Below are 57058 nucleotides of genomic sequence, written 5' to 3'. Positions count from 1 at the left end.
GGGACGCGATCGCTCCGTGGCTGGGTGAGCCCTCTGTTTAGTTCTGAACGTGCAGGCGCGGCGGGAGCGTGCCCCTCGGGGCCGTTTTTCGGGCGCGACGAATACCGCCCCAGATGGGCGGTGTGTGACCGGGAGGGTTAGTCCTCGGGTCTGCCGGAGGCGAGCCACTTGGCGTAGCGCTCTGCCTCCGCGATCTCGATCAGGAACGAGGCTCGCTCGCCCTTGCCGCCTTTGGCCGCCCTGAGGTGGCCGTCGCGGATGTCGTTGCGGATGAACTGGTTGGACCGTTCAACGGCCCGTGCCAGGGACGCGGTCGAGTAGAGGAGCTTGCCCTCCTTGATCTCGGCCTCGATCCGATCCGTCGGGGTGATCGTGTCGCTCATGCGACTGCCTCCAAGAATCGGGACGGGTGGGTACGCGAAAGGCCACCGGCTGCGACCAGCTCGGCCCACGTGAGCTCCGACGTCTTGTCGAGGCGTGCACGCAGGTCCGAGCCGGAAGTGCCGGTGGCCTGTGCGAGAGTGTCGAGCGTGTTGCCCGACCGCACGAGTGCGTCGGTGACGCGCTTCGTGACGGTGATGGCCGCTGCTCTGTTCTCCATACGGCGAACCTACTACTCCAAACGGAGTACCGCAACACCATAGTTGCACAATGTGCGTGATTTGATGCCATTTGGAGTCGTAGACTCTCCACCCGTGGCAGACAACGACCAGAAGACAGCGGCGAACCAGGCACTCGCGGCCGAGATTCGCGCCGAGCGCGCGGCCGTCGGCATCACCGTGCGCGAGCTCGCGTTGCGCTCCGGCGTCCCCTACGGCACGCTCAACCGGATCCTCCCCGGCGAGCGCGACATCAGCTTCGGTCAGCTCACCCAGCTCGCCGGCGCTCTCGGCGTGACGCCTTCGGATCTCTCGGAGCGCGCGGTCCGGCGAATGGGCGGCATGGACGCCGTTGTGTCGGGGGTCAGTGGTCAGAATGTGACACCGCTTCGGCGAGTCGAGGACATGACGGTCGACGAGATCGAAGCGGAGCAGAAGAAGGCGGCGACCATCGACCCTGAGATGGACACCGACGAGCAGTTCGACTAACCACCGTCCTGGGGGATGATGTACGACCCATACGAGCACGCCGAGCAGTTGGGGCTGACCGTGGTGCACGCGCCCATCCGCACCGCACACGAGCTGTGGCTACCGGAGCGCAACACGATCGTGGTGCGCTCCGGGCTACGTCGGGTGCATGACCGGTCCGCCCTCGCGCACGGCATCGCTCACGCGATGCTCGGTCACGAGGACGCCAGGCCGAAGCACGAAGTCCAGGCGGACCGGGTCGCGGCGAGCAACCTGATCGACCTGGACGAGTGCCGCGAGGTGATGAAGTGGGCCCCGGACTGCGCGCGTCTTGCGCGCGAGCTCGACGTGTCTACGCGCCTCGCTCGAGTGTTCCTGAACGTGCACGGTCTGGCTGGTTGAACAGGTCACCCATCGCGGCCATGCCGAGGCGCATGCGGGGGATGTCGTTGCGCCGCTTGTAGGCGTTCGTCTGCATCCGGGAGGCGTGGCCGGCGATCTGCACGATGACGTCGTCGGGGACACCGGCGATCGTGAGGAGGTCGATCGTGGTGTGCCGGATGTCGTGCAGTCGGACGTTCTTCTCGATGCCGGTCTCCGCGAGGAGCGCTCGCCAGGAACGGGAGTGGTCTGACGGATCGATCGGCTTCCCGTCACGGGTGAACACGAATCCGTTGGGGCCTGGTGGGTGAGCCTCGAGGTGCTCGTGGAGCACCGAGGCGAGTGGGTCGACGAGCGGGATGATCCGCCAGCCACTCTTGGACTTCGGCCGTGTCAGGAACAGGCCGCCGGTCACGTGTCGGTACTCGTAGTCGTTCGGCAGGACGAGCTTCCGTGCGGGACACTCCGCGCCGCGCTTGTACCCACACGTCGTCTTGCAGCCGTGCCGCCACGTGAGTCGCTGCATCTGCCAGGAGATGTCGAGTTCGTCGGCGACCCGATCAGCCTCGAGGCCGATGACCTCACCGCGGCGAGCGCCGGTGAGGAGCGTGGTCGCCCACAGGGCGAAGCCGGGACCGCCGGCGTCCCGGACGTGCGTGTACAGGTCAAGGGCCTCCTGCAGGTCGAGGGCGTCGAGCGCTGACGCAGCCTTCCTGGGTGCGGCCATGAGCTTCGCCGGGTTCTTGGTCATGCGGCCCTCGCGAAGCGCCCACTCGAGCGCGGTCGAGATGATGCGGTGCGCCGTGAGCGCCGTGGTCGGCGAGCCTCCCTCTCGCACCATCGCGTCAGTGACCGACCGGATGCCGGCGGAGGTGAGCTGCTTGAGCTTCTTCCCCCCGATGATGGGGATGACCCAGTGCTCGGTGATGTTGCGGTACCGCTCGGCGGTCTTCGGGCGGAGCTCACGGTCGACGATGTTGTCGAGCCAGTAGGTGAACCACTGCTTCACGGTGATGTCGCGGGTGTCGATGTCGCCGTTGTCGCGGAGCTCTCGCTTCAGGTCGTCGAGGCGGCGGATCACCTCGGAACGGTCACGGCTCCGGACGATCTTGCGGCGGCGCTTGCCGTCTCGTGATGGGAGTTCGACGGATCCCGTCCAGTAGCCGCGAGCGTCCTTGTACAGGCCGCCCATGCCCTTCCGGTTCGCCATCGCGTCTCCCTACATTCTTCTGGTGTCGTTGCCGTTGGCGGGGACGCCGTTGTCCCCAGCTGATCTTCTGATGTCGTGTCGGTGGTCACGCATAGCGTGGTCCTGTTCCTCTCGTGGTCCTGTCACGGGTGGGATTCAGGGCTGGTCCGTTGCCGCGGGCCGGCCCTTCGTCGTCAGTGGAGACGTCTTCTCCTGCTGCGCTGCATGTTGTGGTGCCAATCGTGTAGCCGTTGTGCTGTGCACACGGTACGTCATCTGTGCACATCTGAGAACCTACACCTCCGATCGGAGCACATGCAACTCCATTTGGAGTATTTTCACCGTACTTGTAATACGGGGGTTGCGGGTTCAAGTCCCGCTGCCGGCCCCATATACTGGATTCGCAGGCCGCGACCTCTTCGCCGCCCGCACCGCCTTCAGCCCCGCCGCGAGCGGGGCTGTCGTGCGTCCGGGGCTTCTCCCACTCCGCACTCGTCAGGGCCAGACCCCCGCGCTGTAGGCGCAGCTCTCGATGTCCGAGACGAGTGCGGAGAGGACCCGCGCCTGACGATGATCCCGTTCGTCGACGGTCTGGGACCGCACCCAGACGAACGCGACGAGATCAGCGACCTGCAGCATCCTCGAGTAGTGGCTCGGCGCGAAGTGCACCGTGTCGAGAAGCCGTTCAAGCCGGGTTTGCATGTACGTTCCCGGGGTCCCGTAGGCCTGGTACACCGCGAAGCGCTCACGATGACGGTCCCGATCCGACCGTTCGTCCGCGATGACCAGGGCGTGCATCTCCAGGTCGCCGGCCCTCCTGTCCACTCGATGCAGCAGGTGCTGGAACGCAACCTGCTCCGGAGTGTGCCGATCGCGGAACCCACGCGTGTCCTGGTAACGGCGGAGTTGCTCCGGTCGAGCGCCGCGGAGCAACACCGTCGCGCCGGAGGCAACCACGGCTTCGACGACGTCGAGGAACACCTTCACACGCACGCGCGGAGGCACCCCGCTCCATGCTCCCTTTCCGTGGAAGATCGGATGGGCGTGGAGCTCCGTCTGCGGCTCGACGCCGTACTCCTGGAGCGCGGCGACGATCTCGTGCATGCGTTGCGTGAGCCAACGGGTCTGCGAGGCATCCGCCATCACGGCGCCGAACCCGTAGAGGTCCGGTTTGAACGATTCGTCGACGAAACAGAGCAGCACTCTGGAATACTGCCGTACACGATGCGCGGCAGGGATCGCGACGCACTGCCGAGCACGAAGCGATGCCCCGGGTGATCACTCACCCGGGGCATCGGCGCGTGTGGAACACGGATCAGGGAGTGTTCCGGGCGCTGGACGCGGTAACCAGCCGGTCGTGCGAAGAGGATGACACCTCACCGAACCGTGCGTCCACACCCGGACCCCACATCAGCGCGAATCCGCACGAACGTGCACGGGTCTTCAGCGCCCGCCGGTGATCTTGCGCCCCCGCTGTGCGACGCCCGCGGTGCCGTACGGGTAGTCGTCGATGCGCGGCGCGCTGGCGTCGGTGAGCTGCGTGAGCTCCGCGTCGGTCAGCACGAGGTCGGCCGCACCGAGGTTGTCCTCGAGCTGGGACACGGTCCGGGCGCCGAGGATCACGCTCGTCACCGCCGGCCGGGCGAGCAGCCAGGCGAGGGCGACCTGCGACCGCGAGGCGCCGTGCGCGTCGGCGACGGCGGACACCGCGTCGAGGACGGCCCAGGTGCGCTCGTCACCGTTCCGCGCTTCCCAGGCCTCCATGCCGCGTGCCGGGTTCTCGCCGAGGCGGGTGGAGCCGGTGGGCGCTTCGTCGCGCTGGTACTTGCCGGACAGCCAGCCGCCGGCCAGGGGCGACCAGGGCAGCAGGCCGATCCCGGCGTCGAGGCTGGCGGGGACGATCTCGTGCTCGATGTCGCGGACGAGCAAGTTGTACTGCGGCTGCAGGGTGACCGGCGGGGCCCAACCGTGCGCCTTCGCCTCGTACACGGCCTTCGTGATCTGGTAGCCGAGGTAGTTCGAGAAGCCGTACGAGCCGATCTTGCCGGCGGAGACCGCGTCGTCGAGGAACCGGAGCGTCTCCTCGATCGGCGTCAGGGCGTCCCAGGCGTGCATCTGGTACAGGTCGATGTGGTCGACGCCGAGGCGCTCGAGCGAGGCGTCGAGCGCGACCCGGAGGTGCCGGCGCGACAGGCCGACGTCGTTCGGGCCGTCACCCTGCGGGAAGCGGCCCTTGGTGGCGAGGACGACCTGCTGCGCCTCGGTGGGGTGTGCCGCGAGCCAGCGACCGATGATCCGCTCGGACTCGTTGCCCGAGTAGACGTCGGCCGTGTCGATCAGGGTGCCGCCGGCCGCGACGAACGTGTCGATGATGGTGTGGGAGGTGGGTTCGTCGGCTTCGCTGCCGAACGTCATGGTGCCGAGGGTCAGCGTCGACACCGATGTCCCGCTGTTGCCGAGGAGTCTGTAGTCCATGGCCGGGACGGTACGCGCGGTGTCCCGGGACAACGAGGACCTACGAGTACCCCTCAGCGCGGGGCGGACAACGCGCCGCGGTCAGGAACGCAGGAACGCCAGCGCCGCCTCGCGGAACGCACGCGACGTCGGTGCGTTGAAGTGGTTGCGCCCCGGGATCTCGAAGAACGACGCGTCCGGGGCCGCCTGCGCCAACCGCACGGCGCTGTCGCGGATGCCGTCCTCGCTGCCGGCCGCCATCAGGATCGGCTGCGCGGGGGCGTTGTCCGGCGTCGGCTCGATGCTGTTCCGCATCCCCTCGACCATCGCCACGAGCGCCGCGAGGTCGTTCCCCTCGACGTTCCCCGCCATGGTCAGGTAGCCGTTGGTCACGCGGTCCTCGATCGGTGTGCCGTCCGCCAGGTACGCCTTCGCCTGGTCGACCCGCACGCGGCGCATCGGGTCGGCGTCGGGGATCCCGCCGAACACCGCGCGGGTGATGCGGTCCGGCAGCCGCTCGGCGGTGTGCCACCCGACGCGTGCACCGAGCGAGTACCCGAGGAACGCCACCTCGTCGAGCAGGTACGTGTCGATCACGGTGGTGACGTCCGCCACGAGCAGGTCCATCGAGTACGCACCGGGGTCGCGCGGCTTCGCGCTCGCGCCGTGCCCGCGCTGGTCGAACGCCAGCACGCGGTACCCGGCGCGGACGAGGTCACGGGTCCAACCGGAGGCGTGCCAGTTCAGCACCGCACCGGAGGCGAACCCGTGCACCGCGACGACCGCGGGGGCGTCGGGATCGCCGAAGTCGTAGGTCGCGAGCCGGAGGCCGTCGGGCGACATCACGATGCGGGGACGGGGCGCTTCGGGGACGAGTGACATGTCCCCTCCAGGGTACCGGGGCACTGTGGTCGCCATGGACGGCTACGGCGGTGACCAGATCCGGGCGGCAGAGCGGCCGCACCTCGATGCGGGTGAGCCCCTCATGCAACGAGCGGCCGACGGGCTGGCCCGCATCGTCGGCGACCTGCTCGACGATCCGGCCGTCCGGCCCGGCGACGGACCGGGGTCCGTCCTGCTGCTGGTGGGCAGCGGCGACAACGGTGGTGACGCCCTGTTCGCGGGTGCGCGGCTGGCGGCGGCCGGGAGGCACGTGGCGGTCCTGCGCGTCGGCTCACGCGTGCACGAGGCGGGCCTGGCAGCGGCGCTGGACGCCGGGGCGCGCCCCCTGGACGACCCGGCCGGCCCCGAGGCGGTGGTGACGGACGCGGCACTCGACGCCGACCTGGTGCTCGACGCGATCCTCGGGATCGGGGTGCAGGGGCCTGCGGCCCTCCGCTCCCCCGCCCGCGAGGTCGTCGACGCCATCCGTGAACTCGCCCGCGACCAGCGCGCACCGTTCGTCGTCGCCGTCGACGTGCCGAGCGGCATCGACGTCGACACCGGCGGGATCGCGGACGACCACGTCCTGCACGCCGACGTCACGGTCACGTTCGGCGGGGTGAAGGCCGGGTTGCTGACGGGGCCGGCCGCCACCCTCGCGGGACGGATCGAGCTGGTGGACGTCGGGATCGGTGCGGACCTGGCGACGATGGAGCCGCTGGTCCGCACCTGACCCCGATCCGATCAGTGGTGCTGGTACAGGACCGGCTCCGGCAGTCCGTGCTCGGCGCGGATGCTCCGCGCGATGCCCTCGACGGCGATGAGCGCGTCCACCACGAGCTCCGGCGTGACCGGGAACGGCATGTTGTGGATGGTCTCGCCCTCGACGGTCGCGGCCTCGGCCACGGCGCGGAGTTCCGTCGTGTCGTCCACGGTCAGGCCGATCTCGGTCAGGGTGTTCGGCAGGCCGACCTTCGTGGTGAAGACGACGAAGTCCTCGATCTCCTCGGCCGGTGCACCCTCGAGCACGAGCTGCGCGATCGTGCCGATGTTGACCTTCTGCCCGTGCGCCAGACCGTGCGCCTGCGGAGCGGCGGTCAGTCCGTTGTGGATCGCGTGCGCTGCCGCCAGTCCGCCGGACTCGAACCCGAGGCCCGACAGCAGGGTGTTCGCCTCGACGACCTTCTCGAGCGCGGGCGTGACGACCCCAGCCTTCACGGCCTCGATGGCCTGCAGGGCGTTCTCGTGCAGCAGCTTCCAGGACAGCTCGGCGAGCGCGACGCCGGTCTCGGTCTGCAGCCCGCCGGCCATGGTGTCGGCGTTCGCACGCTTGGCGGCACGGGCCTCGACCCAGGTGGCCAGGGCGTCGCCGATGCCCGCGACCAGGAACTGGACGGGAGCGTTCGCGACGAGCTTCGTGTCGATGAGGACGAGGTCGGGGTTGTGCGGGAAGAACCGGTACTCGATGAACTCCCCTTCCTCGGAGTAGATCACCGCGAGCGCCGAGGTCGGGGCGTCGGTGCTCGCCGCCGTCGGGACACTCGCCCAGCGGATGCCGGCCAGGTGTCCGGAGGCCTTGGCCGCGTCGATCGCTGAACCGCCGCCGAGCCCGACGATGACGTCCGCGTCGGTCGACCGGATCTGCTCGACGAGGTCGTCGACCGCCTTCGGCGTCGCGAAGCGACCGAAGCCGACCCGCTCGACCCGCAGGTCGGCCGCCTGGAAGCTCGTCATCACCGCGGCCTCGACGATGCCCCACACGACGTCGTCGGCGACGATCAGGGGGCGCTGGCCGATGGGGGCGACGAACTCGCCGACGCGGGTGATCGCGTCCTTGCCCTGCACGTAGCGGGCGGGGCTCATCACGGTGCTGATGGGAGTGGCCATGGTTGCGGTTCCTTCCGGTTGTACGACACGTGTCGGGGTCGCCGACGTCCCAGACGGTACGCGCGGGGCATGCGTGCGGCGTGCGAGTCCCGTGGGCCGTACATTCGGGAGCATGACGTTCAACGACGATTCGCAGCTCAAGGGCGGCAGGGTGAAGCGCCGGGGTCGGACGGCCGCGGTCGGCGGCGGCGCCGTCGGCGTCACGGCGATCGTCGTCTTCCTGATCGCGCAGTTCACGGGCTTCGACCTCAGCGGGTTCGTCGGCGGCGGCAGTGGCACGACGCAGATCCAGCAACAGGACCAGCCGGTCGACGCCGCCCCGGAGTGCCGCACCGGGCGTGACGCCAACCTCAAGGTCGAGTGCCGGATGGAAGGGGCAGCCGAGTCACTCGACGGCTACTGGACGGCCGAGGCCCGGAAGCTCGGCATCTCGTACACGGCGCCGGACTTCTTCCTGTTCGACGGCTCGACCGACACGTCGTGCGGTCAGGCGTCCGCCGCCACCGGGCCCTTCTACTGCCCGCCGGACCGCGCGATCTACCTCGACACCGCGTTCTACGACGACCTGCAGTCGAAGTACGGGTCGTCGGGCGGGCCGCTCGCGCAGATGTACGTCGTCGCGCACGAGTGGGGCCACCACATCCAGCAGCTGCAGGGTGCCTTCGCGAGCACGGACCGTTCGGGCACCGGGGCGTCGTCCGGCAGTGTCCGCGTCGAGCTGCAAGCCGACTGCTACGCCGGCGCCTGGGTCGGCGACGCGGCGAACACCGAGGACGCGAACGGCGAGACCTTCTTCGAGCCGATCAGCCGGTCCGAGATCGCCGATGCCCTGTCCGCCGCGAGCGCCGTGGGCGACGACAGCATCCAGGAGCGCTCGAGCGGCCGGGTCGACCCGGACTCCTTCACGCACGGCTCGAGTGAGCAGCGCCAGAAGTGGTTCGTCCGCGGCTACCAGCAGGGCGCGACGAGCTGCGACACGTTCAGCGTCCCTGGTTCGTCGCTGTAGCGATCAGCCCTTCGTCGGCGTGGGCGTCGGTGTCGCGCTCCGCGTGCGGGACGGCGTCGCGCTCGGCGTGGGGGTCGGGGTGGGCGTCGCCTCGGTGGCACCGGCCGCGGTGACCACGAAGGTGCGGAAGTCGTCGTTCGTGATCGGCGACGTGAGCTCGTACTGCTGCCCGTTGACGAGCACCAGCGGCGTGCCGGGGAAGTCGCTCAGGGTCGACCCGGGGATGTCGCCGCCGGACACCGCGGTCGTCTGCTCGTCGACCCACTTGCTGTAGTCCTGGTCGGCGATGCAGCTCGTGACGGCCCGGCGGTCCTGCAGGCCGGAGACCCCGGTGACGACCTTGGTGAGCTGCGCGTCGGTGAGCCCGGGTGTGCCTTCTTCCGGCTGCTCGGCGTAGAGCGCCTTGTTGACCGCGTAGAACTGGTCCGGCGAGTGCTCGGCGACGCAGGCCGCGGCGTTCGCGGCGCGCAGTGAGTACTTGGTGCCCTGCGACCGGTTCGACAGGACCGCGAGCGGGTGGATGTCGACGGTGGCGGCGCCGGAGTCGACGAGGCTCTCGATGTAGTCGCCGTTGGCCTGTTCGAACTCGCCGCAGGTCGGGCAGAGGTAGTCGACGTACAGCGTGATGCGCACCGTGCCCGCACCAGTGGTCGCCGAGGCGCTCGGCGACGCACTGCTCGACGCGGTCACGGGCTTGAGCCCCTCGCCGAGGGTGATGCCGCCCTGCGACATGGTCGAGGGCCCGGGGCCTGCTGGCTTCACGGAGTCGACCAGGACGAGCGTGACGACGGCGGCCGCTGCGAGCAGGACGACACCGAGTCCGATCTGGAGTCCGAGCCGGGTTCCGCGCTGGCGGCGCTTCTGCTGTGTCCTGTGGCGCTGCGCTCGCTGTCGGGCGGCTTCGCGGCGCTCGTTCCGCGCGGCGCGGGCGTCACCCTCGGGGCGGTTGGTCATCGGTGCGTCGTCCTCCTGATCGGCGTCCGCACGACCTACCCCCGCTCGGCGGACGGACCCGGCGATTGTAGTGGGCCGCTCTGGGAACCACCCAACCACGCTCTGGGAACCGACCGGCCAGGGGGAAAACACTGGCGCACCCGCGAGAACTCGTGTTGTATGAACCTCGATGGTCGACGACGACCATCCGGGGCCCTCGCGGGCTGACCGCTTCACTCGGATCGTCCGGCACGTACCTGCCGGTGAAGAAAGGACCGAACGCTCATGGCGTCCGTCACCTATGACAAGGCAACCCGTCTCTACCCCGGAGGCAACCGTCCCGCGGTCGACTCCCTCGACCTGGACGTCGCCGACGGCGAGTTCCTCGTCCTCGTCGGCCCCTCGGGTTGTGGCAAGTCCACCTCGCTCCGCATGCTGGCCGGCCTCGAAGAGGTCAACTCCGGTCAGATCCGCATCGGCGACCGCGACGTCACGGACGTCCCGCCGAAGGACCGCGACATCGCGATGGTGTTCCAGAACTACGCGCTGTACCCGCACATGACCGTCGCCGAGAACATGGGCTTCGCGCTCAAGATCGCCGGTGTCGGCAAGGACGAGCGCGCCACCCGCGTGCAGGAAGCCGCGAAGCTCCTCGACCTCGAGGACTACCTCGGCCGCAAGCCGAAGGCGCTCTCCGGTGGTCAGCGTCAGCGCGTCGCGATGGGCCGTGCGATCGTCCGTCAGCCGCAGGTGTTCCTCATGGACGAGCCGCTGTCGAACCTCGACGCCAAGCTCCGCGTCCAGACCCGTACGCAGATCGCGTCGCTCCAGCGCCGTCTCGGCGTCACCACGGTCTACGTCACGCACGACCAGACCGAGGCACTGACCATGGGTGACCGCATCGCGGTGCTCAAGGACGGCATCCTGCAGCAGGTCGGCACGCCGCGCGACCTGTACGAGAAGCCGAACAACGTCTTCGTCGCGGGCTTCATCGGCTCGCCGGCGATGAACCTGCTGCCGGCTGACGTCGTCGAGGGCGGCATCAAGTTCGGCACGCTCAACCACGCGATCGACCGCGACACGCTCTCCAACGCGCGTTCCGCCCAGATCACCGTGGGCATCCGCCCCGAGGACGTCGTCGTGGCGCAGTCGGGCGAGGGCCTGCCGGTCACGGTCGACGTGGTCGAGGAACTCGGCGCCGACGGCTACCTCTACGGTCACGCCGACGTCAAGGGCACGCGCGTCGACATCGTCGCCCGCGTGGACGGCCGTTCGCACCCGTCGATCGGTGACACCATCGTGGTGACGCCGAAGTCGGGCCACGTGCACGCCTTCGACACCGAGTCGGGCGAGCGCCTGGACGACAAGGCCGTCGTCAGCGCGTAACCGAAGCGCACTCCCCGAGAGCCCGCGCCGCCTCACAAGGGCGGGTCGCGGGCTCTCGGCTGTCCTCCACGACACCGAAGGATCCACCGTGCCCGACTCGATGTCCATCACCGCAGCCACCGTCGACCCCGGCCTGCTCGACCTGCCGTGGGACCTGCCGCTGGCGGACTGGCCGGACGAGACCATCGTGGCCCTGCCGAAGGGCATCTCACGGCACCTCGTGCGCTTCGTGCACCTGAGTGGGTACGTCGCCGCCGTGAAGGAGACCGGCGAGGAGATCGCGCGCTCCGAGTACGAGATGCTCCGCACGCTGCAGCGCATGGACGTGCCGTGCGTCGACCCCGTCGCCGTCATCACCGGTCGGGTCGACGCGGACGGCGAGCAGCTGCACCCCGTGCTCGTGACGCGGCACCTGCGCTTCTCGCTGCCGTACCGCGCGCTGTACTCGCAGACCCTGCGCCCGGAGACCGCGACCCGTCTCGTCGACGCCCTCGCGTTGCTGCTCGTCCGGCTGCACGTCATCGGCTTCTACTGGGGCGACGTGTCGCTCTCGAACACGCTGTTCCGGCGCGACGCGGGCTCGTTCGCCGCGTACCTGGTCGACGCCGAGACCGGCAAGCTCTACCCCGGCGGGCTGTCGAACGGGCAGCGCGAGAACGACCTCGAGGTCGCGCGCGTGAACATCGCCGGCGAGCTCCTCGACCTCGAGGCCGGCGGCCGGCTCGACGAGAACGCCGACCCCGTGGACGTCTCCAACCGGATCGTGGCGCAGTACCGGACGCTCTGGACCGAGCTCACGGGCACCGAGCAGTTCGACATCAAGGAACGCTGGCGCATCAACGACCGCGTCGAGCGGCTCAACGAGCTCGGCTTCGACATCGAGGAGCTCTCGATCCACACGACCGAGGGCGGTTCGCAGGTGCGGATCCAGCCGAAGGTCGTCGACGCCGGACACCACCAGCGACGCCTGCTGCGGCTGACCGGCCTGGACGCCGGCGAGAACCAAGCCCGACGCCTGCTCAACGACCTCGACTCGTACCGGGCACGCAACGGCCGCGACGAACTCGACGAGGAGATGGTGGCGCACGAGTGGGTCTCGCGGGTCTTCGAGCCCGTCGTCCGCTCGATCCCCCGTGACCTGCGCGGTCGCCTCGAACCCGCGGAGGTCTTCCACGAACTGCTCGAGCACCGCTGGTTCATGTCGCAGGAAGAGGAGCGGTCGGTCTCACTGCCCGAGGCCACCACGGCGTACATCAACGACGTGCTGCGCCACCGCCGCGACGAGCGCCTGCTCATCAATCCGCCGACTTCGTCGATGACGCTGCCGATCCCCGTGGTCGACGACGCGGAACCCGCAGACGACGACGCCGACGTCCAGGACTGGCGCACCACCGTCTGACGCGGTCCCCGGTCGGTCACGACACTCCGCCGGGTGGGTGCCGACTGGTCACAGACCGTCGCCGGCGGCGTCGCGCAGCGACGACACGTGACCACCCGGAGGACACCGGCCGACATGTCGTGACCGTTCGGGGTCCGTGAACGCGACCGCCTGGAGGCCCGGCGCGCGTCCCGGAGACCGGCGCCGCGCCTCCAGACCGTCACGCCTGCGCCGCCGGTGATGCCGTTGGACGTCGAGCGGTCACGACACCCCGCCAGGTGCACGTCCGCCGGTCACGGACCGTCGCCTACGGCGTCGCGCGGCGACGACTCGTGACCACACGGCGGGCATCATCCGACGTGTCCTGACCCGTCGGGCCTGACCCGGCCGGCACCGCACGCAGGAACGGCCGCCTCCCACGAGGGGAGGCGACCGTTCCTGCGGACGAGGCGCCGCGGCTACTCGGCGCGACGGCGCCGGGCGACCTCCCACAGGGTGACGCTCGCGGCGATGCCGGCGTTGAGGGACTCGGTCGCACTCGAGATCGGGATCGACACGATCGCGTCGCAGGTCTCGGTGACCAGGCGCGACAGGCCCTTGCCCTCGGAACCGACGACGATCACGATCGGGCGGTCGGCGAGCGCGAGGCCGTCGAGCTCCACGTCGCCGTCGCCGTCCAGACCGAGGACGAACAGGCCCATCGACTTGAGGGACTTCAGCGTCTGGGTGAGGTTCGGGGCCATCGCGACGGGCGTGCGGGCCGCGGCGCCGGCGGAGGTCTTCCACGCCGACGCGGTGACGCCGACCGAACGACGCTGCGGCACGATGACGCCGTGTCCGCCGAACGCGGCGGTCGAGCGGATGATCGCCCCGAGGTTGCGGGGGTCGGTGATGCCGTCGAGCGCGACGAGCAGCGGGACCTGGTCGCGCGAGAAGGCCTGCTCGACGATGTCCTCGGACACGGCGTACTGGTACGCCGGCACCTTGAGCGCGACGCCCTGGTGCACGCTGTCGTGGCCGGTGATGCGGTCGAGCTCGGGGCGCATGAGCTCGATGATCGGCACGCTGCGGTGGTTCGCGAGCGTCAGGATCTCCTTGACGCGGTCGTCGACCTCGATGCGCGACGCGATGTAGAGCGTCGTCGACGGGGTCTTCGTGCGGAGCGCCTCGAGCACGGAGTTGCGGCCGGTCACGAGCTCGGAGTCATCGGTCTTCCGGGCCGGCGGACGACCGGTGCGGCCCTGCGGGGTGCTCGAGGAACCGTGACGGCCCTTGGCTGCCTCGAAGCGGTCCTTCGCCGCCTTGCGCTTGCCGGCGGGGTGGTACGGCCGGTCCTCGGCCTTCGGGGTCGGCTTGCGACCCTCGAGCGCCTGGGCACCCTGACCACCGGAACCGACCTGCTTGTTGCCCTTGCGACCGGTGCGGACGGCGCCGGGCCGACCCTTCTTGCTTCCCGAGACGTTCTTCATGCGTAGCTCCTGTTCGGCACTGCCGTGTTCAGGCGATGCTCCAGCGTGTTCCGGACGGCGTGTCCTCGATCGTGATGCCCGCGGCGGCGAGGTCGTCGCGCACGCGGTCGGCCGCAGCGAAGTCCCGTGCTGCCCGGGCGTCCGCGCGCTCCTGCACGAGGCGTTCGACGAGAGCGGCGAGCGGGCCTGCCGAGGTGTCCTGACCGCCCCCCGACCAGTGGGCGGCTCGCGGGTCGATGCCGAGGACCTCTACCATGGCGGCCACCTGATGGTACGCGACCCCGAGCGTTTCCGCATCGTCGGCGTCCAGGGCGGCATTGCCGGTGCGCACGGTCTCGTGCAGGACGGCCAGCGCCTGGGGCACTGCGAGGTCGTCGTCCATCGCGGCGGCGAAGGCGTCCGGCACGGCGGGGGCGTCGGCGAGGTGCACGCCTTCGAGCCGCACCTCGGCCCGCTGCAGGAACCCGTCGACGCGGTCGTACGCGGCCTCGGCCTCGGCCAACGAGCCGTCGTGGTGGTCGATCGAGGAGCGGTAGTGCGCAGCGCCCAGGAAGTACCGCACCACGGCCGGACGGGCAGCGGCCAGGAAGTCGGCGGCGAAGATCGAGTTGCCGAGCGACTTCGACATCTTCTGGCCCTCGACCGTGACGAGCCCGTTGTGCAACCAGTACGACGCGAACGGGTCGCCCGCCGCGGTGGACTGCGCGAGCTCGTTCTCGTGGTGCGGGAACCGCAGGTCGAGTCCGCCGCCGTGGATGTCGAACGCCGGACCAAGGTACCGCCGCGACATGGCGGAGCACTCGATGTGCCAGCCCGGACGACCGGGGCCCCACGGGGAGTCCCACGACGCGGTCGACGGCTCGCCGGGCTTCGCACCCTTCCAGAGCGCGAAGTCGCGGGCGTCGCGCTTGCCGCGGGGGTCGGCGTCGGCGGCTTCGACCATGTCCTCGCGACGCTGCCGGGTGAGCGCCCCGTAGGACTCCCAGCTGCCGGTGTCGAAGTAGACGTCGCCCGAGTCGTCGGCGGCGACGTAGGCGTGGCCGCGGTCGATGAGCTTCGTGATGATGTCGTGCATCTGCGGCACGCTCGCGGTGGCGCGCGGCTCGTAGGTCGGGGGCAGGATGCCGAGGGCGTTGTACGCGGCGGTGAACTCGAGCTCGACGCGGTAGGCGCGGGCGAACCACGCTTCGTCGGTGCCGGCGGCCAGGTCGAGCACCTTGTCGTCGATGTCGGTGACGTTCCGCACGAGGGTGACGCGCAGACCGCGGTACGTCAGCCAGCGGCGCCAGATGTCGTAGACCAGGGCCGAGCGCAGGTGTCCGATGTGCGGCGACGACTGCACCGTCGGACCGCAGACGTAGACGCTGACCTGTCCGTCGACCAGGGGGACGAGGTCGACGACGGCTGCGGCGCGGGAGTCGTAGAGGCGAACGGTCACGATCCCAAGCCTAGGACGTCAGGCCGGTCGGGTGACGGCCGTGGCGATCGCGGCGAGCCCCTGGCCCCGGCCGGTGAACCCGAGGCCGTCGGTCGTCGTGCCGGACACCGCGACGGGGGCACCGACGACGGCGGACAGGGCGTCCTGCATCTCCGCACGACGGGCGCCGATGCGCGGCCGGTTCCCGATGACCTGCACCGTGACCGACACGGGGACGAGGCCGGCGTCGGCGAGCAGTCCGACTGCACCGCGGATGAAGACGTCCCCGGCGGCTCCGGCGTAGGCGGGGTCCGCGGTGCCGAACGTCCCGCCGATGTCACCGAGGCCACCCGCGGAGAGCAGGGCGTCGCACACCGCGTGTGCCACGGCGTCACCGTCGCTGTGCCCGGAGAGGCCGGGTTCGCCGGGGAAGTCGAGCAGGCCGACGCGGCACGGCGACTCGACGTCGAACGCGTGCACGTCGACGCCCAGCCCGAGCCGGACCGCCGAGGCACCGGGGTCGCCCGGGGCCGTGGCGCGCGACCGGACGATCGACTCTGCCCGTCCGAGGTCCCACGGCGTCGTGATCTTGAAGGCATCGGCGTCGCCCGGCACGAAGCGCACCGTGCCACCGGCCGCCTGGAACACGCCGGCGTCGTCGGTCTCGGACTGCGTCGACACCGCGTACGCCCGTCGGAGTGCGTCGAGCGGGAAGCCCTGCGGCGTCTGGACCCCGACGAGCGCGGACCGGTCGACGGTCTCGACGACCACGTCGCCGGACACCCGCTTGACCGTGTCGGTGACGGGGAGCGCGGGGACGACGCCGTCACCGGTGCCGGTCGCGACCGAACCCTCGACCGCGTCGAACACCCGGTCGAACTGCGCGGCCGGCGTGAGGCACCGCGCCGCATCGTGCACCAGCACCGCGGTGACGGAGTCCGGCAGCACGCCCAGGCCGGCCTGGACCGAACCATGGCGATCCGTGCCTCCCGGAACCACCGCCGTGTACGCGACCGCGGCGCCCGCGACCGAGGCGACCACCTGACGGCAGTCCTCGAGCAGGGTCGACGGCGCGACCACGACGACCAGCGTCGGAGCCGACAACGTGAACAGCGGCTCGAGCGCCCGCGCGAGCATGAGCTGCCCCGCGATGGGCACGAACGCCTTCGCGGTGCCGATGCCGAGCCGGGTTCCGGACCCGGCTGCAACGACGACGACCGCCCGGTCCACCCCTTCGGGGAACCGTGCGGTCATCGTGGTGTGCAGTGCGCTCAGGACGCGAGGACTTCGTCGAGGACGGTCGATGCCTTGTCCTCGTCGGTCTTCTCGGCCAGGGCCAACTCGGAGATCAGGATCTGCCGCGCCTTGGCCAGCATCCGCTTCTCGCCCGCGGACAGGCCGCGGTCCTGATCGCGTCGCCAGAGGTCGCGGACGACCTCGGAGACCTTGATGACGTCCCCGGAAGCGAGCTTCTCGAGGTTCGCCTTGTACCGGCGCGACCAGTTGGTGGGTTCTTCGGTGAACGGCGCCCGGAGGACCTCGAACACCTTGTCGAGCCCTTCCTTGCCGATCACGTCGCGGACTCCGACCAGGTCGACGTTGTCCGCCGGTACCTCGATCGTCAGGTCACCCTGCGTGACCCGCAGTTTCAGGTAGACCTTTTCCTCGCCCTTGATGACGCGCGTCTTGACTTCAGAGATGGTTGCCGCCCCGTGGTGGGGGTAGACGACGGTCTCGCCGACCTCGAATTGCATGTATCAGGCTCCGTTCCCAGACTTCCAGTTTACCACAAGGGGTGTTCGGGTAAGGGGACCCTCAGCACTGGGCCTTCCCGGTGATCGCTAAGATGGAGCGGGACCGTCTGGTCCTCATCGACTTACGGAGGAATCTCTTGCGAGCTCGGGTACTCGTGTCCGTCGCCGTTGCGGCAACCATCGCGCTGGGCGCCACCGGGTGCGAGTTCATGTCGCCCGCGCACACCGTCGACATCAAGCAGATCACCGACGGCGTCAACGTCTCGACCGGCAAGGTCAACGTGCGGAACGCCATCCTCATCTCGGACGACGGCGAGGGTGCGCGGTTCATCGGCACGCTGGTGAACAACTCCGACACCGACGGCATCACCGTGTCGGTCGAGATCGGTGGCGACACCGAGACCGTGCTGGTGCCGGCGAACTCGCACGTCGACCTGGCGAACGACTCGCAGCACGACACCCTCGACTTCGACAGCGCGGACGCGAAGCCCGGTTCGCTCGTCAAGGTGTACTTCTCCTACCCCGACGCCGAGGGCGTCTCGGCCAACGTGCCGGTGCTGACCACCTCGCAAGAGGAGTACGCAACCCTCGCGCCGACCTCGACCCCCGAGCCGTCCAGCCAGATCACGCTGCCGGTCGAGACCCCGTCGGCCACGCCGACGGACGGCGAGTAGCCGCTCCGCGCAAGCGCCACCGTGTCAGACAGGAGGCCCGGTGCGAGTCCCAGGGACTCGCACCGGGCCTCCTGTCCGTCCGTCTCAGGCCTCGATGCGGTACCCGAGACCGCGGACCGTCACCAGGATCTCCGGGGTGGACGGCACGCGCTCGATCTTCGAGCGGATGCGCTTGATGTGCACGTCGAGCGTCTTGGTGTCGCCGAAGTAGTCGGAGCCCCACACCCGGTCGATGAGCTGCCCACGGGTGAGCACCCGGCCGGCGTTCCGGAGCAGCAACTCGAGCAGCTCGAACTCCTTGAGCGGCATCGCCGTCTCCGACCCGTCCACCGACACCGTGTGCCGCTCGACGTCCATCCGGATGCCGCCGACCTGCAGGATCCCGCTGTCCGCCGGGTCGTCCTCGGTGCGGCGGCGCAGGACGGCACGGATGCGGGCCAGCAGCTCACGCGTCGAGTACGGCTTCGTCACGTAGTCGTCCGCGCCGAGCTCGAGCCCGACGACGATGTCGACCTCGGAGTCCTTCGCCGTCAGCATGATGATCGGCGCGTTCGACCGGGTCCGGATCTGGCGGCAGACCTCGGTGCCGGAGAGCCCCGGCAGCATGAGGTCGAGGAGCACCAGGTCCGGGTTCTCCGAGTCGAACTTCGACAGCGCGGTCACGCCGTCGGCCGCGACGGAGGTCTCGTACCCCTCACGCTGCAGCAGGAACTCCAGGGGCTCGCTCAGGGCCGGCTCGTCGTCGACGATGAGGATCTTGGTCACGATGGCTGCTCTTCCAGTTGCTCTTCGAGTGCGGTGGTCAGTTCGGTGTCCGCCTCGGGCAGGCGGATGGTGAAGGTCGAGCCCTTGCCGGGCTGCGACCAGACACGGACGTCGCCGCCGTGGTTGCCGACGACGTGCTTGACGATGGCGAGCCCCAGGCCGGTGCCGCCGGTGGCCCGTGACCGTGCCGGGTCGACACGGTAGAACCGCTCGAACACGCGGTCCAGGTCGGCCTCGGGGATGCCGACGCCCTGGTCGGTGATCGCGATCTCGACGAAGCCCTTCGCGGACCGGACGCCCACGCCGACGCGGGTGCCGTCGGGCGAGTACTTCACCGCGTTGGCGATGAGGTTCGAGACGGCGACCTGCAGCAGGCCCGGGTCGCCCATCACCCGGAGCTTCGACTTCTTCGCCCGGATGATCTCGATCGAGCGGGCGCGCGCGACGACCTCGTTCGCGTCGATCGCTGCCTGCACGATCTTGTCGACACCGGTCTCCTCGCTGTTCTCCAACGCGTCGACCGACTGCAGCCGGGACAGCTCGATGATGTCCTTCGTCAGGGCGCCGAGCCGCTCGGACTCGGTGATGAGCTGCGCCGCGAACTTCTTGACGTGCTCCGGGTCGTCGGCCGCGATCACGAGGGTCTCGGACAGCAGGCCGATGGCGCCGATCGGGGTCTTCAGCTCGTGCGAGATGTTGGCGACGAAGTCACGGCGGACCTCTTCGATGCGCCGGCTCTCGGTCAGGTCGTCGGCCGTGATGAGGACGTACCGGTTGCCGAGCTGCGCGGCCCGGAAGCTGAGGTAGCCGATGAGCTCCCCGTGCCGTCCGCGCGGGAGCTCGAGGTCCTCCGCCCCCATCTCGCCGCTCTTGCGCACCCGGTCGACCAGGTCGAGGAGTTCCTGGTGCACGAGCCGGCGCCGCACGACGAGCCCGACGGTCAGCGCCTGGGGCGATGCGGCCACGACCGTGTTCGACGGGTCGATGACCACCGCCGGGTTGTGCATCGTCGCGATCACCGCTGCGACACCGTCCGGCAGGGTGCGTTCCGCCACGTCTGCTGCACGAGCCGTGCGCTCGGCGGTGATGATCAGCACCACGACGCCCGCGCCGAAGACCCCGCCGAGGAGCATCGACAGTGGCACGAGCCACGCGTTGTCCATGCCGCCAGTGTAGGGATGGTCATGCGGGGTTCCGGTACCGTTCACCCGTCCCGGAAGGCCGGATCGCGAAGCGTTCAGCCCCACGTCACCGTTCGTTCACCTGGGCTGACGACACTCGTCCGGTACGCAGAGAGAGGTACTCCCCCATGCGCGAAGTCTTCCAGCAGGAACTCCAGGACGTCCAGGAGCGACTGACCGAGATCGCAGGACTCGTCGAGTCCGCCATCACCCGGGCCACCCAGGCCTTCAGCGACTCCGACGTCGCCCTCGCCGAGGAGGTGATCGCGGACGACCAGAAGATCGACGAGGCCGCCAACAGCCTCGACGAGATCGCCATCGACATCCTGGCCCGCCAGGCTCCGGTCGCCCGCGACCTGCGCGTCGTCGTCACCGCCCTGCGCGTGAGCTCCTCGCTCGAGCGCATGGGCGACATGGCCGAGCACATCGCGCAGCTCGCCCGCCAGCGCTTCCCCGAGAAGGTCGTGCCGAAGGGACTCCGCGGCACCTTCAAGGAGATGGGCAAGCACGACGTCGCGATGTCGCAGAAGCTCACGCGGCTGCTCGCGACCGAGGACATCGCGCTGGCCGCGGAGATCCGCGACGAGGACGACGCCGTCGACGAACTGCACGCGAGCGTGTTCGACTTCGTGCTCGGCGAGGCGTGGAAGGGCGGGCCGATCGACACCGTCGACGCCACCCTGGCCTCCCGCTACCACGAGCGCTTCGCGGACCACGCGGTATCGATCGCCAAGAAGGTCGAGTACCTGGCGACCGGCGACTGGACCGGCGCCTCGAGTTCGACCGCCGCGGTCTGAGCGCCGTGGTCTGACCGCGGTTGCGCGGTCTGCGAGGATCGAGGCATGGCTCAGGTCGCGATCATCGTCAACGGCATGCCCGGTTCCGGCAAGAGCACGATCGGCGCTGCGCTGGCCGAGGTGCTCGGCTGCCCGTTCCTGTCGAAGGACCGGATCAAGGAGCCCCTCGCCGACATCGTCGGGCCGATGATCGCGTCGCGTCCGCTCGGTGGCATCGCGATGGAGACCATGTGGTCGATGACGCGGGCCGTGGAGAACGGGGTCGTCCTCGACGCCGTCTGGCTCCCGTCACGCGATCGCGACCTCCTGGAGGCTGGGCTCGCGTCCGCCGGGTCGCCTCGCGCCGTCGAGGTGTGGTGCGACACGGACCGCGCCGCCGCCGAAGATCGGCTGCACGACCGGTACGACCCGGGCACCGTCCCGGTGCGGCACGAGGTGCACGGGGACCTGGCCGGCGTGCTGGCCTTCTGGGACGAGCACGGCGACGACGCGCAGCCGGTCGGGCTGCCGGGCGTCCCGGTAGTCCGCGTCGACACGACGAAGCCCTACGACGTCGGTGCCCTCGTGCAGGAGATCGCGTCGCACTTCGTCTGACCAGCCGATGCTCGAGGAGCCGACCGCCCCGCCGAAGCGACACGTCGTCGGCGCGGTGATCCGTTCCTCCCGGCAGAGCGACAGGAGTCGGCGGAACGTTCGCGGCACACTGTCGCTTTCGCGGCCACACCAGGCAGAACGACGAACGCCCCGCCCGGAGACCGGACGGGGCGTTCATGCGTGCGGTGCTACTTCTTGGCGCCCTGGGCGGCCACGGCGGCAGCGCCGGCGGCAGCGGCCTCGGGGTCGAGGTAGTACGCCGGCTTCGTCGGACGGAAGTCGTCGTCGAGCTCGTACACCAGCGGGATGCCCGTCGGGATGTTCAGCCCGGCGATGTCGTCGTCGGAGATGTCGTCGAGGTGCTTGACGAGCGCGCGGAGCGAGTTGCCGTGCGCGGTGACCAGCACGGTCTTGCCCTCGCCCAGGTCCTTCGTGATGTCCGACTCCCAGTAGGGCAGCAGCCGGTCGATCACGAGCTTGAGCGACTCGGTGCGCGGCAGCTGGTCGCCGAGGTCGGCGTAGCGGCGGTCACCGGCCTGCGACCACTCGGCGCCGTCGGCGATGGGGGGCGGCGGGACGTCGAACGACCGGCGCCACTCCATGAACTGCTGCTCGCCGTACTCGGCCAGCGTCTGGGCCTTGTCCTTGCCCTGCAGGTCACCGTAGTGGCGTTCGTTGAGGCGCCAGTCGCGCTTGACCGGCAGCCAGGCGAGGTCGGCCTGGAGCAGCGCGATGTCGGCCGTCTGGATCGCGCGGGTGAGGAGCGAGGTGTACAGGACGTCGGGGACGATGCCCGACTCGGCGATGAGGTCGCCGGCGCGCTTCGCCTCCTTCTCGCCCAGCTCGCTGAGCCGGACGTCGACCCAACCGGTGAACAGGTTCTTCTGGTTCCAGTCACTGTTTCCGTGACGGAGCAGGACGAGCGTGGAGGTCATGCTGCCGAGTCTACCGAGCGTCGGCAGGCCCGTACCCTTGACGTCATGCCCATCGGGAACGTGACGCGCGGGACGACCGGGTACAACCGGCTCCGCCGTGTCGACCGGTGGATCGCGTCGCTGCCGGCGCTCCGCAAGGCCGACGACCCGCTCGTCGCCGACGTCGGGTACGGGGCCTCGCCGACGACGACGCTCGAGCTGCGCGACCGTCTCGCCCTGGTGCGTCCGGACGTCGAGGTCACCGGCATCGAGATCGAACCGGCACGCGTGGCGTTCGCGAACGCGGGTACCCGCGACGGTGTGACGTTCCGGCTCGGCGGCTTCGAGACGCCCACGCCCAGGCAGCGCCGACCGGCCGTGATCCGGGCGTTCAACGTGCTGCGGCAGTACGACGAGTCCGCCGTGGTCGGGTCGTGGCGGATCATGCAGGACCGGCTGCAGCCCGGCGGCGCGCTGGTCGAGGGGACGTGCAACGAGGTCGGGCGGGTGGCCTCGTGGGTGACGCTCGACGAGCACGCGCCGGTGTCGTTCACGGTGTCGCTGCGGCTCGCCGGACTCGACGTGCCGTCGATCGTCGCCGAACGGCTGCCGAAGGCGCTCATCCACCGGAACGTACCGGGTGAGCGGGTGCACGCGTTCCTGCGTGACCTCGACCTGTCGTGGGCGGTGGCGGCGCCACTCGGCACGTACGGGCCCCGGCAGCGGTGGATCGCCACGGTGCGGGGCATGCGCGACCGCGGGTGGCCGGTGCTGCACGGGCCGACGAGGTGGCGGCTCGGCGAGCTCAGCGTGCCGTGGGACGTGGTCGAGCCCGCCTGACGGGCTCGGCGGCGGCGCGGCGGCGGGACTGCGCCACGGCGGCGGCGGCGAATTGGCGACGATCCACGAGTCGAACACCGCGTGCACTGTCGGAAGATGCACACGCACACGATGCGTGCGCATCACCCGACGGAACACCAGTCGATCAACTCGTGGACTGTCGGAAACCTGCGCACACACCAGGCGACCGGCGACCGGCGACCGGCGACCGGCGACGCAGGCTAGGAGCGCTTGACGGCTCCGAGCCGGGGCAGCCGCGGGACGTTCGCCGTGGCGCCGGCCTCCGGCGGGACGATGGTCTCCTGCGCCGCCGTCACCACGACGTCGTCGGCGGTGAGCGTCAGCGTCGCGGTGGGGTCGAGCGAGCGCTTGACCACGGCCAGCCCGATCGGGCCGAGCTCGTGGTGGACCGCCGAGGCCGACAGGCGCCCGACTTCCTTGTCGCCGAGCATCACGGGAGTCCCCGGAGCCGGCAGCACGGCGTCGGAGCCGTCGAGGTGCAGCTGCACGACACGACGCGGCGGGTGCCCGAGGTTGTGCACCTTCGCGACGGTCTCCTGCCCGCGGTAGCAGCCCTTCGTCAGGTGCACGGCGGAGCGGAGCCAGTCGAGCTCGTGCGGGATGGTGCGCTCGTCGGCGTCGGACAGCGTCGGACGCCAGGCGGCGATCCGCAGCGCCTCGTACGCGAGCAGCCCCGCGACGAGTTCGTCCGACGCAGCGATCGCGGCCGAGGTGCCGGGCGTGACCACGGCGATGCGGAGGGTCCAGTCGGAGCCGGGATGGGCCTCCTGGGCGGCGTAGCTCCACCCACCGGGCGTGACGGCCGCCCACGGGTCGACCCACTCGACGACGGGCGGGTCCGGCAGGACGGTCGACGCGAACGGGGCGGCCTCGCCGAACCAGCCGAGGGTCGCGAAGTCGGCCGAACGGTCGGCGACCTCGACCCGGAGCATGAAGCGCATCGAGTCGAGCCAGGCGGCGAGCGGTGCTGCGTCCTGCGACTCGGTGAGGAGCCACACGACCGCACCGTCGTCGACCACGCGGGCGGCGTGCTCGACCCGGCCGGACTGGTCGAGCACGAGGGTCTCGGTGCTGACGCCGGTCGGCAGGCCGGTCAGCTGCTGCGAGGTGATCGAGTTGAGCCACGACAGGCGGTCCGGGCCGGAGACGGTGACCATGCCGAGACCGAGCTCGACGACCGCGCGGCCACGGGCCAGCAGCCGTTGCTCGCCCAGGGGGTTGCCGAAGTGGGCTGCGGGCGCGCCGGGCGCATCAGATGTCGCGACGAAGCCGTCGCGCACCGCGAACGCCGACATCAGTCGACCTTCGCGAGCTGCCCCGAGGCGTGCGAGGTGAGTTCGCGACCGAGGGCGGCGATGTCCCACGCCCAGAACAACTTGCCCTCGACCAGGCCGTACAGGCGGGTCGCGGCGGAGTAGTCCTTCGCGTTCGGCGAGCGCATCACGGCGTCGGTGGCCAGGTCGATCCGGCCCTTGAGGACGCGGCCGACGTAGAGCTCGTTGACGCCCGTCGGGTGCACGATCGCGGCCTCGACGTCGAAGCCGTCGGTGGTGTTGCGCAGCGCCTCGACGCTCTCGACGGTGGTGAACGGCGTCGGTCCCTCACCCAGGAGCATCGCGGGGCCGCGGTCACCGGGTTCGGTCGGACGGTCGATCCGCCAGTAGCCCATCTCGGCAGCGAGCGGGGTGTGGTCGTCGTCGAGCAGCCACGTCGTGGACGAGTAGTTGAGGTACGGCAGGCCGTCGTGGCTGAAGCTCACGCGCTGGCCGAACTCGTAGGTGCGGGGTGCCTCTTCGTCACCGACGGGGTACTCCACGACGCCGGTGCCCTCCCAGACGCCGACGAGCCACGACAACGGGACCAGTTCGGGCGCCAGGCCCTCGGGGAGCTCGATCAACGCTGACCCTTGAACAGCTTCACGACGACGACGACCGAGATGAACGCGATCGCGAGCGACGCCAGGCCGAGGAGGCCCACGTAGAACAACTCGAGCGCAAGCAGCGAATCCATGCCCCGGAGTCTACGCGGCTCGGCTCAACGCGCCAGGAGCACCACCGCGGTGACGAGCACCACGACGAAGGCACCGGACGATGCGATGCTGATCCGTTCGACCAGCCCGTCCTTCGTCGCGGTGATGAGCTGGAGCACGAAGCTCACCATCACGCAGGCGACGAAGACGAGCAGCAGCCAGGCGAAGGCGTCGCGCTCGGCGAGCGTCAGGACGAGCACCGCCCCGACGACGGCCAGGATCCAGACCGGCAGGACGGACGTCAGCTTGAGGCGCCGCTGGTCGGTGGGCTGCACTGGCTGGGTCACGCGTTCCATCATGACAGGGGTCACGCCCGGCGCGCAGGCGCAGCGGCTCCGCGCCCGGCGCGCGGGCGCAGCCCCGCGCCCGGCGCTTGCGGCTTCACGCGCAAACCGTCCGGCCGGATAGGACTTCCCGAGCATCACTAGGATGTGTCCACGACGTCATCCACCTGCGGAGGTCCTGTGGCACAGCTCCTGGTACTCACCTCGACCGCGCCCGGCGACGTCCTGCCGAGCCTCGGTCTCCTGAGCCACAGGATCCGTCACGTGCCGGCCGAGGCCGCACAGCTGGTCAACGCGCCGCAGAGCGACCTGATGTTCGTGGACGCCCGCACCGACCTGGTCAGCGCGAAGGCCCTGTGCAAGATCCTGGCCTCGTCCGGCTCGACGACGCCCATCGTGCTCGTCGTGACCGAGGGTGGCCTGACCGCCGTCAACAGCGAGTGGAACGTCGACGACGTGGTGCTCGAGAGCGCCGGCCCGGCCGAGATCGACGCCCGCATCCGGCTGTCCGCGGGCCGCGCGGCCAAGGGGCAGTCCAGCTCGAAGATCCAGGCGTCGGGTGTCGTCATTGACGAAGCCAGCTACTCGGCGAAGGTCCGCGGCCGGCCGCTCGACCTGACGTTCAAGGAGTTCGAGCTCCTGCGCTTCTTCGCCACGCACCCGTCCCGGGTCTTCACGCGCGAGCAGCTGCTCAGCGAGGTCTGGGGCTACGACTACTTCGGTGGCACCCGCACGGTCGACGTGCACGTCCGACGTCTCCGCGCCAAGCTCGGCGACCTCGAGTCGCTCATCGGCACGGTCCGCAACGTCGGCTACCGCTTCAACGTCTACGACGACGAGGCCGAGCGCCTGATGGGACAGTAGTGCCGGACCTCGCACGGTTCGTCGTGCCCGGTGAAGCACCGCCGTTCTCGGACCAGACCCTGGTCGACGTCCGCGCCGGGCGCGCGACCGTCCTCGCCGTCGACGACGGGGTCGCCGTGGTCCGTGACGGCGAGCTGGAACTCGTGGTCGACCGGGAGGCCCGTGGTCGCGGCACCGGCACCGCCCTCGTGACGCAGGCGCTCGCGCTGGGCGGCGGGGCCGCTCCCGTGCTCGCCTGGGCACACGGGGACCACCCCGCAGCGCGGGCCCTGGCCGATCGGTTCGGCTGGCGCGCGGTCCGCACCCTGCTGCAGCTCCGGGCGCCGATCGACGGTACCGACGCCCCGTCCGTCGACGTGCCGGCTGGGTACAGCCTGTCCGCGTTCCGGCCCGGGTCCGAGGACGAGGCCGACTGGCTCGCCCTCAACGCCGCGGCCTTCGCGCACCACCCCGAGCAGGGCCGCATGACGCTCGACGACCTGCACGCCCGCGAATCGGACGCCTGGTTCTCCGGCGAGGACCTGCTGCTGCTCCGCGACGCCTCGGGGCAGCTGGCAGGCTCGTGCTGGCTCAAGGTCGAGGACGGCATCGGCGAGTTCTACGCCGTCGCCGTCCGGCCCGATCTGCAGGGACAGCGGCTCGGCGGGGTGCTCATGCGCGCGGGGACCGCTCGGCTCAGCGGCCGCGGGCTGACCGCCGCCGCACTGTACGTCGAGGGCGACAACGAACCCGCGCTGGCGCTCTACCGACGGTCCGGGTTCGAGCAGTACGCGATCGACGTGCAGTACGCCGCGCCGGAGCAGGCGGAGGCGCCGACCGGCCGGTAACATTGCGTGGTCGGCGAGGGGTCGGCCAGCGGGGGAATCGGGAAGTCGGGGACGCAGTGGCGCAGTACGGTCAGGGTGAGCCACTCGGTGCGTCGTACCGGTTGGTCGAGCTGCTCGGGACCGGTGCCACCGGCGAGGTCTGGGGCACCGAGCACACCGCGACCGGCGAGCACGTTGCCGCGAAGCTGCTCCGTGCCGAGCTCGCCGCCGACCCGCAGATCGTCGAACGCTTCGTCCGCGAGCGTTCGGTGCTCCTCGCGCTGCAGCACCCCTCGATCGTGCGGGTGCGGGACCTGGTCGTCGAGGGCGACCGGCTCGCGATCGTCATGGACCTGGTGCCCGGTGGGTCAGCGCGCGATCTGCTCGCATCGAACGGTCCGCTGACCCCGCGGGACGCTCTGACGATCACCGCCGAGACCCTCGACGCCCTCGCCGCGGCGCACGAGCAGGACGTCACCCACCGCGACGTCAAGCCCGACAACGTGCTGCTCCAGACCCCCTGGGCCGCCGGTGCGACGGGCGACGTCCGGGTCACCGACTTCGGCATCGCGTCGGTCGTCGCCGAGCGTGAGCGCACCACCACCGGGCTCCTCGGCACGCCGCAGTACATGGCGCCCGAGTCGATCAGCCACGGCCGCGCGGGTCCCGCTGCGGACGTCTACGGCGCCGGGGTCATGCTCTACGAGCTGTTGTCCGGCCGCACACCCTTCGCCGGACCGGGCACGGACTTCGCCGTGGCGTACCGGCACGTCACGTCGAACCCGCCCCCGCTCGACGTGCCCGATGCGCTGTGGTCTGCAGTGTCCGCCCTGCTGACGAAGGACCCGAACAGCCGTCCTGCAGCAGCGGACGCCGCGGCGACCCTGCGCCGGCTCGCCCGGTCCCTCGCCGCAGCCCCCGCGCTGGCCGCGACGAGCGACCCGGACGCGTTCGACGAGGTCGAGCGGCCCGCCACCGTCGTCCGCGGGGTCCGCCCGGACGGCACCACCTCTGGCTCTCGCGCGGACAGCGACGACGACGCGGAGGACTCCGCCGGGCCGGTGCCGGAACTCGGCCCGGCCGGATCGCAGACCGTCATCCGGCCGATGGTCAGACAGCCGCTGCCGGCCGCCCCCGCTGCCGAGCCCCCACCGGCGCGTCGGTTCGCCCGTCCCGAGTGGCTGACGAACCGTGCGCTCCTGTTCGGCGGCATCGGCGTCGTGCTCGTGGCCGCACTGGTCGTCGGTGGCGTCGTGTGGCTGCCCGGTGCGCTGCGGAAGACGCCGGGCGCCGGCACCGCGACCGCACAGGCCGCCAACGCCTACCAGCAGGACCGCCCACTGCCCACGGGCCTCGCCACCACCCGCCGCGCGACCATCGACCCCGCGAAGGGCACCGTCGACCTGCGCGTCACGTACGCGGCGCAGGCGTCGACCCTCACCGGTCCGTTCCTCGAAGTCGTGCCGGGCTCCCGCTCGGGGGCGTCCTGCCCCGCGGTCACCTGGTCCGGCGAGGGCATCTCGGCGAAGCGCAACCAGCCCTCGCTGACTGGTGTCGACACCGCGTGCGCCTGGGCCCTGTCCGGGGTCGAGGTTCCCGCCGGCGGCGACGTCACGGTCGAGGCCTCGGTGCCGCTCGCTTCCGTCACGGACGGCGCGGCGCTGCAGACGTGGCTCGACAGTGTCGGCGAGGCGACCACTGCTGCCGTGAGCGACGACTCGGTGCGCGGGACCGCCTACCCGGTCCAGCGGCTGCAGGGCGTCGAGGTCCGCACGCCCGACCGCACGGTCAGTCAGACGGCCCTGCCGGTCACCCTGGTGCCGGTGTGGCCGAACGGTGCCGACGAGCTCAACCCGCTCTACCGCAGTCCCGCCACGGGACGCCCGTCGCAGATGCTCGTCGACGTGGCCGGCGGGGAGTCCGGCGTGCGGTTCGCCGACGGCTGCTCGGGGGCGTTGGCGGTGTCGTCCGACGGGCTGGTCGTCACGGCGCTGTCGGTCGCGCCGTCGTGCACGGTGCGGGCGACGGTGGGGAACTTCACGAACCTCGAGAGCTCGCCCTTCGGGATCACGACGCGCGACTGAGCGCGCTCTGGTCGTGACTGCGGGTCGATCCTGCCGTCCGTGGCGGACGCAGCCACGGGCCTCCAGGTCGACGGTCTCGGCGTCTCCGTCAGCTGACAGCAGACGCGGTCTGCACGAGACGGACGGTCCCGCCTGAAGCGGCGTAGCCGCGGCCGACGGTCAGCGCGACCGGTGCACGACGCGGGAGCGTGACACCGAGGAGCTCGCCGTCGTAGTCGACGTCCGGCTGCAGCAGGACGCCACACCGGGACTTCCGGACCGCTCGGGTCCAGTGGCTGTACAGCGACCGGAGGTCCGCGGACCGGCCGGCCGCCACGACGCACAGTCCGGGGCGCTCGGTCGTGAGCAGCGTCGCGATGGCCTGGTCGCCGTCCTCGAACCGCTCCGCGTCGTCGATCAACAGCAGCACCGGTCCACGCTCGAGCCGCAGCCCGGCCAACAGGGCCGGGACCTCGTCCGGGCCGACGGCGATGCGGTCGAACGAACCCGAGGCGAGCGGCGACCGGCGGTCGCAGATCGCCCAGACCGCTGGACGGACACCCTCGGCTGTCCGTGCGAGCTCGGCGACGGCGAGGAGCACGCTCGACTTGCCGGACCGCGCCGGGCCGGCGACGAGCACGTGTTCGCCGTCGTAGACCTCGACGGACGCCGGCTGCAGGTCGTCCTCGGCGATGCCGATCGGGATCCGCCAGGGCTCACCCGCGAACACCGCTCCGGCACCGAGCTCGTCCACGAGCACAGCGTCGGGCAGCCGGCCGACCGCACTGGCCTTCTTCGTACCGTCCGACCGGATCTCCGCGATCCGTGCGACCGCCTGCGCGAGCGGGACGTCCGGCGTCGCGACGTGCGACTGTAGCCGCCTGGTCGAGTCGATGAAGCGGCCGGGCACCGGCGGCGGGACGTCCTTGGGGCGGACCCCGATGGACGCGTAGTCGTAGGGATCCGCGAGGCGGAACATCCACTTCTGCGTGGTGACCTCGTCCATCGCCGACGGCACCGCCTTCGCGCGCGTCGTGGAGACCGCGAACGAGATGCCGAGCGCCGGACCCTCGGCGTACACCCGGTAGAGCGCGTCGAGCAGCTGCTGCCCCTCGAAGTCCTGGTACTCGTCGCGCAGGGCGGCGAGGCCGTCGATGAGCACCACGGCACGGCGCCCACCGGGTGCCGCACGGCGACGCTCGAGCTCGACGCGGAGGTGCCGCAGGAACCGCGTCTGCAGCTCCCCCGCACCCGCACCGGAGCCGACGTAGGCCGTCGTGTGCGGTAGCTGTGCGAGCGGAGCGAGGTCCCCCGGACCCATGTCGAGCACGAGGAGGTCGAGCTCGTCGGGGCTCGACGCGGCGGCGAGCTGGAGCGCGATAGTGGCGAGGGCGGTGCTCGTCCCGCTGCCGGGGATGCCCATGAGCATGAGGTTGCCCTCGTCGAGGTCCCATCCGGTGGTGACCTGGCGCTGGTGGTCCGGGTCGTCGGCGAGGGCGACGGGCACCGTCGCGGGGCGCGGGTCGGTTCCCGGGCCTGGGGCGGTGAGGGCCGCCAGTTCGACGCGCTCGCCGAGCGCCTCGGGCCAGATCGGACGCGGCGGGGCGTACCCGGCTGCCTCGTTCGCCTGCCCGATCGCCTCGATGAGCTGGTCGAGGTCGGTGACGTCGGACGCCGTCGGAGCAGGGGTGGGCATCGGAGCAGGCACGCCGAAGACGTCGGTCGGTCGGACCGAGACAGGCTGCTCGGCACGCTCGTCACGGGCTCGGCCCGTGACCAGAGCGGTCTGCACCGGGGTGATGTCGTCCTGCCCGAGCTTCACGTAGGCGCGGCCGGTCTGCTGTCGACCGATCCCGGCTGCGGCGGGGACACCGATGACGTTCGTCGAGTCCTCGCGGCTCTGCACCCGCAGGGCGACCCGCATGTTCGTGTTCGCGAGGATGTCCTCGCTCACCACACCGGCCGGCCGCTGGGTGGCGAGGATCATGTGGACGCCGAGCGTTCGGCCGACGGCCGCGATGCTGACGAGCGACGTCAGGACGTCCGGGAAGTCCTTCGCGAGCATCGCGAACTCGTCGACGACCAGCAGCAGCCGCGGCATCGGCTCGACCGGCTTCGTCGCCAGGTAGGCATCGAGGTTGTCGATGTCGGCTCCGGCTGCCGCGAACACCCGCTGACGTCGTTCGAGTTCGGCTTCGAGTGCCCGGATCGCACGGTCGGCGAGCTGTTCGTCGAGGTTGCTGATCGTGCCGATGGTGTGCGGGAGGCGCTCACACGCCGCGAAGGCCGCACCACCCTTGAAGTCGACGAGCAGGAAGTTGAGTCGGGTGGGGTCGTTCCGGGCGGCGAGCCCGGCCACGAGGGACCGGAGGAACTCGCTCTTGCCGGAACCCGTCGTGCCGCCGACCAGGCCGTGCGGACCGTCGCGCACCAGGTCGATCTCGAGCACACCGCTCTCGGACGAGCCGATCGGGGTCGAGAAGCCCGTGCGGGCGTCCCACGCCGCGCGGATCCCCTCGCTCGACAACAGCTCGGGCAGGCGGACGAGCGAGGGCAAGGACGCCCCCGGCACCAGCAGTTCAGGATCGTCGAAGTGCGCCACGCTGCGCGCGCTGCGCTCAGCGGTCTCGACGCTGAGGCCGGCGAGCACGACGTCCTCGACACGGGTCCGGTCCTCTGGTCGGTAGACCGTGGCGGCGGCATCGGCACCGACCGTGATGATCGACGTGCAGGCGGCGGGGAGCTGCTGCTCGTTCGTCGCGATGACGATCCCGCTCACCCGGTGTGGTCGTTCCCCTGGGCGCAGGGATTGCCCGGGCACCGAGCGGCCCTGGCCGAGCAGGTTGCGGGCCGGGGCATCCCGTCCCTCGGTGAGCACCTCGGAGTCGACCACGACGAGCAGGTTCGGCGTCGGCAGCTCGTCGAGCGACTCGCGCAGGCCACGGAGCATCGCCGCGCTTTGGTCGCGTTGTGCCGACATCCAGCGGGCGCCGGTGCTGCTCCCCGCCACACGCGCGTGCGGCAGCCAGGAGGCCCACCCCCAGTCCTCCGCGCGGCCCGCGTCGCAGAAGACGCCCACCGTCAGGTCCGCTGGACCGCAGTGCACGGTGGCCTGCGTGAGCAGGCTGCGCGCCAGGGCGAGGGCGCCCTGACGGTCGCCGACGATCCCGACGACGCCGGCGTCGGACAGGTCGGCAACCACCGGCGCGGCCGTCAGACGGCTGTCGGCGATGGCGGCCTTCGCCTCGTCCTCGAGCTTCGCGGACGCTGCACGCTGGTCGACCTCGGGCCGCCAAGGAGCGTCCCCGGTGCCGGCGTGCAGGCTCAGGAAGTCCTCGTCATCCGAGCGGCGCTGCCACAGCAGGGTGGTCGGCAGCTCGGCTCGCCGCACCACGGTCGCCGGATCGGGCACGAGCTCCTGGCGGCGGGCGGCCTCGACGGCCGCGGCTTCGGAGATCTCACCGCGGAAGGACTCCACGGCCTCGGCGAAGCGGGTGTCCTCCTCCTTCAGGTTCTTCGCGCGGCGGTGCTTCTGCTCGAACCACATGCCGATCGCGGTGACCGGGGAGAGCAGGGCGAAGAGCGCGAACCGTGCGTCGCCGAGCAGGAGCACCATCGCCCCGGCGAGCACCAGGGGCGCGGCGACGGTGATCCAGCTGAACTTCGACGCCGGTGGCACGTCCTTGCGTCCGGGCGGCACGACCGTCTCGGCGTCGGAGGTCCGTCCGGCGCGCGGTGGACGGTTGAACGGCGCCGTCGCCGCCGGGGTCAGGTTCGCCATCGAGCCGGCCGCCGGCACGGGCACCTCGTCGAGCGCCGGCCGGACGAGCAGCACGGCCCCGCCCACGATGACGCTCGTCGTCCCGCTGAGCAGGACGCCCTCGGCGTCGATGCGCTCCCCGGCGATGACGGTGCCGTTCGTCGATCCCGCATCACGCACCCGGACGCCGTCGTCCTCGCGCTCGACGGTGCAGTGCTCCCACGACGCGCTCTCGGTGGGGAGCACGACGTCGGCCTGCGGCGCCCGTCCGACCACGAGCTTCCGCCCGCGCGGGACCGGCACCACGAGCCCGGCTTCGAGCCCGCCGGCGAGCGTGACGGTCCAGCCGTCGGTGCCGAGCGGACGGTCCTCGGGGGTGCGGCCGATACGGGAGCCCTCGAGCAGCACGAGGTCACGGAGCGGGGTGTCGACGCTGGTGCGGTGCCCGTCGACCGCCAGCGTGGTGCCGGGTTCGAGTGTGAGGCCGACGGCCGCGGACACGAGTTCCCCGAGCGAGGATGCGCCGGACCACCCGTCGACCTCGACCGCTTCACGTCGGTCGTCGAGCTCGATCAACAGGCGCATGCTCGCGTTCCTCTTCCGGGTCGGTGCGTGGGTGGGTCAGTCCGTGCTGGAGTCGTCGAACCAGACGAGCGACGCGGTCCGGGCAGCGTCGGTTCCGCTCCCGGTGCCGTCGCCGGACGCGGTGCTGGCCGGACGGAGACCGAGCTGCTGTGCCGACGCCGCGAGCACCGTCGCCTGTGCGCCGAGTGCCTGCTGCCGCGTGAAGTCGAGCGCCGGACCGGCGATGCCCGCATCGGCGTCGAGGTCGAGCACGGCGAGGGCGTCGGTGACGTCCGTCGGCTCGACGCTCCGCGCCGTGCCGACGGCGCGGACCAGGGCGATGACGGCGTCGTGGCTACGCGAGTCCGCTGCGCCCGCTACCGCCGAGAACGGCTGGTCACCGGTCAGGTTCTCGGCGTCCTGGTCGCCGGCGAGCACCCGGACACCGCCGAGGAAGGCGGACATCGCGCGGCCCCCGGCGTCGGAGGCGAGCGCGCGGGCGTCGTCGGTGGCGACACCCACGGCCCGGAAGGAACCGCTCAGGCTGCCGCCGGCCTCGACGAGTGCGGCGCCGAACGCCGGGCTCGTCGCATCCGGCGTGAGGACGACCGGCACCGTGACGTTCTCGGCCTGGAGCGCGGCGACGAAGGCACCCTGGCGTTCTGCGGAGCCGCTGACGACGACGGCGTCGGAGTCCGGCGTCGGGGTCTTCGCGTCGGCATCGGCATCGGCATCTGCGTCCGCGTCTTGCTCGTTGCTCGTTGCGCCGGTGCGCTCGGCGACGGTCGTGGCGAGCGCTGCGGTGTCCGCGGTGTCGTCACCGTCCAGGACGTGCGCCACCCGCAGGCCCGCCGGAGCACCGCCGCCCAGGTCGACCAGCAGTGGAGCGTCGGCGTCACCGAGTGCCGTCGTCATCGCCTTGCTGATCGAGTCAGCGGCCGGCGCCGTCGACCAGGAGTCCTTCTCCGCCGGAGCGTAGGGCAGGACGACCGGGATGCCCTTCGCCGCAGCAGCAGTGAGGGCGCCGGACACGTGGCTGCCCGACGAGGCGACGACGATGCCCGCGACCCCGCTCTTCGCGAGGGCCTCGACCGCGGCCGTGCCCCCGGCAGCGGTCCCGCCGTCGTTCTTCGTGACGAGCGCGACGTCGGTGCCACCAAGTGCGAGCCGACGCTCCGCCACCAGCGCGCCTTGCGCCGCTTCGTTCCACTCGGAACCCTCGCCGTCGCCGAGCGTGACGATGATGCCGATCTTCGTCTTCGCCGGGACGTGTGCCACCGTGATCTTCACCGGCACGGTCGCCGACACCGCTTCGGCCGGGGTGCTGCTGCCGAACGCCCGGAACGTCAGGACGGCGGCGACGACCGCGGCCACGAGGAGCACCGCGATACCGACGAAGAGCAGCGGACGGCGGCTGCGCGGACGCGTTCCGTCAGCACCCTCGGTCTCAGTTGCTTCGGTCGTCTGGTCACTCATCGGTCGGCCCCGATCCGGAAGGTGTACAGCGTGGTCGACGTCGCGCTGGCGGGGACCTTCAACTGGAACGCCGGCAGCGTCGTCGCCGCATCGAGCGATGCGCGGAACTGCTCCTGCTGGAGCAGGATGCCGGCGACGTCCTCGGCCCGGACGTTCGCGTAGCCCGCGGCGTTCTGCGACGCCAGGGCGAGCTGGTAGTCGGCGGAGTCGGACTTCGCCGCGCTCGTGGCCATGGCGCCGAGGATGCCGGAGCCGTTGACCTTGCGGTCGCCCAGGTCGAGCATCACGCGGTTGAGGTCGCCGGTCAGCAGCGTCGAGGCACCCTGCACGTCGCGCGTCGAGGCGCTCGTGCTGGCCGCGATGCGCTCGAGGCTGGACGCCGTCTGCCGGTCGACCGCGGAGGAGAGCTCCGAACCCTCTTGCTCGAGCGTGCTCTTCTGCTCGTCGATCGTGCCCTTCGAGTCCTTCGTGACCTCGCCCGAGGTGGACCGGAGGCCGGCGATCGACTTGTCGAAGGCCGAGATGACGGCGTCACGACTGCCCTTCGCCGTCTCGCTGACCTGCCGCACCTGCTGGTCGATGATCTCCTGGACGTCCTTCTCGGACTGCGTGGACGCGTCTGCGAAGGCCTTGCGGACGGCGTCCTGCAGCTCGGTCTGCTGGGCGCTGATCGCGGTCAGCTGGGTGCCGACCACATCGCTCGACTTCGTTGCCTGCTCGACGAGTTCCTCGAGCTGGCGGGCTGCGCCGTCGACCGAACCCCCGTCATTGCGCACCGCTCGACGCACCTCCTCGATGCCGTCGTCGAGTGCATCGACGTCGTCGGACAGCGTCGTGATCGCGGCACCGATGCCGGTCGCGGAACGGAGATCGGTTGCCGCGATCACCGCGTCCCACTGCTTCGCCTGGTCCGTGAGGCGTTCATCCATCGGGGTGCTGAACCGTCCACCGGGCTTCAGCGTCGTGCCCTCTTCGGCGCCGGGGCAGGGGGTCGCGGTCAGGTAGCCCCGCAGCGCATCCGCCTGTTCCGCGTCGAGCTGGTCGGTTGCCGCGAGGGCGCAGAGCTGGTCGGCGACCTCACGGTTCTGCGCCTGCATCGAGGTGCTGAACAGACCATCGCCGGCGTTGCCCACGAGCCCGCTCGCTGCGATTGCCTGCCGGTTCACCGTCGTGACGGCGTCGCGCACGGGGCCGAGGTCGTCGGCGGTCTGGTCACGCAGGTCCTGCAAAGCCTGCAGGGTGCGAGCAACCTCGCCGGTGCCGTCGCTTCCGAGGGCCTGGACCGCGGTGTCGATCTCGCCGAGCTTGGCGCGCAGGGCGTTCGACTGCTCGATCGCCGTGTCCGCGAGCTTGGGGTCGAGCTGGTCGGCGAGCTGCTGCCCGGTGCTGACCAGACCGATCAACGAGGTGCTCACCGCACGCGACGATTCCCAGAGCGCGCAGGTCAACGATCCACGGGCCTCCTGAGGGGCGCACGTCGCTGCGTCCGGTGACGCCGGGCCGACGGATCCCGCCAACTGCGCACTGACCTGCTGCTTGCACGCCTCGCTCGCGTCGGCGTAGCCCTCGAGCTGCGACGAGACGCGGAGCAGGTTGCCGTAGACGCTGCCGCCCGCGGTCGAGGTCTTCGGCGTCGCCGCGCACCCGTTGCCGTCGAGCACCGTGGCCGGTGCCGTCGCCGAGGTGTCGCCGAGCAGGCTGTCGAGACTCGTCGTGGTCTGCTGGAGCTGCTGCAGCACGGTGGACTGTGTCGCCTTCACGGTCGCGCCGAGGTCGCCGTTCAGGGAACCGAGCTCGCCGGACAGGGACCGCATGGTGCCCGCCAAGGACGAGCTGCTCTCCTTGAGCCGCTCGGCCGTGCTGACGCCGAGGGTCTTCGACGTGGTCTCGAGGTTGGACCGGACCTCGGTGATCGTGCCGCCCGCTCGTGCGAGCACCTCGTTCACCTGCGAGATGAGGTCGATGGTGCGGCGCTGGAGCGCGAGTTCGGAGTCACTGTCGGACCCGAACGCCGCGTTCACCACGCCGGTCGAGGACAGGTCCGTGGACAGCCCGGGCTGCGCGGCGACGTCGAACGTCGGTGCCGTGAAGTCCTTGACGTCGGCGACGAGGTGCAGCGTGCTGCTCGCGCCGGATGTCGGCGGTGCCAGCAGGCGACCCCACTGGACGACCGCGTCCCCGTCCTCGTTCGTGCTGACGACGCCGTCCGTGGACGAACCGGAGTCAGCGGCATCGGTGACGATGCGGTCGGCCGCGGTGCCGGTGAGGACGGTCGAGGCCGCGACGCTGAACGGTGCACCCACGAGCGCCGGCGTCGAGCGGGAGGTCCCGGCGACGTCGTAGGTCAGGTTCTTCGACGTGACCGTGAGGTTCTCGATCGTCAGGTCGATCGCGATACGACCCGAGTACCCGTCGAGGTCGGCAAGGTCGGTACCGGTCTTCTTCGACGTCGAGTACTGCGTCGTGATGCGGAGCGGGAGGTCACCAGCCGCCTTCGCGGGGTCGTGGTCGGTCGTCGCTGACGAGGAGTCCTTGCCCGCGACGGAGATCGCGGTGTCGGAGATCGACGTGATCGAGCCGTCCGCGGCCAGACGCGTGTCGACCGTCTGCAAGATCCGTGACGGGTCAGCCACCGGCTTGTCGTCGGACGTGCACCCGGCGAGCACCAGAGCGGCGATGCCGGTGACGGCGACCGCCCCCACGAGCCGGCGAGTGGTGCTTCGTGCTCCGGTGTTCCCGGCACGCTGGTTGATCACGGTCTTCCCCCCAAGAGAATCGTCGAGCACATCGATGCTAGTTGCTCGATGGCGTCGGGTCCGCGTCGATCGGCCGCCCTGGCCGCCCCCGTTCGGGCCACACGCCCCGACTGGAATACAACGTATCGCATCCGGCGAGTTGCGCGTTCGCCTTCCACAACCGCGCTGATACTCTGCACGCATGATCCAGGGGGACCAGGGCTTCGGGCCCATCGAACGACGACGTCCGCACGCACGACCGGGGGCAGATCGGTGACACTCAACCTCTCGCCGGTCCTCATCGCGCTGCTCGCGATGATCGCGATCCCGGCCGCCGTCAGCGCGCTCGTCCGCCGCAGCGATCGCAAGCGACCACCGTCCACCGTCGTCGGCGACGAGGCCTACGGCGTGCTCTTCACCGTCCGCGCACGCCGGTGGAACTACCTGCTGCTCCGGATCATCGGGATCGTGTTCATCGTCGTCGGCGGGTTCTTCTTCCTGGCCACGCTCAGCATGCTCGACGACCCCGACGCGATCGGGATGCTCATTGCCGGCGTCGGCATGGTGCTGTTCGGGCTGTTGTTCGTCTACCTCGGCGTCGGGCAGAAGCGCCGTCGCGTCGAGGCGTACGACTCGCAGCTGGTGGTCACCCCGATGTTCCGCGCCCCGCGGACCGTCGACCCGGCGGCGATCAAGCACATCCGGCCCACCACCAACCGGTTCGGTGGACTCGACATCAAGGTGAACGGGCAGCGCGGCGTCATCAGCGTCGTCTCCATCGATGCGGCCTACCAGGAACTGTGCGCATGGCTCGAGCAGCGTGCGCCGACGCAGTGGAACGAATTCGTCCGGGTCTTCGGGCACTGACGAGCGCCTCAGCCGCCCTCAGGCCAGCTCGAAGCTGTTGACGTAGACGGCTTGTCGAATCGTGTTGAGGAAGCTCCGCATGGCGAAGGAGGCCGCGCCGACGTCGAACTCATAGCGCTCGCCCGGGACGATGCTCTCGGCGAGGTCGTCCTCGTTGTCGCGGGTGACGCCCCGCTGCAGAACGAGTGTTCCGCAGTCCGAAGTCTCGAACACGATCTGCGCCGTCGACGAACCGATCCCCTTCAGCGAGTGGGACGATCCGGCGCTGCTGTGGGCAGAGGTGACGGTACAGACTGCATGCACCCGGTGTCCTGCGTCGTACACCTTCAACGTGATCGGCCCGACGAAGAAGCCCAGCAGGGGCACGAGGACAACGACAGCGAGGACGATCGATGCCGCGACCCTGTCCCGCCGCACGCGCCGTTCAGCGCCGGTGTCAGTCAACCGTGACTCCGACGCCCGTCGTGCCGACAATCTGGCCAGCCGGCAGGCAGTCCACCGTCCCAGGATGGCCTGCGAGATCAGGTCTGAGGCGGGTCAGTCCGCCCGCGCCGTCCTCGGCTTCAAGGGGACGGCCGTCGGCGCCGAGGGTGATGGAGCCGTCTCCGTTGGACGTCGATCTGACCGGTTTCATCGGGGTCTGCGAGGGCCTTCCTGCTCGCGGGCGGCCCGCCCACCAGCACACGTCAGTAGCATTTCGGCATGTTCGAAAAGCGTGCCTCCAGGGCGGGAGCGATCCAGATGCCGTCACCGTCGACGTGGGATTCCGGCGGTCTTCGGATCACAGCTTCCGCCGAACCCCGCGGCTTGACCCGTCGCCTCCAGCTCATCGTGACAATGGAGATTGCGAGCGTCGTCGCCGTCTTTCGTGGCGAAGAGCTCTCGAGCCTTGTCAACCGTCGGGTGCAACAGATCGAGTCTGATTCGACTCCGACCGCATTCCTGTTCTTCGGCGGAGAACAGGACACGGGAGCACCCATCGATGCGGCGCGACAAAACGTGCCGGGCGACGCAATCGCTCTCGTCATCACGCCGAACGTCGAGGCCGTCGCGCACACGCTCACGGCGGTCGAAGTTGAGCGACTGCATTCTTGGCTACGAGAATGTGCGCGCTGACCCACTGCCCCGTCGACTCCGCAACGGACACCGCTTGTCTGTACCAAGCAGCTCACACAGGATTGGTCAGCGCTGGATCCTCGGTTGCACAGTTCCCCGGAGCCGTACGCTCACGCGATCGCCGACCGCTGCGCCACTGATCAGACCGGCAAAGGCGGTGAGAAGCCACAACCATTGAAGACCCGCAATCGGCCGAGCAGCGCCGACGAGGCCGATGAAGACCAAGATCACAACCACCATCAGCGCGGCCAGTACCACCGGGCGACGATCGTTCAGCTTCGACCAGCATCCGACGGCGCTCCCGTAGCCGAGAGCAACGGCACCGACAATGATCGCCGCGGGGACGTTGATGTCCTCGGGACCACTCCGCAAGCGCCACCAGGCGATTGCCAGGCAAGCGAGGGCTGCAACGGCATCGACGAACCAAGGTCGCATTCGACGGCTTGATCGACTCGTCATCCGAAAAGACCTCCCACGACCGAACCGCCGACGGCCGATCCCCACAAGGTGCTCGTGTTCTTCTGCAAGAAGTTGAACGCGCCGGAGGGGGTTCGCGGGTGGAAGTAGGGCATCTGCGCAAGGGTATCCACTCCGTGCTGACCCGGGAGGATCCTCCCGCTGACGTACGTGCCCGCCATACCCGTGGCTCCGTTCTGCGCCACAGTGCCGAGATCCACTCCGTCCCCGCTGATCACCTGACTAACTGCCGTCCCGGCCGCCGTTGATGCGCCGCTCAGCACCAGGGACGTCCCCTGAGCGAGCGCTCCGGACGCTGAGTACCCGATTTCCTTAGCGATCGTGCCCCCGGCCGGACCAGCCATTCCTCCGGCAGCACCGGACACACCACCGCCGACGACGTCCCCCGCAAACTCCCACCCGTTGCGGATCTGCCAGCCGTTCTTCTGAAGGTTGGTCACACCACCACTCACAGCACCGACCCCTCCGTTGACACCCATGTTGACCGCGACGGCTCGCGCCGCTTGGCCTGCAGGTGCGCCTGCCATGGCAGCCTTGCCGAACATCATTGCTCCGCCACCGGCTGCACCGAGCACGCCGCCCACAGCAGTGTCGACTCCGACTCTGCCCCAATCTACTTTTCCGGTCTGTGCTTTCTGCGACGCCACCGAGACGCCCCCGCTGAGCAACGCCCCAGACGCAGCCATGAGCGCGATTCCAGCAGGGCCGCCGACCCCGGTGCACATGAGCGCGATGCCGCCAGCGATCGCAACCCCCGCGACCACGTACTCCCAGTTGTCGTCCCACCAGCTCCCGACAGCAGCGATCGCCCCCTGGTTCGCATCCCGGTACGCCTGCAGGTCTTTGTCCGTCGCCGGCCGGAGCCCGAGCGGGTCGACGGCCTGCAACGGATCGTTGCCGGCGTACGAGTAGGGGTTCCCCGACCACGCCGCACCCAGGATCGGCGCGAGCGGGTCGACCGACAGGAAGCCCCGCGCCGCCGGGTCGTACACACGGGCGCCGAGCCACTCCAGCCCGGCGATGGACACCCCGCCGGAACCGGTCAGTGCCACCCCCGCGGGCAGTCCGACGTCGGTGACGGCAGCGAGCGCGGCCCACGGATCCGCAGCATCGGTGGCGCGAGCACTGCGCCACGCGGGCCGCGTGACGACATCGCCGATCGCGGTGACACCCCCCGGCAGGTCGAGCAGCGACGTGTCGGCGATGCTGATGAGTGACGGCACGACCGCGGCGGAGTCCCACCACGCCGCGACCCCGGCCACCTCGGCGAGTTCACCCAGGGCATCGACCCAGACGTCGAGCCGACCGGTCTCGGCGTACGCGGCGTCGCGGTCGACGACGGCAGCGAGGTACCCCAGGTCGGACCACGCGTACTCGGTGGTCGAACCGTCGGCGGTGGTCCGCCGGATGCGTCGGCCGAGACCGTCGTGGACGTACTCGGTCCGGCCGGCCTCGGTGATCGTCGCGATGATCTGTCCGGCGGCGTCGTACTCGTGGCGCGTCTCGACACCGCCGACGGTCTCGGCGACGAGTCGCCCACCGTCGTCGTAGGTCCACGTCGAGTCCCCGGCGCGGACGAGCTGCCCGGCGGCGTCGTACTCGAACGACACCGCTCCGGACGGTCCGTCGATCGCGGTGATGCGCGCGTCGGCATCGCGCTCGATGCGCGTGGTGGTGGCACCGTCGAGCGTCGTCGAGGTGTGCGCGACGAGTGCGCCACCCTCGTACGACCACGACTGCACCAGTTCGCCCGTGGCCGCCTGGACGATCCGACCCGAGGCGTCGTACGAGAACGTGCCGGCAGGGGCGCCCTCCCGTTCCACCCCGACGACGCGGCCGACGGCATCGCGACGGTAGGTGGTGCGGGTGCCGTTCGGGTCGACCCGAGCGGTGCGGTTGCCGTCGGCGTCGTACTCCCACGCGACGGACTGGTCGCCTCGGGCACGGCGGACGAGCAGGCCACGGCGGTCGTGCTGGAGCTCGTGCTCGATCGTCCGACCGGCACCACGGGTGTGGTCCGCCACGACGACAGTGCGGTGGACGGCGTCGCGGGAGATCTCCGACTGCACCGCACCGTCGACGAGCACGGCCCGCTGTCGGCCAGCCGCGTCGTGGGTCCACTCCGTCGTGCGGCCGTCGGGATCGGTCTGGCGGATCTGGCGCCCGGCCGGGTCGTAGGCCGCGGTGGTGGTACGGCCGAGCGCGTCGGTGACGGCGACCACACGGTCGGCGGCGTCGTACTCGCGTCGCGTGGTCCCGCCGGCAGGGTCGGTGATCGTCACCAGCCTTCCCCGGTCGTCGTACTCGAACGAGGTGCCCCCGTCGAGACCGTTGACGACCTGGATCAGCTGCCCCGCGGGGTCGTAGCGGAACCGACGACGGCCGAAGCGTGCGTCGTGGCTGGAGACGAGCCTCCCGGCTTCGTCGTACCGGAACCGCGCGGTGCCGGAACCCGGAGTCGTCTGCGTGACCACACGTCCGACGGCGTCGTACGTGACTTCCTCGACCTCGCCGGTGGGCAGGGTCCGGGCCACGACGCGGGAGTCCGCGTCGTAGGCGAGCGTCGTCCGCGCCCCGGCGGCGTCGGTCGCCGCGGTGGGTCGACCGCAGGCGTCGTACTCGTAGGTCGAGCGCGCTCCCGAGGGGGCGACCAAGGCGACGACACGGCCGGCGAGGTCGCGCTCGAGTCGGGTCAGGCCGCCTTCGCCGTCGACGAGTTCGACGGGTCGGCCGGCAGCGTCGTAGGTGACGAGTTCGGAACCGGTCTCGTCAGACGTGGACTCGACGGGTCGGCCGTACTCGTCGAACCGGACGGTCGCGGTGTCGAAGGCGTCACGCAGGGTCGCGACGCCGGTCGCGACGTCGTCCGAGAACTCCTGGCGGACGCCCGTCGGGTCGACGGTCGCCGTCAGCTCGCCGACGACGTCGTACTCACGACGCCAGGTGGCGCCGGCGGGGTCGGTGATGGCCTGGAGGCGCGACAAGGCGTCGTGCGCGAACGTCCAGACCGCGCCGCCCGGCATTGCGAGCTCCGCCAGGTTCCCCTGGTCGTCGAACGTCCGCGAGACACGCCGACCCAGCGGGTCGGTGGTCGTCGCGAGCTCGCCGTTCGGGGCGTAGTCGAACGTGGTGCGTGCTCCGAGCGGGTCCACGACCGCTGCGATGCGTGAGCCGGCGCCGTACTCGAATCGCCAGACGGCTCCGTCGGCGTCACGTCGTTCGACGAGGAGCCCAGCTGCGTCGTAGCGGTACTCGCTCCGTGCGCCGGAGGGGCTGACCGCGGCGACCGGGCGACCGGCCGGATCGCGCTCGATCCGCGCGGTGTCGCCGACGGCGTTCGTGGTCGCGGCGAGCTCGCCGAACGCGTCGTGGGAAAGCGTCAGGACCACGCCCGCCGGGTCGACGACGCGGGTGAGGGCGCCGTCCTGCCAGGTCAGCTCCGTCCGGCCGCCGACCGGGTCGGTGATCACCGACGGGTCGCGGTCGTCGCCCACGTACTCGTAGCTGACCACGGCGCCGGCCTCGGTGACGACGGTCGCGACGCGGTCCTGCTCGTCGTACCCGTAGGTCAGGTCACCGCCGGACGGCGTGACGGTGCGGGTCTTCCGGCCGCGCTCGTCGTACGCGTGCACGGTGACGGACCCGTTCCGCTCGGTCGCCGACACGAGGTTGCCGTACCGGTCGTAGCTCATCGACTGGCGTCGGTCGTCGGAGTCGATGACCCCGACCAGGCGCCCCTTGGCGTCGGCGATGTACGAGTTGGACCGGGAGCCGTCGTGGTCGGACACCACCGTGACACGACCGGGCAGGTACGCGAACCGCACCGTGCGGCCGTGCGGGCTGACCTGCTCGACGACGCGACGCTGGTCGTCGTAGGTGTTGTCGACCTCGACGACACCGGCCGCGCTCGTGACCGTCGTGATCAGGTCGTCGTCGTTCCAGCCGTAGATCCGGGTGCCGACGGCATCGGTCGCCGAGACGAGTCGGCCGCGATCGTCGTACCCGTACTCGACCCGGCGGCCGTCGGAGGCGCGGAGCACCGCCACCCGGCCGTCGACGTGGTCGACGTCGATCGAGCGACCGCGCTCGTGCACCAGGCGCACGACGACGTCGGCGGCGTCCCGCTCGACGCGGACCGCGGTGCCGGCCCCACCACGCTGTCCGAGCCACAGCCCGGACGGCGAGAAGTCGATGCGCCCACCCTGGTTGTCGCGGACGACGAGCCGGTCGCCCTCGGCCGCGAGCCAGCGGTTCTCGCCGACGCCGCGGGCCCACCCCTCGCCGTCGCGCGGGAAGCGCACCTGGCGACCGTCGGCGCCGACGAACGACGCGCCTTCGTCGTCGATGAGCAGCCGGGTCTCGAGGATCGACGCCCACCCCGGACCGAAGAGCCCGACGTGCTGGTCGAGGGAGTTGTACATGCGGGTGACCTGCAGCGCTGCAGATGAACCGGTGAACCCGAGGTCGAGCTCGGGTTCGAGGAAGTTGCCCGTTGTGGTGTTGACCGGGTCCATCGAGTAGCCGGTCGTCGGCTGGGCCCCGTAGGCCGACGGCGGATCGAACTGCAGGTCGGTGCGGGACTGCGAGACCCCCGCGGCAGCCAGGGCTGCGGCGAGCGCGGCATCCGAGACCGTGGAGACGGCGCCTTCACCGCCGGCAGCAGCGAACGCGTCGGCGATGGTGTTCGCCCAGGTGACGTCCTGGCCGTTGGCGGTGATCCACTGTTCGAAGGCGTTCACCAGGCTCGTCGCGTCGATGTGCCCCCAGGAGCACTTCGACGCGAAGTCGGTGAGCTTGCCGCGCAGACCGGCCGGCTTGCCGTCGAGGGACTGGTTCAGCGTCGACGACCCGGTGGCGAACGAGCGGAGGTCGGCGGGCTTGGCGGACGACGTCCCACCGCCGCCCCCGCCACCGGAGCCGGGGTTCGGCGTCTGGCGCGGAGTGCTCGGTCCGGTCGCCTGGTCGAAGGTCGGTGCGTCCTCGTGGTGGACGGTGGGCGGCACGGGAGCCCCGGCGACCTTGTCGTGCACCCACTCGAAGAAGTTCCGGTCGCCGTACTCCGCTTCCCAGTCGCGGGCTTCCTTGCGACGAGCGTTCTCCCGCTCAGCAGCGGCCTTCATCTTGTCGACCCACCCCGCGACGGTGCGGAGGTTCGCGGCGATCGTCGAACCGTCGGACGCTGCCGTCGACGCGTTCTGCGCGAAGAGCTCGGAGAAGTGCCCGCGGAACTCCTGCGATGCGGTGGTGACGTACGACTGCCGTGAGCCGGCCTGCCCCTCGATCGACTCGGCCGCGCCGTTCAGCGCCGTGCTGAGTGCGTCGGCCGTGCCGTTGTCGAACTTGACCGGATCGTTGCCGTGCAGGTCAGCCATGGTTCATCCCCCGAAGTCGTACTGGTCGTGCTGGTCACGCGGCCCCACCGACCGCGAACGCCCGGACCGCCGCGAGCGCGGCGGTCCGGGCGGAACGAGTGGCTGCTTACGCGCCGCCACCCGCGGTGAAGATGTCCTGCGAGATCTTGTCGAGCTGCGTGCGGAGCTGCTCGAGTTCGGTCTTCGCCTTGTCGAGGGCGGCCTTGGTCTCCGGCCAGGTCGACCCACGGAAGGTCGCCGCAAGCGGGCCGTCCCAGACGTTGGAGTCGGACAGGATCCGGCCCTGGGCGTCGAGCTGTGAGATCTGGTCGGTGAACCCACCGTTGATGATCGACTGGACCTGACGGATGGCGGTCTTGGCCTGCTCGGTCGAAAGGACACGCGACATGATGAACCTCTTTCATTCGTAGCTGCACCCCCGCGCAGTGGAATCCCCCCGGAGGCTCTGACGGGACCCACCATACCCACAATCCGGCGCAGATGTCACCGTTCGTATATCGTGATCGTTCCTCCACAAACAGTCCGTTCACCGCGGGTTTCCACAGCGTCCACCGGAGCCCCTCCGGCCTTGGTGCCCGGGTGGCAGGATGTTGACATGGACACCGAACCGCAGCTCGACGGCGAATCCGTCGCACCCGACCTCGACGACTTCGACGAGGTCGTCGAGATCGAGCACGAGTCGCTGCCGTCGGACCGCTACTTCGACCGCGAGCTGAGCTGGCTCCGCTTCAACCAGCGCGTGCTCGAGCTGGGCGAGGACCGAACGCAGCCCCTGCTCGAGCGGGCGAACTTCCTGGCGATCTTCGCGTCCAACCTCGACGAGTTCTTCATGGTCCGGGTCGCGGGCCTGAAGCGCCGCATCGACACCGGCATCGCCGTCCCGACCAACGTCGGCCGCGCCCCGAGCGACGTCCTGCGCGACATCGCGAAGAAGGCGCACGAGCTGCAGGACCGGCACGCCCAGGCGTTCATCGGGTCGCTCAAGCCCGACCTCGACGCCGCCGGCATTCACGTCGAGCACTGGTCCGACCTGGACGAGGCCGACCGGCTCCGGATGCGCGAGTACTTCAACGAGCAGATCTTCCCGGTGCTCATGCCCCTGGCGGTCGACCCGGCGCACCCGTTCCCCTACATCTCGGGGCTCTCGCTCAACCTGGCCGTCCGGGTCCGCAACCCGAAGTCGCAGCGCCAGGAGTTCGCGCGCCTCAAGGTGCCGCAGAACTTCTCCCGCTTCATCAAGCTGCCGGACGACAACTCCGGCCGGATGCGCTTCATCCCCCTCGAAGACCTCATCGCGAACCACCTCGACGATCTGTTCCCGGGGATGGAGGTGCTCGAGCACCACGTGTTCCGGGTCACCCGCAACGAGGACGTCGAGATCGAGGAGGACGAGGCCGAGAACCTCATCCAGGCCCTCGAGCGCGAGCTGCTGCGTCGCCGGTTCGGTCCGCCCATCCGTCTCGAGATCACCGAGGACATGGACCCGGTGACCCTCGACCTGCTCGTGCGCGAACTCGACATCACCGAGCAGGAGGTCTTCCGACTGCCGTCGCCGCTCGACCTCGGTGGCCTGTTCGAGCTCTCGAAGATCAACCGCCCGGACCTGCACTACCCGAAGCACGTGCCGACGACCCCGGTGCAGTTCCAGCCCGGTGAGCCGAACACGAAGCCCGACCTGTTCCGTGCGATCAAGGCGAACGACGTCCTCGTGCACCACCCGTACGAGTCCTTCGCGACGAGCGTGCAGGCGTTCCTCGAGCAGGCCGCGGCCGACCCGCACGTGCTCGCGATCAAGCAGACGCTGTACCGCACCTCGGGTGACAGCCCCATCGTCGAGGCCCTGATCGACGCGGCCGCCGCGGGCAAGCAGGTCCTGGCGCTCGTCGAGATCAAGGCACGCTTCGACGAGCAGAACAACATCACGTGGGCCCGCAAGCTCGAGAAGGCCGGCGTGCACGTCGTCTACGGCCTGGTCGGGCTGAAGACGCACTCGAAGCTCGTGCTCGTCATCCGGCAAGAGGGCGGCACGCTCAAGCACTACAGCCACATCGGCACGGGCAACTACAACCCGAAGACCTCGCGCATCTACGAGGACATGGGCCTCTTCACCGCGGACGACACCGTGGGCAAGGACCTGACGCGCCTGTTCAACGAGCTGTCCGGCTACGCGATCGAGAAGAAGTTCAAGCGGCTGCTGGTCGCGCCGTTGCACCTGCGCAAGGGGCTGCTCAAGCGGATCCAGACCGAGTCCGACAACGCCCGCGCCGGCAAGCCGTCCGGCATCCGGATCAAGGTCAACTCGATGGTCGACGAGCAGATCATCGACGCCCTGTACCTGGCCAGCCAGGCGGGCGTGCCGGTGGACGTCTGGGTGCGCGGCATCTGCTCGCTCAAGCCGGGGATGGAGGGCGTGAGCGACACCATCCGGGTGCGGAGCATCGTCGGGCGGTACCTCGAGCACTCCCGCGCGTTCGCGTTCCACAACGACGGCGACCCGGCGGTCTTCATCGGCAGCGCCGACATGATGCACCGCAACCTCGACCGCCGCGTCGAGGCCCTCGTCCGGCTGACGGCACCGGACCACATCGACGAGGTGCTCGCGATGTTCGACCTGGCGATGGCCGACACCGCGAGCTCGTGGCACCTCGAGTCCGACGGTGAGTGGACCCGCCACTCGACCGACGATGACGGTCGCCCGCTCGAAGACGTGCAGAATGTGACGATGCGGAAGATCTCGGCTCGGAAGCGCTCCACTCGGTGAGCGGCGGTCCCTCGGGCCCCGTCCTCGCCGCCGGCGCAGTCGTCTGGCGCGATCAGGACGGCACGCCCCTCGTGCTGCTCATCCACCGCGACCACCACAAGGACGTCTCCCTGCCCAAGGGCAAGGTCGACCCGGGCGAGGCCGTCCCGACGACCGCCGTACGCGAGATCGACGAGGAGACCGGGTACCGCGTGCACCTCGGCGCCCCGCTCGGCACCGCGGAGTACGTGCTGCCGAACGGCCGCGACAAGGTCGTGCACTACTGGGCCGCCCGCGTCTCGTCGAAGGAGTACGCCCGCGCGGGTGACTTCACCCCGAACCACGAGGTCGCCGCGCTCGAGTGGGTCACGATCGACGACGCCCGCAACCGTCTGACGTACGAGCGCGACGTGGCGATCCTCGACCGGTTCGCCGAGCGCGCCGCCGCGGGCCACCACCGCACGTTCGCCCTGATCGCGCTGCGACACGCGAAGACCGTGCCCGGCTCCGACTGGAACGGCCCGGACGCCACCCGTCCGCTCCTGCCCGTCGGTCGTTCCCAGGCCAAGGCCGCTGCGTCGCCCGTCGCCGCGTTCGGCCCGAAGAAGATCGTGAGCAGCACGGCGGCCCGGTGCCTCGCCACCGTCGAACCGCTGTCCGCCACCACGAAGCTCGGCGTCTCGAGCACCCCCGACATCAGCCAGGACGCCCACGACCGCGGCGCCGCCGACGTCAAGGGCATCGTCCGCCGCCGGCTCGACAAGGGCAAGACCGCGGTGCTGTGCTCGCACGGGCCGGTGCTGCCGGACATCATCGCCCGGATCGCCACCGCGACCGCCGACGACTCCGGCCGGTTCGACCTCCGCCGCGCCGCGATGCTCTCGGTCGGCGACTTCTCGGTGATGCACATCGCCGGCGAGACCCTCGTCGCCGTCGAGACGCACCGCAACACGATCCCGGCGTAGCGACCGCACGCCCTGCACCCGGCCACGTGCCGGGCGTCCGCCGCGCCCGGAACGCGATCCGCGCCTCCCGGTCGGCACAACCCCTCGTTCACCTTCCGTTCACCAACGCGCGTGATCCCCGTCACCTCGCGTCCCTACAGTCGCTCCCGGGTCGGCACCGGCCCAGGGACCGCAGTGGTCCCACTGCACCCCATCCCCGAAGGGACCCCTGTGAACATCAAGCGAATCGGTTCGATCGCAGCAATCGCGATCGCCGGCGCAGTCGTGCTCTCCTCGTGCGCGGCGAACGAGGACGCGGGCAGCACCGAGTCCTCCTCGAGCAACACCGGCTCCTCGAGCCTCACCGGCACCCTGACCGGCTCCGGCTCGTCCGCCCAGCAGACCGCCCAGGCCACCTGGGCCGCCGGTTTCCAGGACGTCGCCAAGGGCGTCACGGTGAACTACTCGCCCGACGGCTCGGGCGCCGGCCGCAAGAACTTCATCTCGGGCGCCGCGGACTTCGCCGGCTCCGATGCAGCGCTGAACGACGAGGAGCTCTCGGGCTCCTTCGACCTGTGCAAGGCCGACACCAAGGCCATCGACATCCCGGTCTACATCTCCCCGATCGCGATCGCCTACAAGGTCGACGGCGTCAGCGACCTGACCCTCGACGCGAAGACCATCGCGGGCATCTTCTCGGGCAAGATCACCAAGTGGAACGACTCGCAGATCGCCGACCTGAACGACGGCGTCGACCTGCCGGACGCGAACATCACGGTCGTGCACCGCTCCGACGACTCGGGCACCACGCAGAACTTCTCGGAGTACGTCTCCGCGAACGCCGGCGACGTCTGGACCGAAGAGCCGAGCCAGACCTTCCCGTACTCGGTCGGTGACAGCGCGAAGGGCACCTCCGGTGTCGCCTCCGCCATGGGCAGCGCCTCCAACGCGATCACCTACATCGACGACTCCGGCGCGGGTGACCTCGACAAGGCGAAGCTGATGGTCGGCGACAAGGCCACCGAGATCTCGGCCGACGGCGCCGCGCAGGTCGTCGCCGACTCGAAGGTCGCCACCGGCCGCGAGGACAACGACCTCGCGATCGACATCGACCGCAAGGACACCGCTGACGGCGCCTGGCCGCTCGTCCTCGTCTCCTACGCCATCGCGTGCCAGGAGTACAAGGACTCGGACAAGGCCGACCTGGTCAAGGGCTTCCTGAACTACGTCGTCTCCGGCGACGCCCAGGACGCTGCGGCGAAGGAGGCCAAGTCGGCCGCCCTGTCGTCCGACCTGGCCGACAAGGCCGCTGCCGCGGTCGACTCCATCAAGTAAGACCCCCAAGCGCCCGGACGCCGGTCCCACCCACCTGACCGGCGTCCGGGCCCTTGCTCGTCGCGACGCGAGCAGCCCGGCTCCACCGCCAGCGCCCGTCCGACCAGCGCCACGCACCACGCACCATCCCCGAACCCGTCGCCTCCCCCGGCGTTCCTCCGACAGGAGTCCCATGACGACCGCACCGGCCCAGCCAGGGGCCACCGTCACCCCGACCAAGCCGAAGGCCGTCGTCCGCGTCGGTGACCGGGTGTTCTCCGCTGCCTCGGTGATCGCCGGCGGCCTCATCCTCTTCGTGCTCGTGCTCGTCGCGGCGTTCCTCGTCTGGCAGAGCATCCCGGCGTTCGCCGCCAAGGTCGGCGACCTGCCGAACAACGCCACGAACTTCTGGGACTACGTCGGCCCCTTGGTCTTCGGCACCGTCTGGTCCGCGCTCATCGCGCTCGTGATCGCGGTCCCGCTCGCACTCGGCATCGCCCTGTTCATCTCGCACTACGCACCGCGACGCCTCGCGCCGGTGCTCGGCTACGTCATCGACCTGCTCGCCGCGGTCCCGTCGGTCGTCTACGGCCTCTGGGGCATCGTGGTGCTGGCGCCGTTCGTGAAGCCGTTCTACGGCTTCCTGAACGAGTACCTCGGCTGGTTCCCGCTCTTCTCCGGCCAGGTGTCCGGCACCGGCCGTACCATCCTGACCGCGTCGATCGTCCTCGCCGTGATGGCGATCCCGATCATGACGGCCGTCATGCGCGAGATCTTCCTGCAGGCGCCCACGCTCAACGAGGAAGCCGCCCTGGCCCTCGGTGCGACGCGCTGGGAGATGATCCGCCTGTCCGTGCTGCCGTTCGCGAAGTCCGGCATCGTCTCCGCGATCATGCTCGGGCTCGGACGTGCCCTGGGCGAGACGATGGCGATCGCCCTGGTGCTGTCGGTCTCGACGAACGTCACCTTCCAGATGCTGACCTCGCAGAACCCCTCGACGATCGCCGCGAACATCGCGCTGCAGTTCGCCGAGGCATCGGGGACCGCCCTGAACGCCCTGATCGCGACGGGCCTGATCCTGTTCGTCATCACCCTGGTCATCAACATGCTCGCGCGGTACATCGTCCGCACGCGGGTCAGCTGAGAGGTCGCACCCGATGTCCCTCGCGCTCCGTCACACCGGCACCGCCGGCAACGTCTACGCCAACGGCAAGCTGCACCGCTCGGTGCCGTGGCTGCTGCTGGTCGGCAGCTGGGTCGCCCTGGTGGCCGTGTTCGCCCTGCTCAACGCCGGCGGTGCGGTCAAGGACTTCAACGTCGTCGCCGCCCTGTTCCTCGGCACCGTCCTGTTCGACGTCCTGATCGTGGTCGTCTCGCGCATCGTCGAGGGCGGTCGTCAGGCCGTCAACCGACTGGTCACGTCGCTCGTCATCACCGCCTTCGTCATCGCGGTCCTGCCGCTGGTGTCGCTGCTCTGGACCGTGATCGCCGACGGCCTGGCCCGCTTCGACGCGAACTTCTTCTCGTACTCGATGCGCGGCGTGATCTCCGAGGGCGGCGGCGCGATCCACGCGTTGGTCGGCACGCTCGAGATCACCCTGTTCGCGGCGCTCATCTCGGTGCCGATCGGGCTGCTCACCTCGATCTACCTGGTCGAGTACGGCCGCGGTGCACTGGCGAAGGGCATCACGTTCTTCGTCGACGTCATGACGGGCATCCCCTCGATCGTCGCCGGTCTGTTCGCGTACTCGCTGTTCGCGCTGTTCCTCGGCCCTGGTGCCCGCTTCGGCTTGGTCGGCTCCGTCGCCCTGTCGGTGCTGATGATCCCGATCGTCGTGCGCTCCACCGAAGAGGTGCTGAAGATCGTGCCGATGGAGCTCCGCGAAGCGTCCTACGCCCTCGGGGTGCCGAAGTACCTCACGATCCTCAAGGTCGTCCTCCCCACGTCGCTCGCCGGCATCACCACCGGCGTCATGCTCTCCATCGCCCGCGTCATCGGCGAGACGGCTCCGCTGCTCGTCACCGCCGGCTTCACCGCGAGCATGAACTACGACCTGTTCAAGGACCCGATGATGACCCTGCCGGTGTACGCGTACACGCAGTACTCGCAGCAGGGCGCCAACCCGCAGCCGTTCATCGACCGTGCCTGGACCGCCGCGCTGGTGCTCATCCTCATCGTGATGGCGCTCAACCTGCTCGCCCGGTTCGTCACCCGACTCTTCGCCCCCAAGCTCTCGCGCTAGCGAACCCACTTCCCCACCCACCAGAAGGATCAACGTGTCCAAGCGCATCGAGGTCGACGGCCTCAACGTCTACTACTCGAAGTTCAAGGCGGTCGAGGGTGTCGACATCACCATCGAGCCCCGCACCGTCACCGCCTTCATCGGCCCGTCCGGCTGCGGCAAGTCCACCTTCCTCCGCACCCTGAACCGCATGCACGAGGTCATCCCCGGCGCATGGGTCGAGGGCTCGGTCAAGATCGACGGCGACGACCTTTACGGCCCCGGGGTCGACCCGGTGCTCGTCCGTCGCCAGGTCGGCATGGTCTTCCAGCGTCCGAACCCGTTCCCGACGATGTCCATCAAGGACAACGTGCTCGCGGGCGTGAAGCTCAACAACAAGCGCGTCTCGAAGTCCGAGGCCGACGACATCGTCGAGCGCTCCCTGCAGGGCGCGAACCTGTGGAACGAGGTCAAGGACCGCCTCGACAAGCCCGGTATGGGCCTGTCCGGTGGGCAGCAGCAGCGTCTCTGCATCGCCCGCGCCATCGCGGTGCAGCCCGACGTCCTGCTGATGGACGAGCCCTGCTCGGCGCTCGACCCGATCTCCACCCTGGCCATCGAGGACCTGATCGAGGAGCTCAAGAAGGAGTTCACGATCGTCATCGTCACGCACAACATGCAGCAGGCCTCGCGCGTCAGCGACAAGACGGCGTTCTTCAACATCGCCGGCACCGGTGCGCCGGGCAAGCTCATCGAGTTCGACGACACCGCCACGATGTTCTCGAACCCGTCCGTCCAGGCCACCGAGGACTACGTCTCGGGTCGCTTCGGTTGATCGCTGTCCGTCCGTCGTGCTGACGGACGACCGGGAGGCCCGATGCACGTCCGCAACGGACGCGCACCGGGCCTTCGTGGTCGCGCTGGGTGCGGGGCTGGGCGTGGCGTGGAGCCGCACGGCGTGGGTGCGTGCGTGGGTGCGTGCGCATGTTCCGACGATCCACGCGTCGATCGTCTCGTGGTTCGTCGCTCGATGCGCACGCAGACGGTGCGTGCGCATGTTCCGACGATGCACGCGTCGATCGCCTCGTGGAACGACGAAAGGTGCCCACGCATCGATCGCGTGAGCACCTTCCGGGGAGGGTCAGGCCGAGGTGGTCGGGACCGCCATGATCGGCGTCGTGGTCGGCTGCTCCGAACCACCGGCGGGCTCGACCGTCATGCCGATCGTTGCGCCGTCGGACATCGAGCCCTTCAGCACGGCGGAGTGCACGCCGTCCGCGACACCGTCGACCAGGCCGGCCGACTTGATCGTGCCGCCCTCGATCTGGGAGCCGATGTACCAGAGCTCGTACGTCTTGCCCTTCGGCGCCTGGGCGACACCGTCGAGGATGACCGCGGACTTGCCGAGGTCGCTCGACCACACGACCGTGGCCGTGCCGCCGCCCTCGACCTTGGTGGTGCTGCGCTGGAAGTCCGACGCGGCGTAGATGCGGTCGAGGCCGCTCGACGCCTGCGTGGTGCCGGTGCCCGGTCCGGAGCCGTTCGGGTCGAAGACCGATCCGAACCCGAGTCCCCCGAAGAAGACCGCGGCGACGGCAGCGGCGGCCGTCAGCATCACTGCCGGACGCTGGAACCAGCGGCGGCGAGCCTCGGAGGTCGCCCGGCCACCGGTGGTGGAGCCGTCGGCGATCGAGGCGACGTGCCTGGCGGGCTCGGGACGGGCCTCCTGGACGGATGTCGTGTCGACGGCAGGAGCCGTCTCGGCCAGTGGTGCAGCCTGCGGGGTCGTCGCGATCTGGGCCAGCAGCGACGCGCGGAGCGACGTCGGCGGCTCGATCGGAGCGGCGGCGAAGGCCAGCTGCAGCGCGGTCTCGCGCAGCGAGTCGGCCTCGGCCTGGAGTTCGGGCGACGTCGTGAGGACGTCCTCGAGGAGCATGCGCTCATCGTCGGACAGCGCGTCGAGTGCGTAGGAACCCGTCAGCAGGGCGGGGTCGTCGTGCCGTTCGGTCATGAGGTCACCCCCATCTCGTCTCGGAGTCGGATCATCCCGTCACGCAGACGGGTCTTGACGGTGCCGATGGGGACACCGAGTTGTTCGGCCATCTCGCTGTGCGAGAAGCCTCCGTAGTACGCGAGCTGCACGGCCTGGCGCTGGAACTCGGTCAGCTTGGCCAGGGCCCTGCCGACACGTTCGTGTTCGATGCGGATCTCGACCGACTCGGAGACCTGGTCGAAACCGGACTCGAGGTCGCGGATACCGATCTTCGTGTCCCGGTCGTGCGAGGCCTGCGACGCCCGGACCCGGTCCACCGCTCGGCGGTGCGCCATGGTCAGGACCCAGCTGGACGCGGTCCCGCGCTTCCGGTCGAACCGGGTGGCCTGTTGCCAGACTTCGAGGAACACCTCTTGCGTGACCTCTTCGGACTGGGCGCGGTCCCGCAGGAGCCGCGTCACGAGTCCGAGGACCCGGCCGGAGAGGACGTCGTAGAGGTCCGCGAAGGCGGCTTGGTCACCGGAGGCAACCCGCGCCAAGAGGTCGTCCGGCGATGCCTGGGCTGGCTCTGACGAGCTCCAGCGTTCGGTGTCGCTATCCACGAGGGCAAGCATTGCAGGTTTCCCTCCTCTCGGGTGCTTCGGCGACCGGTTGTGGCCGTTCTGTCAGGGGTGCTGCGTGATGCGGTGGTGCTGTGATGCGGTTGATGCTGTGATGCGGTTGATGCTGTGCTGCGGTCGCGCCCTGGGGAGGACGAAGCCGCCGCGTCGTGCGGTCGAGACGAGAGGCCAGCGTGACCCACAGGGAATTGACCGGCGGATACCGGTCCGGGTCACGCCGGGCCTCTCGCGTTCGTGACGGTCATCAAGTCCGTCACGCTGATGATTCGGCGCGGTGCCCGTGGTGGTTTGGGTCGGATGCCGAGAAGTTGTCGGGATGCCGCGTCCGGGCCGTCTGCCGGGCACGCCCGGGTCCGGATCTGTCCACCGAGAGTGAACAGGGCGGCAGACTCAGCCGACGCGTCGTAGAATTGGTGTCGCCGGGCCGCAGCAAGCCCCGGGCTCCAAAATTCGCCGCTTCGAGCGGCCTCGCGCCGAGAGGCGCTTCTGCGGCCCGGTTTTTCTCTGCCCGGTTCTTCTCTGCGCGGTTCTTCTCTGCGCGGTTCTTCTCTGCGCGGTTCTTCTCTGCGCGGTTCTTCTCTGCCTGGTTCTTCTCTGCCTGGTCGCGGCTGTCGCCGTTCGGCCGGGAGGCCCGGTGCGGGTCCGGCGCATTCGCTCGCTAGTCCAGGCTCTCGCGACGCCAGAGCGCCGCCGCCTCGGTCAGGTCGGCCGCCAGCTCCGTGAGACGGAGCGCCCGCCGCGTCAGTTCGCTCGCACGATCGGTCGCCGTCAGGTCGGAGTCGTCCGCCACCGCCGTCGCACCGGCCGCGGTCAGCCGGCAGAACGCCGCCCCTCGGTCGAGCGCCACCGCGAAGTCACCCGTGTACAGCCCGTGCAGGATGCGGTCCGCCAGGGTGAGGATCTCGGCCGGACCCGTCGGCTGCTCCGCCCCCGCGACGGCCTGGTCGATCGTGCCGATGCGCTCGGTGCCGCGCTGGAAGAAGTACGCGATCTCGTCCGGGTTCTGCCGGATCACCGTGCGGACGAGGTACACCCGCCACAGGGCTCCCGGCAGCGTGTGGGCACCCACCCGCGCCCAGAGTTCGGCGATCGCGTCGATGCCGTGCACGTCCGTGTAGGTGACGAGCCGCTCCACCACAGCGGGGTCCGGGTCCTGACGCACCCGGTGCAGCAGCGCGTTCGCGGTCTCGTGCGCGACACGGTTCACGACGGCGGGGTCCTCGCCGCCCTGGATCGCGGCGAACTCGGCATCGGTGAAGTGGACAGGACGGTGGTGATCGCGAGGCACCGCGTCAGTGTAGGCACGGCCGGTGACACGCCCGCCCTCCGTTCGCCCAGAACGCAACGGCAGCGCCGCGGGTACGGTGTCTCGTCGGGAGGCGCTCCTCCCGAACGTGAAGGAGAGGACTCCCCCATGAACCCGTTGCTCATCATCCTGGCCGTCATCGCGGTCATCCTGCTGTTCGTCGGTGGCTTCACCGCGAGCCTCAAGTTCCTGCTGTGGGTCGGCATCGTGCTGCTCATCGTGGCCGTCGTCCTGTGGCTGCTGCGAACGCTCACCGGGCGTCGCGGCTGACCATCGACACCAGGTTCTTCCCAGAGGCCCTCACCCGCTAGCCTTGCGGGTGAGGGCCTCTAGCTCAGTTGGTAGAGCACCGGACTTTTAATCCGAGGGTCGTGGGTTCGAGCCCCACGGGGCCCACACTCTCCTGAACGCCGGCTTTTCATCCGAGGGTCGTGGGTTCGAGCCCCACGGGGCCCACACTCTCCTGAACGCCGGCTTTTCATCCGAGGGTCGTGGGTTCGAGCCCCACGGGGCCCAC

The 57058-nt window shown here is 70.1% G+C and carries 50 protein-coding genes and 1 tRNA gene; 23 read left to right on the top strand and 28 right to left on the bottom strand.

Annotation, left to right across the window (positions count from 1 at the left end):
• Positions 1–137: 137 nt before the first annotated feature.
• Positions 138–383 carry a hypothetical protein gene (locus tag EDF51_RS13060; RefSeq protein ID WP_134195187.1) on the bottom strand — a complete coding sequence of 82 codons (246 nt, stop codon included), beginning with the start codon at positions 381–383 and terminating at the stop codon, positions 138–140.
• Positions 380–601, bottom strand: coding sequence for a hypothetical protein (locus EDF51_RS13055; protein ID WP_134195185.1), 222 nt, complete (start codon positions 599–601; stop codon positions 380–382). Before EDF51_RS13055 ends, EDF51_RS13060 begins: the two co-directional genes overlap by 4 nt.
• A gap of 94 nt (positions 602–695) precedes the next feature.
• On the opposite strand from EDF51_RS13055, the gene EDF51_RS13050 reads away from it, so the two are divergent.
• Positions 696–1088, top strand: coding sequence for a helix-turn-helix transcriptional regulator (locus EDF51_RS13050; RefSeq protein ID WP_166673547.1), 393 nt, complete (start codon positions 696–698; stop codon positions 1086–1088).
• A 48-nt stretch (positions 1089–1136) separates the two neighbouring features.
• Positions 1137–1469, top strand: a complete 333-nt coding sequence (locus tag EDF51_RS13045) for an ImmA/IrrE family metallo-endopeptidase (RefSeq protein ID WP_166673546.1) — start codon at positions 1137–1139, stop codon at positions 1467–1469.
• On the opposite strand, the gene EDF51_RS13040 is transcribed toward EDF51_RS13045, so the two are convergent.
• The 4 genes from EDF51_RS13040 to EDF51_RS13025 form a co-directional block, all read right to left on the bottom strand.
• Entirely contained in the window at positions 1420–2658 is a 1239-nt protein-coding gene (locus tag EDF51_RS13040) for a tyrosine-type recombinase/integrase (protein WP_134195180.1), read from the bottom strand. The two genes, EDF51_RS13045 and EDF51_RS13040, sit on opposite strands and share 50 nt — an antisense overlap.
• A gap of 474 nt (positions 2659–3132) precedes the next feature.
• Positions 3133–3840, bottom strand: coding sequence for a DUF3800 domain-containing protein (locus tag EDF51_RS13035; RefSeq protein ID WP_166673545.1), 708 nt, complete (start codon positions 3838–3840; stop codon positions 3133–3135).
• Between the two features lie 240 nt (positions 3841–4080).
• Entirely contained in the window at positions 4081–5112 is a 1032-nt protein-coding gene (locus EDF51_RS13030) for an aldo/keto reductase (protein WP_123936853.1), read from the bottom strand.
• Positions 5113–5193: 81 nt separating this feature from the next.
• Positions 5194–5973 carry an alpha/beta hydrolase gene (locus EDF51_RS13025; RefSeq protein ID WP_134195176.1) on the bottom strand — a complete coding sequence of 260 codons (780 nt, stop codon included), beginning with the start codon at positions 5971–5973 and terminating at the stop codon, positions 5194–5196.
• Between EDF51_RS13025 and EDF51_RS13020 the strand changes: the two genes are divergently transcribed.
• On the top strand, positions 5972–6706 hold the full coding sequence (locus EDF51_RS13020) for an NAD(P)H-hydrate epimerase (protein WP_243837127.1): 735 nt from the start codon (positions 5972–5974) through the stop codon (positions 6704–6706). The genes EDF51_RS13025 and EDF51_RS13020 overlap by 2 nt on opposite strands.
• Before the next feature lie 11 nt (positions 6707–6717).
• On the opposite strand, the gene EDF51_RS13015 is transcribed toward EDF51_RS13020, so the two are convergent.
• Complete coding sequence (locus EDF51_RS13015) at positions 6718–7860, bottom strand: glycerol dehydrogenase (RefSeq protein ID WP_134195172.1); 1143 nt, start codon at positions 7858–7860, stop codon at positions 6718–6720.
• A gap of 112 nt (positions 7861–7972) precedes the next feature.
• On the opposite strand from EDF51_RS13015, the gene EDF51_RS13010 reads away from it, so the two are divergent.
• Complete coding sequence (locus EDF51_RS13010; RefSeq protein WP_123293303.1) at positions 7973–8866, top strand: neutral zinc metallopeptidase; 894 nt, start codon at positions 7973–7975, stop codon at positions 8864–8866.
• Between the two features lie 3 nt (positions 8867–8869).
• On the opposite strand, the gene EDF51_RS13005 is transcribed toward EDF51_RS13010, so the two are convergent.
• Positions 8870–9820, bottom strand: a complete 951-nt coding sequence (locus EDF51_RS13005; protein ID WP_134195170.1) for a thioredoxin domain-containing protein — start codon at positions 9818–9820, stop codon at positions 8870–8872.
• A gap of 264 nt (positions 9821–10084) precedes the next feature.
• Here EDF51_RS13005 and ugpC point away from each other — a divergent pair, with 264 nt between their 5' ends.
• Positions 10085–11185 carry a sn-glycerol-3-phosphate ABC transporter ATP-binding protein UgpC gene (gene ugpC / locus EDF51_RS13000; protein WP_123293301.1) on the top strand — a complete coding sequence of 367 codons (1101 nt, stop codon included), beginning with the start codon at positions 10085–10087 and terminating at the stop codon, positions 11183–11185.
• A gap of 88 nt (positions 11186–11273) precedes the next feature.
• Positions 11274–12584 (top strand): DUF4032 domain-containing protein, encoded by a 1311-nt coding sequence (locus EDF51_RS12995; protein ID WP_123293300.1) that lies wholly within the window; start codon positions 11274–11276, stop codon positions 12582–12584.
• Positions 12585–13021: 437 nt separating this feature from the next.
• On the opposite strand, the gene rlmB is transcribed toward EDF51_RS12995, so the two are convergent.
• The 4 genes from rlmB to EDF51_RS12975 are packed head-to-tail and all read right to left on the bottom strand — an operon-like array spanning position 13022 to position 17203.
• Positions 13022–14032: a 23S rRNA (guanosine(2251)-2'-O)-methyltransferase RlmB gene (rlmB, locus tag EDF51_RS12990; RefSeq protein ID WP_123936859.1), complete on the bottom strand. Its 1011-nt coding sequence runs from the start codon at positions 14030–14032 to the stop codon at positions 13022–13024.
• A gap of 28 nt (positions 14033–14060) precedes the next feature.
• Positions 14061–15470: a cysteine--tRNA ligase gene (gene cysS, locus EDF51_RS12985; protein WP_134195168.1), complete on the bottom strand. Its 1410-nt coding sequence runs from the start codon at positions 15468–15470 to the stop codon at positions 14061–14063.
• A gap of 18 nt (positions 15471–15488) precedes the next feature.
• Positions 15489–16703 (bottom strand): 2-C-methyl-D-erythritol 4-phosphate cytidylyltransferase, encoded by a 1215-nt coding sequence (gene ispD / locus EDF51_RS12980; protein ID WP_134195166.1) that lies wholly within the window; start codon positions 16701–16703, stop codon positions 15489–15491.
• Between the two features lie 17 nt (positions 16704–16720).
• The gene (locus tag EDF51_RS12975; protein ID WP_017888066.1) at positions 16721–17203 is read right to left on the bottom strand and encodes a CarD family transcriptional regulator; all 483 of its coding nucleotides are present in this window, start codon (positions 17201–17203) and stop codon (positions 16721–16723) included.
• 155 nt (positions 17204–17358) lie between these two features.
• Here EDF51_RS12975 and EDF51_RS12970 point away from each other — a divergent pair, with 155 nt between their 5' ends.
• The gene (locus tag EDF51_RS12970; protein ID WP_133937226.1) at positions 17359–17877 is read left to right on the top strand and encodes a hypothetical protein; all 519 of its coding nucleotides are present in this window, start codon (positions 17359–17361) and stop codon (positions 17875–17877) included.
• An 84-nt stretch (positions 17878–17961) separates the two neighbouring features.
• Here EDF51_RS12970 and EDF51_RS12965 read toward each other — a convergent pair whose 3' ends face one another.
• Positions 17962–18642, bottom strand: coding sequence for a response regulator transcription factor (locus EDF51_RS12965; RefSeq protein WP_111085241.1), 681 nt, complete (start codon positions 18640–18642; stop codon positions 17962–17964).
• Positions 18639–19805 carry an ATP-binding protein gene (locus tag EDF51_RS12960; protein WP_133937228.1) on the bottom strand — a complete coding sequence of 389 codons (1167 nt, stop codon included), beginning with the start codon at positions 19803–19805 and terminating at the stop codon, positions 18639–18641. The genes EDF51_RS12965 and EDF51_RS12960 overlap by 4 nt, the downstream gene beginning before the upstream one ends.
• Before the next feature lie 146 nt (positions 19806–19951).
• On the opposite strand from EDF51_RS12960, the gene phoU reads away from it, so the two are divergent.
• Positions 19952–20620, top strand: coding sequence for a phosphate signaling complex protein PhoU (gene phoU / locus EDF51_RS12955; RefSeq protein WP_123293296.1), 669 nt, complete (start codon positions 19952–19954; stop codon positions 20618–20620).
• Positions 20621–20665: 45 nt separating this feature from the next.
• Positions 20666–21214: an AAA family ATPase gene (locus EDF51_RS12950; RefSeq protein ID WP_131921923.1), complete on the top strand. Its 549-nt coding sequence runs from the start codon at positions 20666–20668 to the stop codon at positions 21212–21214.
• A gap of 188 nt (positions 21215–21402) precedes the next feature.
• Here the strand turns inward: EDF51_RS12950 and EDF51_RS12945 are convergent, their stop codons facing one another.
• Positions 21403–22149 (bottom strand): phosphoglyceromutase, encoded by a 747-nt coding sequence (locus tag EDF51_RS12945; protein ID WP_123293294.1) that lies wholly within the window; start codon positions 22147–22149, stop codon positions 21403–21405.
• Between the two features lie 45 nt (positions 22150–22194).
• Between EDF51_RS12945 and EDF51_RS12940 the strand changes: the two genes are divergently transcribed.
• Positions 22195–22968, top strand: a complete 774-nt coding sequence (locus EDF51_RS12940) for a class I SAM-dependent methyltransferase (protein ID WP_134195164.1) — start codon at positions 22195–22197, stop codon at positions 22966–22968.
• 221 nt (positions 22969–23189) lie between these two features.
• Here the strand turns inward: EDF51_RS12940 and EDF51_RS12935 are convergent, their stop codons facing one another.
• From EDF51_RS12935 to EDF51_RS12925, 3 genes are all read right to left on the bottom strand, one after another.
• Positions 23190–24284 (bottom strand): folate-binding protein YgfZ, encoded by a 1095-nt coding sequence (locus tag EDF51_RS12935; RefSeq protein ID WP_134195162.1) that lies wholly within the window; start codon positions 24282–24284, stop codon positions 23190–23192.
• Positions 24284–24886, bottom strand: a complete 603-nt coding sequence (locus tag EDF51_RS12930; protein ID WP_123293291.1) for an FABP family protein — start codon at positions 24884–24886, stop codon at positions 24284–24286. Before EDF51_RS12930 ends, EDF51_RS12935 begins: the two co-directional genes overlap by 1 nt.
• A 137-nt stretch (positions 24887–25023) precedes the next feature.
• The gene (locus EDF51_RS12925; protein WP_123936868.1) at positions 25024–25305 is read right to left on the bottom strand and encodes a hypothetical protein; all 282 of its coding nucleotides are present in this window, start codon (positions 25303–25305) and stop codon (positions 25024–25026) included.
• Positions 25306–25482: 177 nt separating this feature from the next.
• Here EDF51_RS12925 and EDF51_RS12920 point away from each other — a divergent pair, with 177 nt between their 5' ends.
• The 3 genes from EDF51_RS12920 to EDF51_RS12910 are packed head-to-tail and all read left to right on the top strand — an operon-like array spanning position 25483 to position 29056.
• Positions 25483–26166: a response regulator transcription factor gene (locus EDF51_RS12920; RefSeq protein WP_123293289.1), complete on the top strand. Its 684-nt coding sequence runs from the start codon at positions 25483–25485 to the stop codon at positions 26164–26166.
• Positions 26166–26993, top strand: a complete 828-nt coding sequence (gene mshD / locus EDF51_RS12915; RefSeq protein WP_134195160.1) for a mycothiol synthase — start codon at positions 26166–26168, stop codon at positions 26991–26993. The genes EDF51_RS12920 and mshD overlap by 1 nt, the downstream gene beginning before the upstream one ends.
• Before the next feature lie 56 nt (positions 26994–27049).
• Entirely contained in the window at positions 27050–29056 is a 2007-nt protein-coding gene (locus EDF51_RS12910; RefSeq protein WP_134195158.1) for a serine/threonine-protein kinase, read from the top strand.
• An 88-nt stretch (positions 29057–29144) separates the two neighbouring features.
• On the opposite strand, the gene EDF51_RS12905 is transcribed toward EDF51_RS12910, so the two are convergent.
• The 3 genes from EDF51_RS12905 to EDF51_RS12895 are packed head-to-tail and all read right to left on the bottom strand — an operon-like array spanning position 29145 to position 37591.
• Positions 29145–33380 (bottom strand): FtsK/SpoIIIE domain-containing protein, encoded by a 4236-nt coding sequence (locus EDF51_RS12905; RefSeq protein ID WP_134195156.1) that lies wholly within the window; start codon positions 33378–33380, stop codon positions 29145–29147.
• A gap of 36 nt (positions 33381–33416) precedes the next feature.
• Complete coding sequence (locus EDF51_RS19915; RefSeq protein ID WP_166673544.1) at positions 33417–34835, bottom strand: hypothetical protein; 1419 nt, start codon at positions 34833–34835, stop codon at positions 33417–33419.
• Positions 34832–37591: a hypothetical protein gene (locus EDF51_RS12895; protein WP_131877501.1), complete on the bottom strand. Its 2760-nt coding sequence runs from the start codon at positions 37589–37591 to the stop codon at positions 34832–34834. Before EDF51_RS12895 ends, EDF51_RS19915 begins: the two co-directional genes overlap by 4 nt.
• Positions 37592–37843: 252 nt before the next feature.
• Here EDF51_RS12895 and EDF51_RS12890 point away from each other — a divergent pair, with 252 nt between their 5' ends.
• Positions 37844–38437: a hypothetical protein gene (locus EDF51_RS12890; RefSeq protein WP_131877503.1), complete on the top strand. Its 594-nt coding sequence runs from the start codon at positions 37844–37846 to the stop codon at positions 38435–38437.
• Positions 38438–38455: 18 nt separating this feature from the next.
• On the opposite strand, the gene EDF51_RS12885 is transcribed toward EDF51_RS12890, so the two are convergent.
• Positions 38456–38881, bottom strand: coding sequence for a hypothetical protein (locus EDF51_RS12885; protein WP_131877505.1), 426 nt, complete (start codon positions 38879–38881; stop codon positions 38456–38458).
• 258 nt (positions 38882–39139) lie between these two features.
• On the opposite strand from EDF51_RS12885, the gene EDF51_RS12880 reads away from it, so the two are divergent.
• Entirely contained in the window at positions 39140–39553 is a 414-nt protein-coding gene (locus tag EDF51_RS12880) for a hypothetical protein (RefSeq protein ID WP_123293281.1), read from the top strand.
• Positions 39554–39619: 66 nt separating this feature from the next.
• Here EDF51_RS12880 and EDF51_RS12875 read toward each other — a convergent pair whose 3' ends face one another.
• The 3 genes from EDF51_RS12875 to EDF51_RS12865 all read right to left on the bottom strand — a co-directional run bounded on the left by EDF51_RS12875 (position 39620) and on the right by EDF51_RS12865 (position 45790).
• Positions 39620–39988, bottom strand: a complete 369-nt coding sequence (locus EDF51_RS12875; RefSeq protein ID WP_134195154.1) for a hypothetical protein — start codon at positions 39986–39988, stop codon at positions 39620–39622.
• Between the two features lie 20 nt (positions 39989–40008).
• Positions 40009–45402 (bottom strand): DUF6531 domain-containing protein, encoded by a 5394-nt coding sequence (locus EDF51_RS12870; protein WP_133937244.1) that lies wholly within the window; start codon positions 45400–45402, stop codon positions 40009–40011.
• 106 nt (positions 45403–45508) lie between these two features.
• A complete protein-coding gene (locus EDF51_RS12865; protein ID WP_027466625.1) occupies positions 45509–45790 on the bottom strand; it encodes a hypothetical protein in 282 nt (93 codons plus the stop codon).
• Positions 45791–45997: 207 nt separating this feature from the next.
• Between EDF51_RS12865 and EDF51_RS12860 the strand changes: the two genes are divergently transcribed.
• The 6 genes from EDF51_RS12860 to pstB all read left to right on the top strand — a co-directional run bounded on the left by EDF51_RS12860 (position 45998) and on the right by pstB (position 53457).
• Complete coding sequence (locus tag EDF51_RS12860; RefSeq protein WP_123293277.1) at positions 45998–48163, top strand: RNA degradosome polyphosphate kinase; 2166 nt, start codon at positions 45998–46000, stop codon at positions 48161–48163.
• Positions 48160–49107 carry an NUDIX domain-containing protein gene (locus tag EDF51_RS12855; protein ID WP_131877511.1) on the top strand — a complete coding sequence of 316 codons (948 nt, stop codon included), beginning with the start codon at positions 48160–48162 and terminating at the stop codon, positions 49105–49107. The genes EDF51_RS12860 and EDF51_RS12855 overlap by 4 nt, the downstream gene beginning before the upstream one ends.
• 210 nt (positions 49108–49317) lie before the next feature.
• The gene (gene pstS / locus EDF51_RS12850; protein WP_123293275.1) at positions 49318–50421 is read left to right on the top strand and encodes a phosphate ABC transporter substrate-binding protein PstS; all 1104 of its coding nucleotides are present in this window, start codon (positions 49318–49320) and stop codon (positions 50419–50421) included.
• 172 nt (positions 50422–50593) lie between these two features.
• Positions 50594–51544 carry a phosphate ABC transporter permease subunit PstC gene (gene pstC, locus EDF51_RS12845; RefSeq protein ID WP_111085280.1) on the top strand — a complete coding sequence of 317 codons (951 nt, stop codon included), beginning with the start codon at positions 50594–50596 and terminating at the stop codon, positions 51542–51544.
• Between the two features lie 13 nt (positions 51545–51557).
• Positions 51558–52643, top strand: coding sequence for a phosphate ABC transporter permease PstA (gene pstA / locus EDF51_RS12840; protein WP_131877513.1), 1086 nt, complete (start codon positions 51558–51560; stop codon positions 52641–52643).
• A gap of 34 nt (positions 52644–52677) precedes the next feature.
• Positions 52678–53457 carry a phosphate ABC transporter ATP-binding protein PstB gene (gene pstB, locus EDF51_RS12835; RefSeq protein WP_111085283.1) on the top strand — a complete coding sequence of 260 codons (780 nt, stop codon included), beginning with the start codon at positions 52678–52680 and terminating at the stop codon, positions 53455–53457.
• Positions 53458–53763: 306 nt separating this feature from the next.
• On the opposite strand, the gene EDF51_RS12830 is transcribed toward pstB, so the two are convergent.
• From EDF51_RS12830 to EDF51_RS12820, 3 genes are all read right to left on the bottom strand, one after another.
• Positions 53764–54633: an anti-sigma factor gene (locus tag EDF51_RS12830; RefSeq protein ID WP_134195152.1), complete on the bottom strand. Its 870-nt coding sequence runs from the start codon at positions 54631–54633 to the stop codon at positions 53764–53766.
• Positions 54630–55229, bottom strand: coding sequence for an ECF RNA polymerase sigma factor SigK (gene sigK, locus EDF51_RS12825; RefSeq protein WP_123293272.1), 600 nt, complete (start codon positions 55227–55229; stop codon positions 54630–54632). Before sigK ends, EDF51_RS12830 begins: the two co-directional genes overlap by 4 nt.
• Positions 55230–55893: 664 nt before the next feature.
• Positions 55894–56523, bottom strand: coding sequence for a DNA-directed RNA polymerase subunit beta (locus EDF51_RS12820; RefSeq protein ID WP_131877517.1), 630 nt, complete (start codon positions 56521–56523; stop codon positions 55894–55896).
• A 126-nt stretch (positions 56524–56649) separates the two neighbouring features.
• On the opposite strand from EDF51_RS12820, the gene EDF51_RS19905 reads away from it, so the two are divergent.
• Positions 56650–56811 (top strand): DUF2207 domain-containing protein, encoded by a 162-nt coding sequence (locus EDF51_RS19905; RefSeq protein WP_146249745.1) that lies wholly within the window; start codon positions 56650–56652, stop codon positions 56809–56811.
• A 53-nt stretch (positions 56812–56864) separates the two neighbouring features.
• Positions 56865–56937 (top strand) — tRNA-Lys (locus EDF51_RS12815).
• The last annotated feature ends 121 nt before the right edge of the window (positions 56938–57058 follow it).

The sequence above is a fragment of the Curtobacterium sp. PhB25 genome, assembly GCF_004365375.1.
Taxonomy (GTDB): domain Bacteria; phylum Actinomycetota; class Actinomycetes; order Actinomycetales; family Microbacteriaceae; genus Curtobacterium.
Note: the sequence above shows the minus strand (reverse complement) of the source record. Positions and strands in the feature narration are given on the sequence as shown.

What these genes read in the sequence shown, in the direction of transcription:
- pstC (WP_111085280.1), top strand. Translation starts at nt 50,594, where the DNA reads ATGACGACCGCACCGGCCCAGCCAGGGGCCACCGTCACCCCGACCAAG.
- EDF51_RS13060 (WP_134195187.1), bottom strand. Translation starts at nt 383, where the DNA reads ATGAGCGACACGATCACCCCGACGGATCGGATCGAGGCCGAGATCAAG.
- phoU (WP_123293296.1), top strand. Translation starts at nt 19,952, where the DNA reads ATGCGCGAAGTCTTCCAGCAGGAACTCCAGGACGTCCAGGAGCGACTG.
- EDF51_RS12905 (WP_134195156.1), bottom strand. Translation starts at nt 33,380, where the DNA reads ATGCGCCTGTTGATCGAGCTCGACGACCGACGTGAAGCGGTCGAGGTC.
- sigK (WP_123293272.1), bottom strand. Translation starts at nt 55,229, where the DNA reads ATGCTTGCCCTCGTGGATAGCGACACCGAACGCTGGAGCTCGTCAGAG.
- EDF51_RS19915 (WP_166673544.1), bottom strand. Translation starts at nt 34,835, where the DNA reads ATGAGTGACCAGACGACCGAAGCAACTGAGACCGAGGGTGCTGACGGA.
- EDF51_RS12870 (WP_133937244.1), bottom strand. Translation starts at nt 45,402, where the DNA reads ATGGCTGACCTGCACGGCAACGATCCGGTCAAGTTCGACAACGGCACG.
- EDF51_RS13020 (WP_243837127.1), top strand. Translation starts at nt 5,972, where the DNA reads ATGTCCCCTCCAGGGTACCGGGGCACTGTGGTCGCCATGGACGGCTAC.
- EDF51_RS12830 (WP_134195152.1), bottom strand. Translation starts at nt 54,633, where the DNA reads ATGACCGAACGGCACGACGACCCCGCCCTGCTGACGGGTTCCTACGCA.
- EDF51_RS12935 (WP_134195162.1), bottom strand. Translation starts at nt 24,284, where the DNA reads ATGTCGGCGTTCGCGGTGCGCGACGGCTTCGTCGCGACATCTGATGCG.
- EDF51_RS12865 (WP_027466625.1), bottom strand. Translation starts at nt 45,790, where the DNA reads ATGTCGCGTGTCCTTTCGACCGAGCAGGCCAAGACCGCCATCCGTCAG.
- ispD (WP_134195166.1), bottom strand. Translation starts at nt 16,703, where the DNA reads ATGACCGCACGGTTCCCCGAAGGGGTGGACCGGGCGGTCGTCGTCGTT.
- EDF51_RS12875 (WP_134195154.1), bottom strand. Translation starts at nt 39,988, where the DNA reads ATGCGACCTTGGTTCGTCGATGCCGTTGCAGCCCTCGCTTGCCTGGCA.
- EDF51_RS13025 (WP_134195176.1), bottom strand. Translation starts at nt 5,973, where the DNA reads ATGTCACTCGTCCCCGAAGCGCCCCGTCCCCGCATCGTGATGTCGCCC.
- EDF51_RS13010 (WP_123293303.1), top strand. Translation starts at nt 7,973, where the DNA reads ATGACGTTCAACGACGATTCGCAGCTCAAGGGCGGCAGGGTGAAGCGC.
- EDF51_RS13040 (WP_134195180.1), bottom strand. Translation starts at nt 2,658, where the DNA reads ATGGCGAACCGGAAGGGCATGGGCGGCCTGTACAAGGACGCTCGCGGC.
- EDF51_RS12880 (WP_123293281.1), top strand. Translation starts at nt 39,140, where the DNA reads ATGTTCGAAAAGCGTGCCTCCAGGGCGGGAGCGATCCAGATGCCGTCA.
- EDF51_RS13005 (WP_134195170.1), bottom strand. Translation starts at nt 9,820, where the DNA reads ATGACCAACCGCCCCGAGGGTGACGCCCGCGCCGCGCGGAACGAGCGC.
- ugpC (WP_123293301.1), top strand. Translation starts at nt 10,085, where the DNA reads ATGGCGTCCGTCACCTATGACAAGGCAACCCGTCTCTACCCCGGAGGC.
- EDF51_RS13055 (WP_134195185.1), bottom strand. Translation starts at nt 601, where the DNA reads ATGGAGAACAGAGCAGCGGCCATCACCGTCACGAAGCGCGTCACCGAC.
- EDF51_RS12945 (WP_123293294.1), bottom strand. Translation starts at nt 22,149, where the DNA reads ATGACCTCCACGCTCGTCCTGCTCCGTCACGGAAACAGTGACTGGAAC.
- EDF51_RS12860 (WP_123293277.1), top strand. Translation starts at nt 45,998, where the DNA reads ATGGACACCGAACCGCAGCTCGACGGCGAATCCGTCGCACCCGACCTC.
- EDF51_RS13030 (WP_123936853.1), bottom strand. Translation starts at nt 5,112, where the DNA reads ATGGACTACAGACTCCTCGGCAACAGCGGGACATCGGTGTCGACGCTG.
- EDF51_RS12975 (WP_017888066.1), bottom strand. Translation starts at nt 17,203, where the DNA reads ATGCAATTCGAGGTCGGCGAGACCGTCGTCTACCCCCACCACGGGGCG.
- EDF51_RS12940 (WP_134195164.1), top strand. Translation starts at nt 22,195, where the DNA reads ATGCCCATCGGGAACGTGACGCGCGGGACGACCGGGTACAACCGGCTC.
- EDF51_RS12960 (WP_133937228.1), bottom strand. Translation starts at nt 19,805, where the DNA reads ATGGACAACGCGTGGCTCGTGCCACTGTCGATGCTCCTCGGCGGGGTC.
- EDF51_RS13015 (WP_134195172.1), bottom strand. Translation starts at nt 7,860, where the DNA reads ATGGCCACTCCCATCAGCACCGTGATGAGCCCCGCCCGCTACGTGCAG.
- pstA (WP_131877513.1), top strand. Translation starts at nt 51,558, where the DNA reads ATGTCCCTCGCGCTCCGTCACACCGGCACCGCCGGCAACGTCTACGCC.
- EDF51_RS19905 (WP_146249745.1), top strand. Translation starts at nt 56,650, where the DNA reads ATGAACCCGTTGCTCATCATCCTGGCCGTCATCGCGGTCATCCTGCTG.
- EDF51_RS12950 (WP_131921923.1), top strand. Translation starts at nt 20,666, where the DNA reads ATGGCTCAGGTCGCGATCATCGTCAACGGCATGCCCGGTTCCGGCAAG.
- rlmB (WP_123936859.1), bottom strand. Translation starts at nt 14,032, where the DNA reads ATGAAGAACGTCTCGGGAAGCAAGAAGGGTCGGCCCGGCGCCGTCCGC.